A 45,286-nucleotide genomic window follows, 5' to 3' on the forward strand; every position below is an offset into this window, starting at 1 on the left:
CCGTGTTGTCGGGGGTGGTGCCGGTGTACTCGGACATTCCGGCGCATCGGGAGGTGATGGGGCAGGCCGGTTGCGCGTTTGCCAACGGGGATTACGCCGCCTTTGTGCGGGCGATGGAAACCGCGCTGGGGGTGACGCCGGCGCAGGTGGCGGAGTGGCGCACGGCGTTGCTGGCGCGGCATCATTGGGGGGCGGTGATGCAGCGGGTGGTGGCGGCCCTGAGCCGCCCGGCTTGAGCGGCGGCATTGCGGGCCGCGGCTGCGGGCGGCCGGGGCGGCAGGCGGGACTCGACGCGGGGGCAATCCCGGCGTAGGGTGTGGGGGCATGTTTCGACCGTGCATTGATTTGCATGAGGGCAAGGTGAAGCAGATTGTCGGCGGCACGTTGCAGGAGGGCGGCGCCGGCTTGCGGACGAATTTTGTGTCGGAGCGTCCCGCGGCGTGGTACGCGGCATTGTACCGGCAGGACGGGCTGACGGGGGGGCATGTCATTCAACTGGGGCCGGGCAACGAGGCGGCGGCGCGGGAGGCGCTGGCGGCGTATCCGGGGGGCCTGCAACTGGGCGGCGGCGTGAGGGCCGACAACGCGCGGGAGTGGCTGGAGGCGGGGGCCTCGCATGTGATTGTGACCAGTTGGGTGTTTCGGGAGGGCCGGGTGGACGAGGAGCGGCTGGCGGCGCTGGTGGGGGCGGTGGGGCGGGAGCGGCTGGTGCTGGATTTGAGCTGCCGCCGGAAAGCGGATGGCTATTACATCGTCACCGATCGCTGGCAAAAATGGACGCAGGAGCGGCTGGGGCCGGCGTTGTTGGAGCGGCTGGCGCGCTCGTGCGCGGAGTTTTTGGTGCATGCGGTGGACGTGGAAGGTTTGTGCCGGGGGATAGACGAAGAATTGGTGGGGCATTTGAGCCAGTGGTCGCCGCTGCCGGTGACGTATGCCGGCGGCGCGCGGTCGCTGGCGGATTTGGAGCGCGTCACCGAGTTGAGCCGGGGCCGGGTGGATTTGACCATCGGCTCGGCGCTGGACATTTTTGGCGGCACGGGCGTGCGCTACGCCGATTGCGTGGCGTTCAACCGCCGATGGAAGGGAGGGAATCCGACATGAAAAAGAACGGCGCTCCGTCCGGCGGCTCCCGCCCCAATGAGCTGATGCGCCAGCGGTGGCTGGGGTGGACGCTGTTGCTGGCGATGATCGGGCTGGTGGTGGCGGTGGTGGTGAAGAGCCGCTCCCTCAGCCCGTCTCCTCAAACCGCTTCCGGCCAATCCGTTCAGCCGGCGAGCGCGCCCGCCGGCGCGGCCTTGAGTTTCAAAAAGCTGGAAGGGCGCTGGTTGCGGCCGGACGGCGGTTATGTGCTGGAGATCAAGCGGGCGGGGGAGGAGGGGCGGTTGGAGGCGGCGTATTATAATCCGCAACCGATCCAGGTGGCGCGGGCGCAGGCCAGCCGGCTGGGGAGTTATGTGAAGGTGGAGGTGGAATTGCGCGATGTTGGCTACCCCGGCTGTCTGTACACGCTCTTATGGGAGCCGGGGCGGGAGGACATCCTGCGCGGCACTTATTATCAGGCGGCGTTGCGGGAGACGTACGACATTCAGTTTGAGCGGCTGAAGGAGAAACGTTTCAGGCGGGGGAGTAAAAAAAGAGGACCGGCGCGGGGCCGGTCCTCGAAACGTTTTCAGGGGGAGATGCCGCTCCGCATCACGCCACGGTGATGTCCTTGTCCAGGTACACGTCCTGAATGGCGTTGAGGAGCTCCACGCCCTCCTTCATGGGGCGCTGGAAGGCCTTGCGGCCGGAGATGAGGCCCATGCCGCCGGCGCGTTTGTTGATGACGGCGGTCTTGACGGCGGCGGCGAGGTCGCCGGCGCCCTTGGATTCGCCGCCGGAGTTGATGAGGCCGGCGCGGCCCATGTAGCAGTTGACCACCTGGTAGCGGGTGAGGTCAATGGGGTGATCGGTGGTGAGCTTTTCGTACACGAGCTTGTGGGTTTTGCCGTATTTTTCGAGGACGTTGTAGCCGCCGTTGCACTCGGGCAGCTTCTGTTTGATGATGTCGGCCTCGATGGTGACGCCCAGATGATTGGCCTGGGCGGTGAGGTCGGCGGCGACGTGGTAATCTTTGTCCTTCTTGAAGGCATTGTTGCGGAGGTAGCACCAGAGGACGGTGGCCATGCCGAGCTCGTGGGCGCGCTTGAAGGCGATGCTGGTTTCCACGATCTGGCGGGTGGACTCCGGCGAGCCGAAGTAAATGGTGGCCCCGACGGCGCAGGCGCCCATGTTCCAGGCCTGCTCCACCTGGGCAAAATAGACCTGGTCAAATTTGTTGGGATAGGTCATGAGCTCGTTGTGGTTGAGCTTCACCATGAAGGGGATTTTATGGGCGTATTTGCGGGAGCACATGCCGAGCACGCCGAGGGTGGAGGCCACGGCGTTGCAGCCGCCCTCGATGGCGAGCTTGACGATGTTTTCCGGGTCAAAATAGTCCGGGTTGGGCGCGAAGCTGGCGCCGGCGGAGTGCTCGATGCCCTGGTCCACCGGCAGGATGGAGAGGTAGCCGGTGCCGGCGAGGCGGCCGGTGTTGAACATGCGTTGCAGCGCGCACAGCACTTGCGGGTTGCGGTCGGTGGGCGCGAAGATGCGATCCACAAAATCGGGGCCTGGGAGGTGCAGTTTGGATTTGCACACCGTCTTGCATTCGTGTTTGAGCAGGTAATCTGCGTCGCTGCCCAACAGTTCAAGGATTTTCGAGTTCATATTCAATTCCAGTTGGCGTTGTGTTACTCAGGGGCTTTGTCCAGGGAGCCCGAGCGCTCGCACGGCCGTGGGCCACGCGCCCGGCAGGCCCCTAATCGGGCGCAGTCTATACAATTAGAAAGGCTTGAAAACACATTTTTTGTGCATCTTTTTACCTAATTCAAGCGCCTGGCAAGGCCGGCGGAGAGGGAGATTGCATTTGCCTCCGGTTGGTTGTAGGGTGGCCGCGTGCAGCACCCGGAGAGGCAGGCATGAGCATTCCGCGACAACCCGGATGGTGGGGTTTGGGGTGGCTTCTGGCCGCATGGTTGGGCGTCGCCGCCGCCCCGGCGCCTCCCGCCTCCGCGGCGCCCGCCAAATACCTATTTGTGGTAGAAGCTTCCGCCGTCACCGCGCCCTATGCCGAGCGGGTGGCGCTGGTGGTGGCCGATTTGATTGAGCGCGGTTGCGGGGGCCGCATGCAGGGGGGGGATGTGTTCAATATCCTGCCCTTCAACGAGCAGATGGATCCCGTGGGCTACACGCGCAAGGTGTGGGACCCGGCCCAAAGCCGTCCCATCAGCAATCTGGCGTTTCTGTATCTGCAGAAATACAAGTTCGAGAAAAAGCCCCGATGGGATTTGGTGCTGGCTCTGGTGCAGCAGGTGGTGCGGGAGGAGCGGGATCTCAACCTTTATCTGGTGGTGTCCGGCCTCCAGCCCATCCTCGGCACACCTTTTGATGCGGAGATCAACGCCGTTTTGCGCGAGCAGGCGGAATCCTGGCGGACGCGGCGCGGGGTGGGCGTGATTGCGCTGGTGGCAGAGCGGGGCCGCCTGGTGGATTGGGCCGTGGGGGCCGCCGAGCCGCCTGCGCCCGTGCGCCTGCTGGCCCGGATGCCGGAGCCGCCGCCGCCCAAGCTGGTGAGTCCCGCGCCCCCGGCCGTGGCGCAAACCTCAGCCCCGCCTGCGCAAGTGACGAATGTTCAGAAAACGGCCGTCAAGCCACCGCCCAAACCGGTGCCGCCGCCCACGAATACAGTGGCCCAGGTGACACCGCCACCGCCTCCGCCGCCCAAACCGGAATCCGCAAGCCCCCCCAAAGAACAGCCGCCGCCCCAGCCATCGGTGGCAGAACCCAAGCCGCCCGAAGTACCCGAGCCTCCGAAAGTCTCGGTGATTCAAACTTCGGCGCCGGTGGTGCAGAAGCCTGCTCCGGCGCCGCCGCAACCTGTCCCGCCGCCCAAGGTGGAGGAGCCGCCCAGACAGACTCCCAGCATATCGAGCACGGGGGCGGCAGGAGTCGTTTCACCGCCCGCGCCTCCGGCGACGGCACAAACCCAGGCCCTCGTCACGGTGCCACTGCAGATTATCGCGCCGCAAACATCACCGGAAACTGCTTCCGGCCCCGGCGGCGCGTCCACCACGATGACCGCAAAAGTCGAGGGGCCGTCCGGCGCCCCCACCAACGCGCCCCCCCCTGCCCCGCCCGTCCAGACGGTGGCAATGGTGCCGCCGCCTGCGCGCACCCCCTTGGGCCTTTTGGCGGCGGGCGTGGGCCTGCTCGGTTTAGCGGTGTGGCTGGTGATCATCTGGCATCGGCGCACGCGCCCGGCGGCGGCCCCCAGTTTGATCACGCAATCCATGGAACGCGAGCGGCGGAAAACCGGCCCGGAAGCCAATCAAAAGCGCATGGGGCCATAGCGAGGCGGCGTGCCCCCATGCGCAAGAGTTGCGACAGGGAGGTTTGAAGACTGATTGGCGCGCAAGCCGGAGCTCCGGAAGGAAAAGGTGGGCGGTTGGCCAACTTATTCCTTCAACAACCCGGTTTGTTTGGGCGTGAGGAACAGCTTGAGCACGGCCTGCGCTCCCTCCAGCCGCACGACGGCCAGGCCCCCCTTGGGCAGGGAAACAGTTGCCGGCGATTGCACATGCAGCAACCGGGCCAGATGCAGGGAGAGGGAAGGATTGTGCCCCACCATCAAGACCTTGTCGAATCTGGATAACTCCTTGAGCCAGGCCTCGAATTCACGGGTGCTGCATTCATTGAGGAGATGGTCGGTCTTGTGCAGCTTGAGGCCCTTTTTGCCGCGTTGCAACTCCTCCAAAACATATTCCGCCGTCTCCACCGCGCGCACCAGGGGACTGGTGAAGGCCGCGTCCAATTTGATCCCCCGCCCGGCGAGGAATTGACCGATGGCCCGGCTTTGCGCAATGCCTTTCTGGGTCAATGGCCGCCCGGCATCCGGCGTCCCCTCCGCGGCTTCTGCATGACGCAACAGGTAGAGTTTCATAGGAAAATTAAACTCCGGTGATCAGTGGCTGACAAGTGCGGGCGTGTTACATTTTGCGGCAGGTCACGCTGGCGCCGGCCGAGGGGGAAAAGGCACAGGGCCACGCAAGCCATTGTGAATCAATGGGTTGGAGCGCGGCCGCCGGATGTCGTCTTCTGCAACTTTCCACTGGCGGGAGAAGCGCGGGCGTGCCTAAACTGGCTGGCGGTACGGAAAATGCTCCGTATTCGGTTGTTATGGCTGTGGCTGGCAAAGTTGAGACAAAGGCCTCCACCAAACTGCGCATGGTGGAGTGCGGCGGATGTCGCGCCAAGGTGTTTATCAGTGGTCAGTTGGCGCCTTTTGAGACGGTGCCCTGCTCCAAATGCGGGCATCCGGTGATGGTGCCGGTGCGGCTGCGGCAGTTTGAATTGCAAAGCATCATCGGCAGCGGCGGCATGGGCACGGTGTTTCGCGCCCACGACTTGATGCTGGAGCGGCAGGTGGCGGTGAAGTTGATGCGCAAAGAGCTGGTGAATGATCAGGAGGCGTTGCAGAACTTCATTCGCGAGGCGCGCACCTGCGCGGCTCTCAACCACACCAACATCATTCACGTGTACACCTTTGACCAGTATGAGGAGCAATACTACCTGGTCATGGAGCTGGCCGACTGCGGCAGCATGGACCAGCGCATCGAAAAGGAGACGCGCCTGCCCGAGCTGACCATTTTGGACATCGGCATCAAGGTGGCCTCGGCTCTCGACACCGCGCTGAAGCATGGGCTGCTGCATCGGGACATCAAGCCGGGCAACATCTTGTTTAACGCGGAGGGGGAGCCGAAGCTGATTGATTTTGGCCTGGCCGGCAGCGCCGATGTGAATCTGGCCCACGACGGCACCATCTGGGGCACGGTGCGTTATGTGGCGCCGGAAAAAATCCAGCGGCAGGGGGAGACGTTTTTGTCGGACATGTACAGCCTGGGCGCGACGTTGTACCACGGCCTGACGGGCCACGTGCCGTTTGAGGCGGAGACGGATGACGCGATTTTGATGGCGCATGTGAGCATGGAGGCCACCCCGCCCGATCAAGTGGTGCCCGATGTGACGCATCCCACTTCGGAAGCGATCATTCGGATGCTGGCCAAAAGCCCGGTGGATCGTTTTCAGAGTTATGATGAATTGATCATGGCGCTGACGGCGGCGCGGACCAAGCTTCTGTTTGCCAAATACCACACGCCGCACGTGGAGATTTAAGCGGCGGATTGCCCGGGCTTGAATCAGTGCCACCGTCCCATCACGTTGGCGGCCAGCCTGCCCTTCGGACGAATCAAGTTGTGCGCCCGCTTTTTTCCTCCCCCGCCCCGTGCAAGAGCGGCGTAAAAAGGGTGCAATTGCGGCAACTTCAGTACTGGTGCAGAGGTTTGGCATTGAGTTTCATACCAGGTGCGGGTTGAATGGCCGCGCCACGCATGGCCCAGACTGACAACTCCGCCCCTGGCACCACGGCACCAGCATGGCGCTGGCTGTCCCCGGGTTGGTTTGCCCTCTGGCTCCTGGCCGGACTGGGGGTTTGTTTTCCGGGCGTGCTGGGTGGATGGGAGGCATTTTTTTATCGGGATCACGGCGTGCTGGCCTACCCCAGTTTGCATCACCTCAAGGCCAGTCTGGCAGAGGGGGAGTTTCCGCTTTGGAATCCGCTCAGCAACTGCGGGGCGCCCTTTGCGGCGCAATGGGGGCCGATGGTGTATTATCCCGGCCTGTGGCCGTTTCTGGCCCTGCCGCTGCCCCAGGGGCTGGGCTGGTTTTGCCTGGCGCACCTGATTTGGGCAGGGCTGGGGATGTATGTGCTGGCCCGGCAATGGACAGGCCATCCGGTGGCCGCCAGTCTGGCGGGATGGTGGTTTGTTTTCAATGGCGCCACCTTTGCGTGTCTCATGTGGCCCAATTATGTGGCGGCTCTGGCCTGGATGCCATGGGTGTTGTGGAGCGCCGAGCGCGCCTGGCAAGAAGGAGGCCGCTGTACATTGCTGGCTGGCGGTCTGGCGGCGCTGCAGTTGCTCACCGGCGTGCCGGAACTGATTGGCTTGACCTGGCTGGCCGTCCTGCTGCTGGCGGCCCTGGCTCTGCTGGAAGCCTCCGGCAGCAGGGCAAGCATACTGCGGCGCGTGGGGGGGATCATCGCCCTGGCGGCCGGCCTGGCCGCCGTGCAGTTGCTGCCATTCTTTGAGCTGCTGGCCCACTCGCATCGCGCCGCCGGGGGGATCGTCACCAAGTGGACCATGCCCGTCTGGGGGCTGGCGAATTTCATTCTGCCCCTGTTTCATTGTTTTGAAACTCCCGAAGGCATTTTCTACCAGCACGGACAAAACTTTCTTTCCTCTTATTATCCCGGCGTGCTGACCGTCGCGATGGCGGCCTGGGCGGTGATCTGGGCACGCAATCGCCGTGTGGCGGCCCTGGCCGGGCTGGCGGCGCTGGCCTGCTGGCTGGCGATGGGCGATGCCGGGGGGCTGTATGCCCTCTTGAAATGGCTGTTTCCGCCGCTCGAAGTGCTGCGGTTTCCGGTGAAGTTTGTGTTATTGACCACGCTGTTGCTGCCGCTGCTGGCGGCTTTCGCGGTGGCGCGGCTGCCGGCCGAAGGCAGCGCTGCGCGCCCCGTCTGGACGGGGCGGGCGGTGGGCACTTTCATCCTTGTGGCCGCCCTGCTGCTGATCCTGATGGCGATGGCCGCCAAATACCCCATGCAATATGAGCAGCCGGAGGTGGTCCGCAGCAATGCGTGGGGACGCCTGCTGTGGCTGGGGGCCGGGCTGGCGGCGGTGCTTGGCCTGACCCACACCCGTTGGGGACGGCTGGCCGTGCCGGCGTTGATGATGTTGAGCCTGGCCGATTTGCTAAGCCATGCTCCGCGGCAAAATCCCACCCTGCCCCTCCGGCTGGCGGATTTGCCGGTGGGCCTGTTCGAGCCGGGCTTCTGGAAGCTCGCGCAAAAAACCGAACCCCTCCGCTTCGGAGAGGGCCGCATCTTCATCACCGACGAGGCCGAACGCGCCTTGTTGCATGCCCGCACGGGCGACTTGCGCGAGCGCTGGCTGGAACGTCGCACGGCCCAGTGGTCACACCTGAACCTGCTGGAACGCCTGCCCAAGGTGAACGGCTCCTCGACCCTGCAAATCCGCGAGCAGCGGGCCGTGGAAGACTTGTTTTACAAGGTGCATACCAATCAAGCGCCCGCCCCGCTGCTGGATTTTTTGGGGGTGAAATACAATACCGCCCCCGGAGTGGTGAATTACTTCGTCGGCCGCAGCAACGCCCTGCCGCTCATCACCGCCGGTCAGCGTCCGGTGTTTGTGCCCCAGACGAATCTGCTGACGCGACTGGCAGCGGCCGATTTTAATCCGGCGGCCGTGGTGTATTTCCCGGAAGAACTGCGGCCCCAGATTACGGTCACCCAGGCCGCGTCGGTGCAGGTCACGGTGCGTCAAATCCGGGCGCATCGTTTAGCTTGCGAGGTGGAATCCCCCTCCCCGGCGCTGGTGGTGGTGGCCCAGTCCTACTACCCCCGCTGGCGTGCCCAGGTGGATGGGCAAACCGTGCCGCTGTGGCGCGGCAACTACGCCTTCCAGGCACTGGCTGTCCCCCCTGGTAAACATCAGGTCGAGCTCCGCTACGTGGACCGCTGGTTTTACGTGGGGCTAAGCCTGAGCGCCGTGAGCCTCCTCCTTCTTGGATGGCTTTATATGAATTGGGGCAGGCACTCCGCCAGAAACTGAAAGTCGGTTTATTTCCAAGGTCTAATTCCTCAACTGCCTCCGTGCCACAAATTTCATTCGGGGTCAGGAATATTTTAATGTTGGACATGACTTGTTGGCATTCCCAGGGAAAGCGGAGTTGTTTTCAGGAGCATAGGTGAATGCGCCTGGGGCAAATGCTGGGCGGATTTGCGCTGGCGTCGTGGGGATGCATGAGGTACAAACATTATTGCATACGTATGCGTACCATTTTTTCCCCTCTGGGTTTGGCCGGGGCCGTTCTTGGCGTAGGGCTGGGATGGATGCCGCTTGGCGCGGCCACTTTTACCCCGCTGGAGCCGCTTCCGGCGCCGCGGTTGAAGGCCTTTTCGCCGCCTTATCCTGGCGGAGCGCACAATGCCGAAAACCTGTTGGATGGGGTGGAAAAAACGGAATACTCGAGCAATGCCAATGGCACCAACACTTTCGTCGAGTTCGAGTTTCCCGCCCCGGTGCAGTTGGGCGCGTTCCGGCATCTGGATCGCAACGATCCCGCCACGGTGGCGGCCTCCGAGCTGAGTTTGTTTGATGCGCAGGGCCAGTTGTTGCAAACCGTGCCCATTACGCATGTCAACCGGCGGGGCGGTGAAACGGTGGTGACGTTGCCTGCGCCGCAAATGGTCAAGTCCGCACGTTGGAGGATCACCCGCCTGGGGAGCCAATATTCCACGGTGGGCGGGGCCGAGATTACTTTTTATGCCGCCGGCAGGCCCGAGGCGGCGCCCTCGCGGGCGCAACTGTCTGTGCGCGCGCTGCCTTTTCAAAAGCGCGTTGGGGGCCTGCAGCCGGTACGGGTTCAGGTGAATTATCCCTATCTGGAAAGCGCCCGGGCGGTGCTGCGCATTGCCGGCGTCACCAACCTGCCGGTGACCCTGCGGCCGGGGCGGCAGATGGTGGAGCTATCGCTCGCGGCGGCCCGGCAGGAAACCAACCTGCCGGTGGAATTGGTGGTGGAGGGCCAGACAGCGGCCCGGCTGGACTATCGTCACGCGCCGGTGCGGCCGCTGACGGTCTATGTCATGCCGCACTCGCACACGGACATTGGCTACACCGCGCTGCAGACGGAGATCGAGAAGAGGCAGGTGCAAAACTTGATTGATGGCATGGCGCACGCCCGGCGCACGGCCAGCTATCCTGAAGGGGCCCGCTTTGTGTGGAATGTGGAGGTGCTTTGGGCGGCCGACTTGTACCTGCGCCGGCTGGACGAGTCACAACGCCAGGAATTCCTGGCCGCCGTGAAGCGCGGCGAGGTGGCGTTGTGCGGCATGTATCTGAACATGCTCACCGGCGTGTGCCGGCCGGAGGAATTGTTGCGTGTGTTTCGTTTCGCCACGGAGCTGGCGGACAAAACCGGCATCCCGATTGACACCGCGATGATCAGCGACGTGCCCGGCTACACCTGGGGCCTGGTCCCCGCCATGAATCACGCCGGCATCAAGTATTTTTCCACCGCCCCCAATTATTTCGATCGCATCGGCGATATATTGGTGCAGTGGGAGAACAAACCCTTTTACTGGGTCGGCCCGGACGGCCGATCCAAAGTGCTGGTCTGGATTCCGTTTTGGGGCTATGCCATGTCGCATCGCTACCATCAAATGTCCCCGCGGCTGGTGGAGGAGTTTTGCGAGGGACTGGCCCAGCGGAATTATCCGTACGAGATTGCGTACGTGCGCTGGTCAGGGCATGGGGACAATGCGCCGCCGGATCCCTCCATTTGCGATTTCATCCGGGATTGGAATGCGGAGTACGAATGGCCGCGGTTTATCATCTCCTCGGCCAGTGCGGCCTTCCGGGCCATGGAAGCGCGTTACGGCCCGCAAATACCGGAGGCCCGCGGCGAATGGTCGCCGTATTGGGAGGACGGCGTGGGCAGCAGCGCGGCGGAGACGGCGTGGAACCGGGCGAGCGCGGATCGGCTGGCCCAGGCGGAATCGCTCTTTGCGATGTGGGCGCCGTCGGCCTATCCGGCCGCGTCCTTTGGGGATGCCTGGAATTATGTGCTCCTGTATTCGGAGCACACGTGGGGGGCGTGGTGCAGTGTGAGCCAGCCGGAGCATCCTGAAACCATCGGCCAATGGGCGATCAAACAAAATTATGCCCTGCAGGCCGACCGCCGCTCGCGCATTCTTCATGATCAGGCCCTGGCGGCGCGCAGGGGTGAAAGCGTGCCCCATGCGGTGGATTTGATCAACACCCTGAGCTGGCCGCGCACTGAACTCGTGCGGGTGCCCCGCGCCTTGTCGCGGGCCGGTGATCGCGTGGTGGATGACCGGGGGCGGGCCGTGCCTGCGCAACGGTTGCAAGATGACTCCCTGGCCTTTCTGGCCGAAAACGTGCCGCCGCTGGGCACGCGCCGTTACCAGATTCAAGCCGGGCCTCCCGCCGCGCCGCCGCAGGCACTGGCGCGCGCGGAGGGTACGGTGCTGGAAAACCAGCGCCTGCAAATCCGCTTCGATGCCCGGCGCGGCAGCATCGTGGAATTCAAGGTGGCCGGCGCCAGCGCCAACCTCGTCCATGCCGCCGGAGGCGAAGGACTCAACGAATATGTATATTTCCGCGGCTCCAACACCCAGCGGCTGCAGCGGGTGACGAATGTCACCTGGCGGGTGGGTGAACGCGGCCCGCTGGTGGCGTCGCTCATCGCCGAGAGCCGCGCCCCGGGTTGCCGTCTGCTCCGTCAGGAATATGTGTTGAACGCCGGGGCGGATTACGTGGAATGCCGCAACTTTTTGGACAAGGAAAAACTGGAGTCCGCCAGTTATCATGCTGCGGAAGGCAAGGAGAGCGTGAATTTTGCCTTTCCGTTTGCCGTGCCGGGCGGCGAATTGCGGCTGGGGCTGCCGCTGGGGGTGATTCGGCCGCACGCCGATCTGCTGCCCAGCGCCTGTAAAAACTGGTTCAGCGTGGGCCGCTGGGCGGGCATCAACGGCCCCCAGCAGGCGGTGACCTGGGTCACCTTGGACGCGCCGCTGGTGCAGGTGGGCGGTTTGACGGCCAACCTGCTCAACAGCCAGGCCGATCCCAAAGCCTGGCGGCAAACCGTCGAGCCCACGCAGATTCTTTATTCCTGGGCCATGAACAACCATTGGGGCACCAATTACCGCGCCTATCAGGATGGCGCCGCCTGGTTCCGCTTCCTCGTGCGAGTCCATGCGCCCGGCGGCGACGCCGAGGCCGAGCGCTTTGCGGCGAGCGCCAGCTTCCCGCTGGTGGCGGTGCCGGCGCAAGGGCCGGCTTCGTCCAGTTCTCTCTTTCAGGTGGAGCCGGCCGATGTGCATTTGCTGTCGCTTAAACCCAGCGATGACGGCCGGGCCTTGATTGCCCGCCTTTATGGCGCCTCGGGTCAAAACCGGCAGGCCACGCTCCGCTGGGGCAGTTTCCGCCCCGCGCGCGTGACCCTGAGCGACACCAGCGAGAAACCGGGCAGCGCCCTCCAGGACACGGTGCCCGTGCCCGGCTATGGGCTGGTGACCCTGCGGTTGGAACGTTGAGCGGCCCTCCTTCGCTGCCCGTCTTGCCTTTGGCGTGGACGAAAAACGGGGAAGGTTTTATGCTAGGGGGCATGAAGACCACTTGCTTGCTGGCCCTGGCACTTCTGGCCTTGGGCGTTGGGAATCTGGCCGCCGAAAATTGGCCGCGTTTTCGGGGCCCCAATGGACAGGGAATTTCCTCGGAGCGCAACCTCCCGCTAAGCTGGGACGCCACCAACAAAGTCCAATGGAAAACCGCCATCCCCGGCGAAGGCTGGTCGTCCCCCATCGTGTGGAATGACAGCGTGTTTTTGACTGCGGCCCGGGAAGACGGCACGCAATGCCATGTCCTGTGCCTGGATCGGGACTCCGGCAAGGTGCGGTGGGATGTGCGGGTGTTTGAACAGCAGCGCCTGCGCAAAGAGGGCAAGAATTCGTACGCCACGCCCACGCCCTGCACGGATGGGGAGAAGGTGTATGCGGTCTTCAATGATGGCAGCGTGGTGGCGCTGGATTTTCAGGGCAAGGTGGCCTGGACCAACCGCGAGGTGTCGTTTTACAGCCGGCACGGCTTGGGGGCCTCCCCCATCCTGCATGAAGGGCTGCTGATCATGCCCTACGATGGCAGCCAGCGGGTGGATCAGGCCGGCAACTGGCCCAACAACAGCGATTTCGAGCGCACCGGCTGGCAAATCCCCTGGGACAAATCCTTCATCGTGGCCCTGGACACCCGCACCGGCAAACGTGTCTGGACCGCCCGGCGGGGGATGTCGCGCATTGCGCATGTGACGCCCTTCATTTGGAGCGAAGGCGGCCGCGTGGAATTGATCAGTTGCGCCGGGGATTGCATCCAGGGGTTTGATCTGAAAACCGGCGAGCGGCTGTGGACGGTGTACAGTCGCGGGGAGGGCGTCACCCCCAGCCCGGTGTATGGCGAAGGGCTGATCTTCACCTCCTCCGGGTTTGAAGCCACCACCATTCGCACGGTGAAACCCGGCGGGCGCGGCGACGTGACGGCCACGCACATCGCGTGGGAGCAAAAGCGCGGCGCGCCCACGCAATCCTCCCTGCTCTACGTCAAATCGCATTTATACGCAGTGACCGACAACGGCATGTTGACGTGTTACACCGCCGCGACCGGCGAAGTGGTCTATCAGGAACGCCTTCAAGGCGCGTTCAGCGCCTCGCCTGTGTACGCGGATGGGCGCATTTATTTATTGAACGAGTCCGGGGAAACCACGGTGATTGCGCCCGGGCCGGAGTTCAAGGTGCTGGCGCGCAACCGGTTGAACGAAAAGGCACAGGCCTCCATGGCGGTTTCGCAGGGGCGCTTTTTCATTCGCACCGCGCAACATCTGTACTGCATCGCCCCATAGCCCCTCAGCCGGCAGGCGGCTTAATCCTCCGGCGGCGGCAGCTCGCCGCGCTGATAATAACGCAGCACGTCTTCAAACTTGCTGCGCACATTTTCGGGGGCCAGCTTGACGGCTTGCGCCTGGGCGCGGAGGGCGTCCTCCTTGCGGCCTTTGAGAAACAACGCCCGGGCGTAGGTGTCCAGGATGTGGGCATCGCGCCCATAGGCTGCGGCATTGGCCTGCTCGGCAATTTTCAGGATCAAATCGTAATCGGGCTTTTCAAAGTCATCATTCGTGGCCAGCTCCCAGGCCAGCAAATTCAACAGGTGCGGCTCTTCGGGGTATTGTTCGGCCAGCTCGGCGGCCAGGGCCATGGCCTCCTTCATGCGCCCCTCGGTCGTGTAAATTTGAAATTTCACAGCGCCCAGCCCCACGCGGTCCTCCGGCGGCAGCAAGCCGGACATGCGGTTGAGGATCTCATGGGCCTGCTTCCAGTTGTTGTTTTCGCCGGCTGCCTGCAATAGTTTCCACAATTTCTCGAAATCCTCGGCCTGGTTGAACTGGCTGGCATATTGCGCCACGGCCTGCTCCCAAGGATAAGTGCCGTCCAATAATTTGAGCAGCGTCCGCTCCCGCAAGCCCAGCGGATGACCGATCCAGGCAATTCTTCCCTGATGCAGCACAAAGGCCACCGGGACCGCATTGATCTGGGCCGGCTCCAGCCAGGTGGCCGCCAGGATGCCCTTGCGGCGATTATCCAGCGCATCCGCCATGAGCGGCATTTCCACCACCAGCCCCGCCTTTTTGCGCACCGGCTCCCATTCCTCCTGAGGATGCTCCCACACGCGGACCCCCACAAAGGTCACGCCCTGCGGCGCAAACTTCTCGCGCATTCCCTCCAGCCGGGACAAGCCGACAAAGCCGGTGGGTTCCAAGGAAGTCCAAAACAAAACCACGGCGGTGCCATTGGTCAGGGTTTTTTCCGCCAGGCCGCCTTGAAGCCAGCGGCCCGCCACCCAGGGCGGCGCCATGTCTCCCACTTTGAGTTTGACGCTGTCGGCCGCAGGCGGCGCCGGGCAGGGCGGAACCCAGCCCAGCAATAAAGGCAAAACCCATAGCCAAACGCTTGCCCAGGGATGGCGTCCATTTCTCACAGCCCGGCGGGCCCTCCCTTGATCAATGGGTTGAGCATTCAAACCTTGCATGCCACATCCACCCAGAACATACGTCCCCGCCGCCACAAAGCAACCTTGATTGCCCGGATTTTCCACTTTCCCCCCGCCCGGCGGTTACCTTATGGTGAGGGACGGAGCGTTGGTGGATTATGCGCACAAGAATGTTAATTGTCAGCTTCGGATTGATCGCGGCGCTGGGAGCCCTGCCGCTTCCGGCGCAGGATACTACCCTGGCCACGCTGCTGGCCGAGCGCCAGGAGCTGGATGAAAAATACAAGTCGCTCGCCGCCGCCGTGCGGGCCTTGCAGGAAAATCAGGAGGTATTGCAGAAGAAGTTGGATGCCGCCCTGGCCGAGCTGCGCGCCCTGCAGGAACGCAGCAGCCGCACCCCCACCAACTGGGCATCCACGGAAGATTTGCGCCGGCTGGCCGAGCGGCTGGTGGAGCTGGACAAGAGCCGCATCGCCGACAACAAGCTCGTCCTGGATAAAATCGCCGAGCTGGCCAAAACCTTGAAGGCCGCGCCGCCGGCCCCGGCTGCTCCTCCGGCCACTCCCACGCGCAAGCCCGCGCCGGCGAAGGAGGAAAAGGGCTACGAGTACGTGGTGCAATCCGGCGACACGCTCACCCGCATCATTAAGGAATACCGGGATGCCGGCATCAAAGTTTCGCAGAAGGCCATCGAGGAAGCCAACCCCGGCGTGGACTGGAACCGATTGAAAATCGGGCAGAAAATCTGGATCCCCGCGCCCGCAGAATAAGTTGCTGGCGCCCGGCCACGCTGCGGTTCAGGCAGCCCACTCTGCCAGTGGCCGTGATTCTCCAAACGGCGGGAAGCCCTGCGCCGTCATTCCCCCGTGCGCAGCACAGCCCGGAAAAACAGGCCGCCAGCCCATAAAAAAAACCGCCGGATTGAACTCCGGCGGGTGGTGTAAAAGGAGAATGCGAGCGCTTAGCGCTTGGAGTACTGGAAGCGTTTGCGCGCCCCCGGCTGGCCGTATTTCTTGCGCTCCTTCATGCGCGGGTCGCGGGTCAGCAGCCCCTCCTTCTTGAGGGTGGGCCGCAGGGTGGAGTCGAATTGCAACAAGGCCCGGCTGATGCCGTGCCGGATGGCCCCCGCCTGCCCGGTCAGACCGCCGCCGGTGACATTGATGTAGAGGTCAAACTTCGTCAGGCTGTCGGTCACCACCAGCGGCCGGGTGGCATGGAGGCGCTGGTTTTCGGTGACGAAGTAGCTTTCAAAGGGGCGGTTGTTGACCAGGATTTTGCCCGATCCAACTGCCATGCGCACCCGGGCCACGCTCGTCTTGCGGCGGCCGGTGCCTTTGAACTCGATGGGCTTGGTTTCGCTAACGGTGGTGCTCATGTTGCTTCAATGAAATAAAACAGCGGTCTCGAAAAATCAGGCCTCCACCTTCAGGGGTTCGGGTTTCTGCGCGGCATGCGGATGTTGCGGCCCGCGATACACCTTCAACTTGGTCATCAACACGCGGCCCAGACGGTTCTTGGGCACCATGCCCTTGACGGCATGCTCGATGAGCTTCTCCGGGTGCCGCGCCCGCATCTCCGCCACCGTGCGGCGCTTCTCGCCCCCACGCCAGCCGGAGTAGGTCATGTACTGTTTCTGCGTCTCCTTCTTGCCGGTCACACGCACTTTTTCAGCGTTGATGACCACCACGAAGTCGCCCGTATCCAGGTGGGGAGTGAATACCGGCTTGTTCTTGCCGCGCAACAAATTCGCCACCTGGGCCGCCAGACGGCCCAAAACCTTGCCGTCGGCGTCCACCACGTGCCACTTGCGCTCGTTCAAATTCACTTTTGGCAAATATGTTTTCATCGAAACACCCAATCCAAAGAGCGGGAAAACTACCAGACTCCCGCCATAAGTCAATACCCCCCACAAGATTTTTTTCGGTGGGCATGACCGCCGGCATCAGCCATCGGGACAATCGCAAAACCATGGCGGAAGGGGGGCAGTCTCCCGCCAGCGCCGGCCCCCGCCAGAGGCATGGGGGTAATCAAACCGGCTGGCTGCGGCGGGCTTTGCGGGCACGCCATCTCCCCCAAGGTTTGCGCTTGGGAACCAGCGGTGTCTGGGCTATGTTGGCCTCAAGATGCATGCTCCCAGGCAAATCCGGTGGGCGGTGTGGCTCGGTCTCTGGCTGGGGCTGGCGGGCTTGAGCGAAAGTTTGCAGGCCTGCCAGACGCCCGTCTTCCGTTATGCCCTGGAGCGATGGAAACCTTCAGTGTACCCCGTGCTGATTTTCCATCGGGGGCCGTTGACATCGGAACAGAATCAGGCTGTGGCGGCGCTGCGGCAGATCGGCGAAACCCAGAAACTGGCCAATCTCGCCCTGCGTTTGGTGGATGTATCCTCCCCCATGCCGGCCGGGGTGCAGACGGTATGGCAGGGCCAGTCCAATGCCCCCCTGCCCTGGGTGGTGGTGCGGTATCCAGATGCGGAACCGGAGGCTCCCAGCGCCTGGGCGGGCCCCCTCACTCCGACCAATCTGGCGCGGCTGGTGGATTCCCCCCTGCGCCGGGCTGTGGCCCGCGGGCTGGCCGGCGGACATGCCGCCGTCTGGATGCTATTGGAGTCCGGCAACCGGCAGGCCGATGAGCGCCTGGCTGGCTTGATGGAAACTGAATTAAAAAAAGCCCACCGCCGGCTGGAGCTGGCCGCCGATCCGGATGCGCCCGAAACCACCAACGCCACTTTGGAAATATCTTTCCAACTGGTGCGCTCGCCCCGGCAGGCGCCAGAAGAGGAAATATTTATCCAAACCATGCTGGCGGTGGAACCAGAGCTGGCCGCCCGCAAAACGCCCATTGTGGTGCCCGTTTTCGGACGGGGGCGCGCCCTGTGCGCACTGCCGGAGGCCCAAATCAACCCGGCGGTCATCCGTGAAATGATTGAATTTCTGACTGGGGCCTGCTCCTGTGAAGTCAAAGAGCTTAACCCCGGCCTGGACTTGTTGATGACGGCCAACTGGGAAGAAGTGGCCGGCAGTCAGCGATACAGCGAGCCGCCGCCCGCGCCCCTGCTGGGTTTGGGGGGACTGGTGGAAAAAACCAACCTTGCGTCAGCCGCCGTGCCAGCCGCCGCCAAGGCCCTGCCCGTGGAGGAGCAGCCGGGCACGCGCCGGATTATGCGCTTGGTGTATTATTTCGGGGCCGGTCTGGCGGGTTTGTTGATCCTGGCCACCTGGTGGCTGACACGTCGGACGGCCTAACCCTGGTTTGATGGACCATGAACTGGGCACGATTAATCCTCCGCGAAATTACCTTTCGCAAACTCAACTTCGGCCTGGCGGTGTTGAGCGTGGCCGCCGCCGCCGGGTGTTTGGTGGCGCAACTGACCCTGCTGCGCCTGCACGATGTGCAGACCCAGCGGTTGCTGGCGGCGCGCGAGGCCGAAGTCAAACAAATGATGGCCCGCCTGCAGGATGATTACCGGAAGATCATGCTCAAACTGGGGTTTAACATCCTCATCCTGCCCGCCGGGGCCAGCCTCAACGATTTGCATAATGACGAGCAACCTCCACGCCTTATGCCCGAGGAATATGCCCACGTCCTGGCCAGCAACCGGGTGATGACCATCAATCATGTCCTGCCGGCGCTCACCCAGAAGGTCAAATGGCCGGAGCGCCAGCGCAAAGTCATTTTGATGGGGGTGAAAGGGGAGGTGTTCATCCAAAGCCCCAACCAGAAACCCTTGTTGGAATCGGTGCCGCCGGGCCATGTGGTGGTGGGATACGAACTGCATCAAAGCCTTGGTTTGAAGACCGGCCAGAAACTCACCTTCATGGGCCGCGAGTTCACCATCGCCAAACTCATGGAGGAAAAGGGCAACGCGGATGACATTACTCTCTGGATCAATCTCCACGAGGCCCAGCAATTGTTGCAGATGCCCGGCCAGATCAACGCCATCCTGGCGCTCGAGTGCAACTGCGAGGCGGATCGTCTGGCGAAGATCCGCGCGGAAATAGGCTCGCTGCTGCCGGGCACCCGCGTCATTGAATTTGCCTCGCAGGCCATCACCCGCGCCGAGGCCCGCAACCGCGCCGCCGAGCAGGCCCTGGCCAGTCTTCAACACGAGAAAGAGGGCCGCGCCCGGCTGCGGGCCCAGCAGGAGGCTTTTGCGGCCTGGTTGATCCCGGTGGTGCTCACGGCGGCCGTGTTGTGGATTGCACTGCTGACCTGGTTGAATGTGCGGGATCGCCGGCCGGAGATTGGGCTGCTGCGGGCGCTGGGAGTCCGCGCCGGGCAGGTGCTGGGCGTATTTATTGGGCGGGCGGCGGTCTCGGGCCTGGCCGGCGCCGTGCTGGGTGTGGCGGCCGGGCTCTGGCTGGCCTGGCGCGGGGGAGCCACGCTGCCCCCGGAGGCGCTCAAACAAGTGGTGGACTGGGGGCTGCTGCTGGCGGTCCTGGCGGCCTCGCCCCTGCTGGCGGCGGCGGCGGCGTGGGTGCCGGCGCTCGTCGCCGCCCAACAAGATCCGGCGCACATCCTGCGCGAAGGTTGATTTGAGCATGTTGCGGCTGGAAAACATCTCCAAACACTACCGCACCGACCGCGGAGAAATCCGGGCGGTGCATCAGGTAACGTTGCACGTCCAGCCGGGGGAATTCGTGGCCGTGCGCGGCCCCAGTGGCTCCGGCAAAACCACCCTGCTTCTGGCTGCCGGTGGGTTGTTGCGGCCGGACGCAGGCACGGTGCAGGTCAACGGCACGGAGCCGTATGCCCTGTCGCCGGAGGCCCGCGCCCGTTTTCGGGCCGAAAAGATTGGCTTTGTATTTCAGCAATTTCATCTCCTGCCCTACCTCACGGTGCTGGAAAACGTTTTGGCCGCCGCCCTGCCCCGGCCACGGGCCGATGCGATGGATCGGGCAAAGTTTTTACTGGAAAGCCTGGGCCTGTCCGCCCGTCTGGATCATCTGCCGGCCGCCCTGAGCACCGGAGAAAAACAACGGACGGCCCTGGCCCGGGCCTTGTTTCATGCGCCGCCCCTGCTGCTGGCGGATGAGCCCACCGGAAACCTTGACGAGGCCAACGGAGCGAAAGTTCTGGAAGAGCTGGCCGCGCAGGCCAAACGCGGCGCCGCCGTCCTGCTCGTGACGCATGATCCACGGGCTGCCGCCTTCGCGCATCGTTGCCTGTTGATGGAGAACGGCGCATTGCGGGCGGCTTGATTGCCCCTTTCCCCGCATCCCCCGGCCTGAGGCGGTATAAAGCGCAGTTGGGGTTGGTTTGCAACCCGCCCTCGACAGCGGCGCGAAACCGCATTATGCTGGGGGCCGAACTGTTAAAACAACACGTCTATGCCTGGAAAACCGATGACCCCGGCGGTGGAGCAGGAATTGCAACGCCAGTTTAATTACGAACTCGGCGCCGCCCACGCCTACCTGGCCATGGCCTTGTGGTGCGAGCAGCAAAACTACCCCGGCTTTGCCGAATTTTTCTTCAAACAGGAGCAGGAGGAGCGGGAGCATGCCCGGCGCATCATGCGGCACTTGTTGGACCGCGACGTGCTGCCCGTGCTCGCCGAGGTCAAGGCCCCCCGCACTGGTTACGGCAATTTGCTGGAAGTGGCCAGCCAGGCGCAGGCCATGGAGCGGGCCAATTCCGCCGGCATCAATCAGGCGTATGAGGCCGCCCTTGCGGACAAGGATTATCCGGCGCAGGTCATGCTGCAGTGGTTCATCAATGAGCAGGTGGAAGAAGAGGCCTGGACCGATGCGATGGTGGATTTTGTGCAGAAGGCCACCTGCGCCGGCAGTCTGATGGATTTGGACCGGCATCTGGAGAAGTACCTTGCATCCGGCGAGGAGGAGGAATAACCGTTGCCCGCGACTTTTTGGGGAACCATGATGCCCTTTCAAATCATCTTCAATCCCACCAGCGCCGCCGAGCTGACGCGCATGCCCAAGGAATTGCAGCTTTCCATCCTGGGCGAGTTTCGCGGTCTCCCCCACGAGGCCATGAGCACCGATCTGCACCGGTTTGGCAAGCTGCAGCGCGGGGGCCGCACCCTGTACCGATTCCGGATCGGCGACTACCGCATATACTTCGAGCGCCACGATCTGGGCATTCTGGTGCATCGCATTCTCAACCGCCACTCGCTCAAGGACTTTTTCTTTCGCAACCCCACCCTGCCGGCGGGCGAAGATGAGGCGCTGGAACAGAATCCCAAGTTTTGGGAGCTGATCGAAGCCGCCCGGGCCGCCTCCCCCAAAAAAGGCTGACGGCCTGTTTTTAGGGGTTGATTTCATGGGAAAAAGTGGCAGTTTATACTGCCAACGCCCTGTATAATTGTTTTGTTTTATGCAAGAAAAAGCCTCGCGTCGTGGTTTCATTCGCAAGTCCATGGCGGCCACCCTGATGGCGCCGCTGGCCTTTAGTTTCGAGGAGGCCAACCTTGCCGCCCAGGAGGCGCAGCCCGTCACGTCTCCGCCGGTTCCCGGCTCCAAGGCCACCTGCCCCACCGGCAAGATTGGCAAGGTGACCATGAGCCGCCTGATTTGCGGCGGCAATCTCATCAGCGGCTACGCCCACAGCCGCGATTTGATTTATGTTTCCAAACTGCTGAAGGCCTATTTCACCCAGGAAAAAATCATGGAGACGTGGGCCATCTGCGAGGAGCACGGCGTCAACACCATGATTTTCAACCCGCACGATCCGAATGCGGTCAACACGTTGAAGGCCTACCGGCAGCGCGGCGGCAAGATTCAATATCTGGCCCAGCTTGATCCCAATCCCAACGATCTGACCCGCAACATCAAGGAGGCCGCCGATGCCGGGGCGGTGGGCGCGCTGTTGGTGGGGAATTATGGCGATGCCTGGACCCGCGAGAACAAGGTGGAGCTGATTGCCAAGTTTGTGGCCATCGTCAAGGACCACGGCATGATCGCCGGGGTGGCCGGTCACGAGCTGCGCACCATCCAGGCCGTGGAAAAGGCGGGCATCGAGCCGGACTTCTACATGAAGACCCTCCACAGCGAGAACTACTGGTCCAAACGGCGGCCGGATCAAAACAAGGAAGTCATTGATAATTACTCGGTGGACAATTATTGGTGCCTCGATCCGGGCGCCGTCGTGCGTTACATGCAGGAAGTCAACCGGCCCTGGGTGGCCTACAAAGTGCTGGCCGCCGGCGCCATCCATCCGAATGTTGGCTTCAAATACGCCTTCGAAAGCGGCGCCGATTTCTGCGTGGTGGGCATGTTTGACTTCCAGGTGGCCGAAAATGTGGCCATCGCCAGCCGCGTCATCAAGGCCGCGCAAAACCGTGACCGCGCCTGGATGGCCTGAGCAAGGCCTCGCGCACGAGCGAAGACTACTTGCCCCCCCGCAGGCCGCGCTTGCGGGGGTTTTTTATGGGCATCCGATGAGGCGGCCCGCCATCGGTCACCCCCCTTGCCTCCTTTTTGCAAGTCCGGGAAGGCTGCCGCCGAAGGCCGGACGATTAAGCCGGGAATCTGGCACCTGCCCCCGCGAGCTTTCACTTCCCGGCCCTCAAACTTTTTCGCTCTGCAGACTGGTCTAGGCCGATAACTTGAGTTAAAACAGGGCAGCGTCCGCCGCAGGGCGGCGTAGAACTCACAGGCAATCATGTTCAGAAAAACGTCTGGTTGGGCCCTGCTTCTGGCGACTGTGGCCCCTCTGCAGAGCGCCACCATCGTGGAAACTGACCTCTGCGTTTATGGCGGCACTTCGGCCGGCATCATCGCCGCCGTGCAGGCCAAGCGCCTGGGCCACTCCGTGGTTTTGGTTGAACCCGGCCGCTTTCTCGGCGGCCTCACCACTGGCGGCCTGGGCGCCACCGACATTGGCAACAAAGCCGCCATCGGCGGCCTTTCCCGCGAGTTTTACCGCCGGGTGGCCAAACATTACGCCCAACCCGCGGCCTGGAAGTATGAAACGGCCCGGGAATACTTCACCCGCCGGGGCAGCGGCCAGTCCCAAGCCTCGCAACTGGAGGGGCCGGACGCCACCATGTGGACTTTTGAACCCGGCGTGGCCCGGCAAATCTTCGAGGGTTTCATCAAGGAATACGAGATTCCCGTGTACCGCGAGCACAAACTCACCGCCGCCCGCAAACAGGGGGCGCGGCTGGTGGAAATGGAAACCGATCGCGGGGTCATCTTCCGCGCCCGCCAGTTTATTGACTGCACCTACGAAGGCGACTTGATGGCCAAAGCCGGCGTGGCCTATACGGTGGGCCGCGAAGCCAATGCCCTCTACGGCGAAACGCTGAACGGCATTCGTGCGCAAACCCCCAAACATCAATTCCTGGTGCCGGTGGATCCTTACATCAAGCCCGGCGATCCTTCCAGCGGTCTGCTTCCCTTCATTCAACCGGGTGACGGTGGCCGGCCCGGCGAGGGCGATCACCGCGTGCAAGCGTATAATTACCGCCTCTGCTTCACCACCAACGCCGCCAACCGCAAGCCGGTTGAGCCGCCGCCCAATTACGACCCGGCCCAGTACGAACTGCTTGGCCGTTATCTCGAAGCCCTGGTGGCCGCCGGGCACAAGCCCACCCTGAGCCAGTTTTGGAATCCCATTTGGATGCCCAACCAGAAGACGGACATCAACAACAACGGCGGTTTTTCCACGGACTTTATTGGGATGAATTACGATTACCCGGAGGCTGATTATGCCACCCGCGAAAAAATTGCCCGGGCGCACGAGCATTACATCCGCGGATTTCTCACCTTCCTGGCCACCAGCCCGCGCGTGCCGGAAAACATGCGCCGCGAAATGCAGCAATGGGGGATGGCCGCCGATGAGTTCCCCGAGACCGGCGGCTGGCCGCAGGCCCTTTACGTGCGCGAGGCCCGGCGCATGGTGGGCGCGTATGTTATGACCGAGAAGAATTGCCGCTACCAGGAGACCGCCACCGACTCCGTCGGCCTCGCCGCGTACAACATGGATTCGCACAACTGCCAGCGCATCGTGAAAAATGGCCGGGTGGAGAATGAGGGCGACGTGCAGGTGCCCCCCATGAAACCGTATCCCATCAGCTACCGCGCCCTCACCCCCAGGGCGGAGCAGTGCGAGAACCTGTTGGTGCCCGTGTGCCTGTCCGCCTCGCATATTGCCTACGGCTCGATTCGCATGGAGCCTGTCTTCATGATCCTGGCCCAAAGCGCGGCCACCGCCGCCGCTCTGGCTTTGCAAAATAATGTGCCCGTGCAAAAAGTGGATTATGCCGCTCTCCGTCAGCGGCTCCTGGCCGACGGCCAGATTCTCGCATGGAATGCCACCGCCGCCGGGGTGGAGTTCAAAAAACTTCCCGGCCTCACGGTGGATGATACTGAAGCGGAACAAGCCGGTTTCTGGCAGCTTTCCTCCCTGGTCACCGCCCGGCTATTGGGCACCGGCTACGTGCACGATAACAATGAGAACAAGGGAGCAAGCACCATCACCTACAAACCGGAGATTCCCCAGGCCGGCGAGTACGAGATCATTCTTCTCTCCCCGCCGCACAGCAATCGCGCCACGGCTGTGCCGGTTACCGTCAACATCGCCGGCGAGGCCCAGACTTTCAAAGTCAACCAGCGCGATTTTGCCTCGCAAGGATTCATTTCTTTAGGCAAATTTACCCTGCCCGCGGGCAAGAGCGTGATCGTCACCGTCTCCAATCAGGGCACCGACGGCTACGTGGTGGCCGACGGGCTGCAGCTCAAACCGGTAACAAAAGACTAAAAGAGCGCCCAGGGAGCAGTTCCCGCATGAGTCATTCGCGCTTGTTAATTGTCCTGTCCGCCCCCTCGGGGGCGGGCAAAACGACGCTGTGTCATAACCTGCTGGCGGTGGATGCCCAGGTTGCCCGGGCCATCACCTGCACGACCCGTCCCCCGCGCCGCGGGGAGGAGGACGGGCGCGATTATTATTTTCTGAGCGAGGACGATTTCACCCGCCAGATTGCGGCGGGCGAATTCCTCGAACACGCCCTGGTGCACGGCCATCGCTATGGCACGCTGAAAAAAGAAGTCTTGCGCCACTTCGACGCCGGCAAGGATGTGCTGCTAAACATTGACGTGCAGGGCGCCGCCACCCTGCGGCAGGCCGCCGCCACTGATCCCCGGCTGGCCCGCTCCCTTGTCACGGTGTTTCTGGCCACGCGCTCGCTGGCCGAACTGGAAGCCCGCCTGCGCAAGCGCAATCAAGACCCGCCGGAGGTGATTCAGCGCCGCCTGGCGGCGGCCCGCGCCGAGCTGGAGCATTGGAAAGATTTTGATTACCTCATTCTCAGCGGCACCATGTCGGAAGATCTGCATCATTTCCAGTCCATCCTCGTGGCCGAGCGGCTCCGCTCCCGGCGGGCCAGTCCGCCGGCCTGGTAAGAGACAAGATTGCCTATGGAAAACCCTGCAACCGTACAACGCGCCCCGGTGGTGATCCTCGGAGTGACCGGCAGCATTGCCGCGCACAAGGCGGTGGACCTTGCCAGCCTGCTGACCAAACAAGGCTGCGAGGTTCACGTGGTCATGACGGCGGATGCCCAGCGGTTCGTCACGCCCCTGCCCTTCAAGGTGCTGTCCCGCAATCCGGTGGTCACGGATCTTTATGACGAAACCGAAGGCTGGAAACCCACGCACATCGAGCTGGCCGATGCCGCCGATTTGCTGCTCATTGCGCCCGCCACTGCCAACGTCATCGCCAAAATGGCCGTCGGCCTGGCCGACAACGCCCTGACCTGCATCGCGCTGGCGCTCAATCCGCAGGCCCGGGTGCTCATTGCTCCCGCCATGAATGGCAAGATGTGGCTGCACCCGGCCACCCGCCAAAACGTGGCCACCCTTGCCGCCCGCGGCGTGGAATTTATCGGCCCCGAAGAAGGCCTGCTCTCGTGCGGCTACGAGGGTATAGGGCGTCTCTGGCCGGTGGAGCACATTGCGGCGCGCGCCCTCGAACTGGCGCGCAAAACTTGATCCCCGTCAAACGCCCGCGCGGGTGTCGGCTTAAATTAATCCTATGAGCGAGCAACCTTTGGTGAATGCCGGGCAGGGCCAGGTGTTAAACCTGGCTCAAGAAACACAATTTGCCCCCAACGGCATCGTCAGCCGCACCCTATTGAAAGGGCCTAATGTGCGCGTGGTTCTGTTTGGTTTTGACCAGGGACAGGAGCTGTCCGAGCATACCTCCCCGCATCGCGCGCTGGTGCAGATTCTCACCGGCGAATGTGAATTCGCCCTCGGGCCGCAATGGCACAAGCTCAAGGCCGGCGACTGGCTTCACATGCCCCCCAACCTGCCGCATGCCGTCCGCGCCACGCAGGCCTTTTCGATGCTGCTGACCCTGATTAAAGCCGAGGCCTGAGTCCCAACTCAAAAGCCGCGGTTGCAGGAAAGGCCCTGCTTTTGTCGCGCAGGAAAGGCGGGGCTCAGTGCAACGAGGCCAGGATTTTCTCCGCCGCGGCGCGCGGATCCGGCGCGGCGCAGATGGGCCGGCCGATGACCAAATAATTGGCCCCCGCGTCCATGGCCTCCCGCGCGCTGAGCACGCGTTTTTGATCCCCCAAGGCATCCTCCGGCCCGCGAATGCCCGGCGTGACCAGTTGGAATCCCCGAGGCGCGAAGCTGCGCAACATTGTCAGCTCCAGCGGACTGCAGACCAGCCCGCGCAGCCCCGCTTCGAAAGCCAGCGAGGCCAGCCGCTCGACTTGATGCCCCACGGATTGCGGCACTCCCACCCGCGCCAGCTCCTGGGTGTCCATGCTTGTCAACACCGTCACCCCCAGGACCAGCGGCACGCGGTCCAGGCCGGCCTGCAAGGCGGTGTTGCGGGCGGCCTCCTCGGCGGCCTTCATCATGGCCAGCCCGCCGCAGGTGTGGATGGTCAACATGGACACCTGCAGCCGCACCGCCGCCGCCACCGCCCGCGCGACGGTGTTGGGGATGTCGTGATATTTCAAATCCAGGAAAACCTCGGCCCCGAGGGCGCGCAACTGCCGCACCATTTCGGGTCCGGCCGCGGTGAACAGCTCGCTGCCCACTTTGAAGGCCCCCACCACCGGCGCCAGTTGCCGTGCCAGGGAAAGCGCCTGTTCGGCGGTTGGGACATCCAGCGCCACAATAATTGGATTGTTGCTCGCCATGCCCAGACGTTAGGCCGCCCCCGCCCCCTTGTAAAGCCAAGCCCGAATGGGGCCGGCGTTCATTCCGGCGTCCGATATTGAATTAAAACCATGATGCCCGGCCAGTTGATTTCCGCCCCATGCACCGTCTGTCCGTCGTATTTAGGCGTAAAGCCGGTTTTCAACACATTTTCGCCAGGCCGCAGGCAGCCCAAATCCGGCACGGGGAAACGATGCAAATAATAGGCGTAGCGGGGGCCTTCGCGCTCCATGATTTTTTGATCATTGATGAAGACGCCATGCAAATAGCCCGGACTCCAACTGCAGAAGACCAGGCGCGCCGCCACCGCCTGCCGCAAATCGCCCTGCACGCGAAATTTCTGGCTTAATTCCGCCCGCCGCGTCACCCACCGGGGCGGCACGTCGTAGGGCCGGCACAATTCCACCGCCAGGCCGGGTCGGCGAAAATTCAGGCCATGGACGGCCGGCGTGAAATAGGTCAGGCCGGAGGCATCGGTGATCCACGCGGCCAGCTCAAAAGGCCGGGGCTGGTCGGGCACCCAGGAAGTGTCCCACAAGCACATCCAGGGATCGGCTGTCGCTTCCCCCAAATGATTGGTGAGCTGCCCGCGCACATAATGGTAATGCCACTGCAGGTACTGCCCATCGCCCTCCCAGTTCACATCCTCATGCCGCCCCACAAACACCACCCGCCGCACCGGGCCGTTTGGGCTTTGCGCTTCGGCCTGCAAGGTCACCCGCCGGCCCAGGGCTTCTCCGTTGACCGGAGACAACATCCGCCCCTGGGGGTGCGGCTTACGGGAGGCGTCGTAATACACCCGCAAATGGGCGCCGTAGATCAAGTTTTGCGGCCAGTTCCAGGGATGCTCCGGGGCCACCTTTAATTGAAAGAAATTGCTGGAGCCAGCCCGCAAATGGCGCAAGGGCACCACCACCACGGGATAGGTGTGATGCTGAAAATCCCACGCATTGGTGGGCATGCCAGAGGCCTCGGGCACCGGCAGCCATTCATGGCCATTCACCGCCATGGCCAGCCCGCGCGTCCCGTCATGACAAAGCAATTTCTCCAGCACCACCTCGGCCCGCACTGCCTGCTCCAGATCAATGGCCTGACTCCAAAAAAGCGGCCCCCCGCCGTAATCCAGCTTGCCTCCCACCCGCAAAAACCCATCTCCCTCGCGTTTGGGGTTGGTCCAATAATATTCGCGGAAAACGTCGCCGGGCCGGGGTTGCGCTGGCAAATCACACATGCCCAGGGTCAGAAGGACGATGCCCGCCCACGCCTTGGTCAGCAGCTTCAGGTTCAGCATTGGAATAGTTTGTTGGCCATTAAATGATTTTCCCGCGACGCGGCTGCGCCACGGGAAATAGCGAGGGTTTGACCGGGATGATGCCTTAAAGTGCGCCGTTGTCAATCAAGCGGGTGGCGCCCACCCACACCGCCAGCGCCATGCGATGGCCGGGCTGAACGCGGGCCTGCGGCCGGAGGGTCTCGGGGTCGAAAAACTCGATGTAATCCACCCGCGCCTCCGGGCGGGCCTCAATCTCCTGCCGCAGTTTGATGCGCAACTGATGCGCCTCCACCGGATGCGGCGCCTGCCGCACAATCTCCCGCGCATGGCACAAGGCGCGGTACAAGCACACCGCCTGTTCCCGCTGTTGCGGCGTCAGGTATTTATTGCGCGAGCTCATCGCCAGCCCGTCCGCTTCCCGGCAGGTCGGCGCCACGATGATTTTGAGGGGAAAATTCAAGTCGCGCGTCATCCGCCGGATGATGGCCGCCTGTTGAAAGTCCTTCTCGCCAAACACCGCCACGTGCGGCTGCACCAGGAGAAACAACTTGGCCACCACCGTGGTCACGCCCCGGAAATGCGAGGGCCGCGAAGCTCCCTCCATGCCCCGCGACAATTGCTCCTCCACCACATAGGTGCTGTAGTCGCCCGTTTCCCGCCCGGGGTACATTTGGGCATCCGAAGGGGTAAAAACCACGTCCACCCCTTCGCCCCGGCACAAGCGCAGGTCCCGCGGCAAATCGCGCGGGTAGCGCGCCAGGTCCTCCTGCGGCCCAAATTGGGTCGGATTGACGTAAATGCTCAACACCACCACGCCCCCCCTGCCCACCGCCCGCCGGGCCTGTCGCACCAGGCTCAAGTGCCCGTCATGCAGGTAGCCCATCGTGGGCACAAAGCCAATGCGCCGTCCCTCCGTGCGCCATTTCAACGCCTGCCGCTGCATTGCCGCCAAGGATTGAATCACCCTCATGCCTTCAATACATGCCGCAAGCCCTGCCTGCATACAAATGAAAAAGCGGCCCGCAGCGCCTTCCCGTGCCTTCGACGACAAGGCGAGGGAATCACTTTTCCCGGGCGGATTTTGGTTTGCGGCCTTCCATGGGAAGCAGGATGGGCCTGCGCCGCTTACCAAAGACCTCCCGCCCCTTTGAGGTTGCTTTTCCGTCCGCCTCTGCCAGAGTGCCGCGCCGATGCAAATCATTACCACGCCGGCCATCGTCCAATCCCTGAACAAGCTGAAGATGGCCGCGCCCGACTTCATCAGTGGCCAGTTTGGCCGCCAGATGGAGAGTCAGCCGTTTCTCCTTGCCTATGCCGCCCGGCGGGAGATGGCCAGTGAGCTGGGCACTAACGCGCAGGACTGGTTTCCGTCCGGGGAGGAGCTGGCCAATCACTCCGCCAACGCCGCCTTGCTGAGCGTTGTCACCTCGCTGCTGGCGGTGGTCGCGGAATTCAACCCTGAAATCCCCCTCGTGGGGCCGGAAGACATTATCCGGCGTGAACAGGCGCTGACCCCCCAGATTATGGCCCTGGGTTTGAGCAAGGACAGTACGGACGAGCAATTTTTTGAGGTGATCGCGCAGCAATGCCGACAGCGCGATCTCCTGGATTTTGCGTTCCAGCTCTGGATCCTGAGTCAGGAAGAACCCAGTGCCGATGCCCCGCCAGAAAGACTGGGGGAACTGATCGGCATCTTTCTGCACGACATGATTAAAATGCGGATCGTGGTGGATACTTTGGATGAAGTGACCGAAGCCCCGGCCGAGGGTGCAGATGAAAGTCTGAATTAGCCATTCTAGGGTCAGATTGCAGTGAATCTGTGACACGATGCGCCATATTGGCACATACGTGTCGCTCGTGAGTCAAAGATTCTTGATTAAGTGGCTGGTAATCAATGAGTTAAATCACTGATGTTTCGGCACGATTCCGGCTGGAAGATTTGGGCATCCGGAGCTAATATAGCCGGAACAGGGCGCGACGTGGTTGGAATTGAACAATTAGAAAACGAGCTATGAAACGGATCATCCTGTTTGTGCTGACCAACATTGCGGTGTTGGCCGTGCTGGCGGTGGCGGCCCATCTGCTGGGCGTGGACAAATACCTCACGTCGGCAGGGCTGAACCTGTCCATGCTGTTAATTTTCTCAGCCATCCTGGGTTTCAGCGGCAGCTTCATCTCATTGCTGATCTCCAAATGGATGGCCAAGATGGCTTACGGCATCCAGGTGATTGATCGTCCCCAGGATGCCACTGAGGCCTGGCTGGTGAACACGGTGGCGCGGTTTGCCGAGCAGGCCGGCATCCGGACGCCGGAAGTAGGGATTTATGACAGCCCGGAAGTCAACGCCTTTGCCACCGGCCCCACCCGCAACAATGCCCTGGTGGCCGTCAGTTCCGGCCTTCTGCGCCAGATGAATCAGCGCCAGGCTGAGGCCGTGCTGGCGCACGAAGTGGCGCATGTGGCCAACGGGGACATGGTGACGATGACCCTGTTGCAAGGGGTGCTCAATACGTTTGTGGTTTTCCTGTCCCGCGTGTTCGGTTTCCTGATCGATTCCGCGCTGCGCCGCGACAACGATCGTGGCGGGGTGGGCATCGGTTATTTTCTGGGCAGCATCGTCTGCCAGATCGTGTTGGGCATCCTTGCCACCATGATTGTCATGGCCTACTCGCGCCATCGTGAGTACCGCGCCGATGCCATGGGCGCGCAACTGGCGGGCCGCAGCAACATGATCAGCGCGCTGCAGCGGCTCAATGAAATCATGCACGGCGGCGGCGTGCTGGACGATCGCTCCCCGGCGTTGAGCGCCTTCAAGATCAACAACAAGCCCTCGGGCTTGCTGGCGTTGTTTGCCTCGCATCCGCCGCTGGAAAAACGCATTGAAGCCCTGCAGCGGATGATGTAAGCGCGGCGGGCGGCCGGTTTGGGCCGGTTTGGGAAGAAGGGACGGCAGGGCGGCCGTCCCTTCGCATTTTATGCCTCCGCGCCTTCTTCGTCCCCGGCCTCGCTGTGGTGGGCGGCACGCCTGGCCCGATCCGGGCAAATGCCGCGGCGGGTGCTCTGCACAAATTCAATGACCGCCAGGGCCGCCGGGCTGATGAACTGCGCCCGGGCCTCCTCGAGGGCGTCCCGCAGTTTTTTGGGACTGCGGAAAAGGACATGGTAGAGGCGGCGCAATTCCAAACGTTGCGCGCTGGAAAGCCCCGCCCGGCGCAGGCCCACCACATTCAAGCCGCAAATCGTGTTGGGGCCACGCACGATGCAATAAGGCGGCACATCCAGACTCACCCGGCTGCCACCCTGCATGAGGGCGAGCGTGCCGATGCGCGTGAATTGATGCACGAGGCAGTTACCCGAAATGAAGACGCGATCCTGCACCTGCACATGGCCCCCCAGCAAAGCGCCGTTGGCCAGAATGACGTAATCGCCCAAGACGCTGTTGTGGCCCACATGGCTGCCGGCCATGAGGAAATTGTTGGAGCCGATGACCGTTTCGCCCTCCAGGGTGGTCGAGCGATGCACGGTGACATTTTCCCGAAACACATTGTGATCCCCAATGCGCAGCCGCGTGGGCTCGCCGTGGTACTTCAAATCCTGCGGGGCATCCCCGATGACCGCCCCGGTATGAAAGCGATTGCCCGCCCCGATGACGGTCTGGCCCGTGAGATGCACATGCGGCCCAATGACGCATTGCGGCCCCACGCGCACGCCTGCGTCAATGATGGCATACGGACCCACCGTGACGGTGCTGTCCACTTCGGCCTTCGGATCAATGATCGCCGTCGGATGAATCATGCGGGGAGTGTGCCCCAAAGCCCGGCCCAGGGCAACCTTGCGCAACTTTGAAGATTGAGCCCCTCCTGAGCGCGGGTTACATTCGGCCCGCCTTGTCCAGCGAAAGGGAAAATCAAGCAAATGCCTCGCTCCCGGCGCACAGCCGGGGATGGTACTCCAGCCCCGCCTGGCGCACCGGCCGCCTAGCCGCCCGCCGGCTTCCCCGGCGGGCCGCCCTGGGGTTGGCACGGGTGATGGGCACTGCGTGGTGGGCCGTGGTCCCGCAACGCCGCCGAGCCGTGGTGGCCAATCTGCTGCCCGTGACCGGCAGCCTGCCCGCCGCCCGGCGATGCGCGCGGCGGTTGTTTGCGGAGTTTGCCTGCAAGCTGGTGGATTTGTGGCGGTTTGAGAGCGGCCTGGATACCGCGGGCTTATTTGCCGAGCTGCAGGGGTGGGAGCATGTGTTGACCGTCCAGAAGGAGGGACGGGGGATGCTACTTGTTTCCCCCCACCTTGGCAACTGGGAGCTGGGCGCCCCGCTGCTGGCCAGCCGCGGGGTGAAGTTGACTGTCATCACCCGCTCGGAGCCGGCCGGGCTGACCCCGCTACGCGAAAAGGCCCGCGCTCAATGGGGCATCCAGACGGTGGTGGTGGGCGATGGCGCCTTTGGCTTTGTGGAGGTCATCCGCCATCTGGAAAACGGCGCCTGCGTGGCCCTGCTGGTGGACCGTCCGGCGCCGGAGTCCGCCGTGACGGTGCAACTTTTTGGCCGTCCCTTCGCTGCCTCCGTGGCGCCCGCCGAGCTGGCCCGGGCCAGCGGCTGCGCCATTTTGCCCACCACCATCGTGCGCACGCCGGCAGGGTATCGGGGCATGGCCGCTCTCCCGGTGCCTTATGAGCGGGCCGCCCTGCGCCATCCTGAGGCCCGCCAGGCGCTGACGCAGCGTATCATGGATGTCCTGGCGCCGGTGATCGCGGCCCATCCGGAACAATGGTTTCACTTTGCCCCGCTCTGGCCTTCCGCTGTGAAAGCGTCATGATAACACTTATGCACGTACTGCGCCGCGCCCCCAGGATTTCCCGCTCCCTGCCCGCTGGCTCTCGGAGAAAGCGGCAACCGGCCGGGCAGCTTATCGCTGAGGAGGCAGGCGCAAGCCAACGCTGCCCCCTCCGCCTCGCATTCCTGGGGATGTTACTCGGGCTTGTGCTCGGCCAGGGCGCCGTCCTCCCGGCCGAGAACCCGGAAACGCTGCTCAACCGCTGGCTGGCAACCCACACCAATCTGCAATCGCTGGGCGCGGATTTCGTTCAAACCCGCACGCTGCGCTCCCTGACGCAACCGCTGACCACTCCCGGCCGGCTGTGGTTTGCCGCCCCGGCGAGCTTCCGCTGGGAGCTGGGCAACCCGGCGCAAACCATCGCGGTGCGGCAAACCCATGATCTCTGGGTGATTTATCCGGTGCAAAAACGGGCCGAAAGATATGAGTTGCAAGGCGCCAACAGCCACTGGCGGGAAACGCTGGCCCTTCTGGAGGCGGGTTTTCCCCGCTCCCGCGCGGAGCTGGAGGCGCGCTACCGCATTGCCAGCCTCACGCTTACCAATGAGCTGCTGGTGGTCGTATTGATTCCCCGGCATGTCGCGGCCCGCCGGCTGATACCGGAATTGAGCCTGGGGGTTGGCGCGACCGATCACCGGTTGCGCTTCACGTCTCTGAAAATGGCCGACGGCTCCCAAATGCGTCAGGACTACACAAATATCGTGCATAATCCGGCCTGGACGGAATCCCCGTTTAAGTGGGCGCCGCCGGCGGATTACCAGGTGGTGGAGCCGCTTGCGCGCCGCCCCCGGGGTCCCTGAGGCCAGGCATGTGGAAAAGAGTCGGGCCGGAGGGTGTCTCTCCCACACCGCTCCGGCCCGGGTTCCTCCGCGACCCAGCAGACCAGGTCACGAACAGCCGAGGCTCTCGCCGCAATTCAGGCACTTATAGCAGGCGCCGTTGCGCACGGTCACATGGCCGCAGTTGGGGCAGGTGGGGGCATCACCCTGATTGACAAAAGTGCTGGTCAGGCGCTGGGCCCCTTTGGCCGGCGTGGAGGCGGTGCCTTTGGCCGGCTTGATGTCCGTCTCATTTTCCTCCGCCACGGGCAACAATCCCGGCACGGGGCGGTTGACGTGTTTCTTGATTTCCTCCATGAGGCCCGGCATGGCCAGCTCCGGCTGGTTGTTGGGCGTGGCGTGGGCCTCGCGATAGCCGGGGATGAACTGCAGCGCCATCCAGCGGAAGACATAGTCGGTGATGGAGGTGGCCATGCGGATTTCCGGATTTTTAGTGAACCCGCTCGGCTCGAAGCGCTGATGGGCAAACTTCCGCACCAGCGCCTCCAGCGGCACGCCGTATTGCAGCGCCAGACTGGTCAGCGTGCCGATGCTGTCCATCAGCCCGCCAATGGTGGAACCTTCCTTGGCCATGGTGATGAACAGCTCGCCCGGCTGCCCATCCTCGAACAGGCCGACGGTCAGGTAGCCCTCATGCCCGGCCACATCAAATTTGTGGGTGATGGCGGTGCGGGTCTCCGGCAGCCGGCGGCGCAACGGCTGGTTGACCTGCTGCTTGAGCCGCTCCACCTCGGCCTCCAGCTCGGCAATGCGCGCACGGAGGGCCTCCACCTCGCCCGACTTCCCGGCGTCGCCCTCCCCTTTCCTGGTGCTGAGGGGCTGGCTGCGCTTGGAGCCGTCGCGATAGATGGCCACGCATTTCAGGCCCATCTTCCACGCCTGCACGTAGGCATCCCGGATGTCCGCCACGGTGGCCGACTCGGGCATGTTCACCGTTTTGGAAATGGCGCCGCTGATGAACGGCTGGGCGGCGGCCATCATTTTCAAATGCGCCATGTAATGAATGCTGCGCTGGCCGCGCGCAGGCTTGAACGCGCAGTCAAAGACGGGCAGATGCTCCGGCTTCAACCCGCTGGCGATGACCGCGCCATTTTCCGTCACATCCTCGATGGTGTCGTACTTTTCGATGTGCGCGACGATGTGGGCCACCTCGGCCTCGGAGTAGCCCAAGCGGCGCAGCGCCTCGGGCACGGTGCGGTTGACAATTTTCAGCATGCCGCCGCCGGCCAGCAGTTTGTATTTCACCAGGGCGATGTCCGGCTCGATGCCGGTGGTATCACAGTCCATCATGAAGGCGATGGTGCCGGTGGGCGCCAGCACGGTGACCTGCGCATTGCGGTAGCCCACCTGCCGGCCGCGGCTCAAGGCGCGGTCCCAGCAGGCCCGCGCCTCCTGCACCAGGTAGGCCAGCTCGGGGGGCGCCTGAATCTTGTCCACCGCCTCGCGGTGCATCTGGATGACCCCCAGCATGGATTCCACGTTGTCAGGCGCCACCGGCTTGGACACATGGGCGCAGCGGGCGTCGCGATAGCCGGGGAACGGCCCCAGGATGGCGGCCATTTCGGCCGACTGCTCATAGGCATGGCCGGTCATGATGGCGGTAATGGCCCCCGCCAGCGCGCGGCCTTCCTCCGAATCATACGGCAGGCCGCAGGCCATGATCAGCGAGCCGAGGTTGGCATAGCCCAGCCCCAGCGTGCGGAAGATGTGCGAGTTTTCGGTGATCTCCCGGGTGGGATAACTGGCGTTGTCCACGATGATCTCCTGCGCCGTGATGAAGATGCGCACCGCCGCCTTGAAACGCTCCACGTCAAAGGTGCCGTCTTCGCGCTTGAACTTCATGAGGTTCAGCGAAGCCAGGTTGCAGGCGGTGTTGTTGATGAACACATACTCCGAGCAGGGGTTGGTGGAGTGAATGGGTTCGGTGCCCTTGCAGGTGTGCCAGCGCTGGATGGCGCCGTCGTACTGCAGCCCGGGATCGCCGCAGATCCACGTGCCTTCGGCCACCTTGTCCAGCAACCGCGCGGCGTTTTTCTTTTCCAGCGGCTGCCCCGTCGTCACGGCGCGCGTCCACCAGTCCTTCCCCTCCAGCGCCGCCTGCATGAATTCATCGCTCACCCGCACCGAGAGGTTTTCGTTCTGGTACATCACCGAGCCGTAGGCCTCGCCGTTGAAGGAACCGTCGTAGCCCTGCTCAATGAGCGCCCACGCCTTTTTCTCCTCCTTCGCCTTGGCTTCGATGAATTCCTCAATGTCGCCGTGCCAGTCGCGCAGGGTGTTCATCTTGGCGGCCCGGCGGGTCTTGCCGCCGCTCTTCACCACGTTGGCCACCTGATCGTACACCTTGAGGAAACTCAGCGGCCCGCTGGGGCGTCCGCCGCCGGAAAGCTTCTCCTTGCTGCTGCGGATGGGCGATAAATCGGTGCCCGTGCCGCTGCCGTATTTGAACAGCATGGCCTCCGCATAGGCCAGTTGCATGATGGACTCCATGTTGTCCTCGACGGATTGGATGAAGCAGGCGCTGCCCTGCGGGTATTCATATTGCGTGGGGGCCCGCTCGGCGAGGTGCTTGCGGCGGTTGTAATACCAGTTGCCGCGGGCGCTGGTCTTGCCCACGCCGTACTGGTGATACAGCCCCACGTTGAACCAGACCGGCGAGTTGAAGGAGCCGTATTGATTGAGGCAGAGCCAGGTCAGCTCCGCGTAGAACACCTCGCCATCGGCGGCCGTAAAATAACCGTCCTTGATCCCCCAGTCCGCAATGGTGCGGGTCACGCGATGGATCAACTGCCGCACTGAGTGCTCCCGCTCGTTGGGTTTGTGCGGATCCCCGTAAAAATACTTGGAGCACACCACCTTGGTGGCCAGTTGGGACCAGGACTTGGGCACTTCCACATTGTCCTGGCGAAACACCACCTTGCCGGAATCGTCCGTGATTTCTGCCGTCCGCTTTTCCCATTCCACCTGGTCAAAGGGACTGACCTTGGGATCACTGAAAACCCGTTTGATCTTCAAATGTTTCTTCATACCACCTTTGGGGTTGAGATTCCCCCGCCGCCCACCCACGCCAGCCCGGCGCGCACGCACTGCCGGGGCAGACGACGACACGACTTGGACACGCGTATCTATCATGGTAAAATGTAAAATCAGTTGTTTTTGGGCGCTAATCCAGCACCATCGGCGGTGCTCAAATCGGCGCTAACTCGCCCTGCAGCCAGAGGCAAACCAGCCTTTTTAGGGGGCTGGGAAGCCCCATTAGTTGTGGGGCGAAGGAAAAATTAACACAATAGGTTGTGGTGTAAACAAAAAATTAAAAAAAAATTACATCCCATGTTATTCACAGCTTGGAAACTGCAACTCGCTGAAAATCAATCATTTCCGTGATTGTGGATAATCCCCCAGCCCCCCTTGTGGATAACCTTTCAGCCGGTTGGCACGATTTTTTTTGGGGAACATCCGCTGAAATGCATTTGCCCCCCAGCTTTCCTTGGGGCTGCCAGGCTCCAATCCCAGAGCAGGTTTCAACCGCTTTTAATATCTGGGGCGTCCATGCTGCGGCGGAAATACTTGGGGAAGAGGAACCATCCCCGCCCCCCCAGGAGCACCGGTCTGCAATAAAATCGCCATTTGTTGATGGCACGACTTCGCGGCTGATGGACTGTAACCTTTCGTTTTGCTGATTCGTCTGGTGATTTGAATCCAGTTCCCCAAAGTGGGGAGACCGCGGAACGGGGATTCAACCGCGAGGCAGAGCAGGCAGACCGCGCGGGGAATGACCGCCTGCAAAAGAAAAAAAACTATGAAAAGTCGTGTGTCCCTCCTGCAACGGAAGTTGTTAACGGCTGCCCTTGGCGGCCTGGCTGTCATGCTAGCCGGCTCGCTCTTCGCTCAACCGGGCGGAGGCGGTCGGGGTGGAAGATTTAATCAAGATCCCGCGCAGAATCCGCAGGGTGGCCCCCCGGATCGGGCGGCGATGATGGGCGGGCGCGGGGGTTTTGGGTTTGGCCTGGACGAGCAGCAACGCCAGGTGTTCAACGAGGCGCTGCAGAAGCATCAGGATGCCCTGCGCAAACTGGAGGAGCAACTGCAGGCTGCCCAGCGAGAACTGATTAAAGCGGTCATTGCCGAGGAGTACGTGGAAAAAACCGTGCGTGAGAAGGCCGAAGTGGTGGCCAAGCTGCAGACGGAAATCATGATGCTCCGCGCCCAAGCCCTGCATACTGTGGCGCCGACTCTCCGGGAGGAGCAGCGCGTCCAGATGGAGGATTCCCGCTTCAGCATGATGCTGCTGAGCGGCGGGTTTGGCGGCGGCCCCGGTGGCGGCCGCGGGATGATGATGGGCGGCGGGCCTCCGGGCATGGATCAGGGTGGTCCCGGTTTTGGCCCGGGGATGGGCGGCCCCGGCGGGCGTGATCCCATGCAATTCCGCGGCCAAGGCGGCCCCGGTGGACGTCCTGACCCCGGTCAGGGCGGGCCCAATCGCGATCGCGGCAACCGCGGAGACCGCGGCAATCGCGATGGCGGCCAGGCGGCGCCTGGATTGCCGGTGGAGCAACGCCCTCCGCGCTAAGCAGCCAGTTCAGCAACCTTTAGCAGGTTGGGACTCCCCCACCAACCTACTGCCACAAGACTACGCCCGGCACGTCCGGGCGTAGTCGCTTATGGCGCGGACGTTTTCGGGGGGGGTGTCGCGCACAATTTCGCAACCTGCTCCCGCGATGTAGCGCTCCCCAGCCGCCTGATGGCATGCGGCCAAGGCGGCGTGGATTGCCTGCGGCGTTTGATTTCGCACCACCCCCACCGGCTCCAGATTGCCCAGTAAAACCTGCGCCGGCCCCATCTCCTGCCGCGCCCGCGCCAGGTCGGCAAAATAATCCAGATCCACAATGTCACAGCCCAGCGCCCCCATGCCTTTGAGAATGGGATTGGTGCGCCCGCAGATGTGCAGCCGCACCCGCCCGCCGGCCGCGTGAATGCCGTCCACCAGCCGCTTTTCATAAGGCCAGACAAATTCCTCATAGATTTGCGGCCCCACCAAGCTGGCGGCGGCATCGCCCACGCCGATGAGGTCTGCCCCTGCCTCGATTTGGGCCCGCGCAAACCGCAATTCCATTTCCACAATGAACTCAAACAAATCCCGCACGAAGGCAGCATCATCAAAAAAGTCCAGCATGATGGTATTGATGCCGCGCAAATCCGCGCCTTGCGCCATCGGGCCTTCGACCCAGCCCTCGACGATTTTTTCGCCGGCGGTTTTTTGCTTGAGGAGCGCCACCGCCTGCACGCGGTCGGTCATGCGCCCGCCGCCCAGCGGATCGGGGACGCGCAGGCGCGCCAGGGTTGCCTTGTCGGTCAGCAGGGCCTCCTCCTCGATGATGGCGGGCGGCTGGTTGGGGAACCATTGAATCTTGGCCCCGCAATCGGCAGCCTCACGCGCGGGATCGGAAATTGCCGAGACATAATCGAAGTCAAATTCCTCGGCCACCCGCACCTGGGCCTCCACCAGCCGGCGGTGGTCGCGGCAGTATTCCCCATAGGGAATGCCGGCGCGGTCGCCGGCAAACATCATGGTGATGGGCATCACGGGCAGACGATCCACCGGCTGGCCGGCGATCCGGGCGAGCACGCGTTCTCGGCTGTTCATAACAAAGGTGTTGGCCACCGGATTTAACCACCGCCCGGCCCCGCCGCCAAGCCGTTTGCGTGCTCATGTGGGCGGACAGGCATTTGAGGTTGACCAAAACCCAGGGTCACGGCAGTTTGGGCAGGTGCCCTTGAACCCGATACCATGAGAACGCCACTTATGCATGGCAGCCTGGCCGTTTTCCTGCTTTCCGCCACGTTGATCCACTCCGCCGCCCCCCAGCCGGTGCCGTTCAAAACACCGGATCGCCTGCCGGATCAGTTCCAGCCGCTGTCCCCCGCCGAGGTGAAACTGGAGGGTTTTCTGGGCGAACGCATCCAGCGCAACGCCCTCAGCCGGCTGGCCAAAGTGGACTTGGAGCCGCTGCTGGCGGGCTTCCGGCAGAAACCCGGCTCGCATCCGTGGATCGGGGAGCACATTGGCAAATGGATGCATGCGGCCACCCTGGCCTGGGCTTATACCGGCGACGCCGCTTTGCGCGCAAAACTTGACTACGCCGCCGCTGAACTCATCAAAACGCAGGAGGCCGATGGTTATCTGGGCACCTATACGCCTGACAAGCGTTTCGGTCTGTATCCCGGCGCCGATTGGGATGTGTGGTCGCACAAGTACTGCCTGATGGGCCTGCTGACGTATTACCAATACACCGGCAACGCGGCGGCGCTGGCGGCCAGCCGGAAGGCGGCGGATTTATTGATCGCCACCTTTCCGGCGAAGAAGAGCATCCTGGCGGCAGGCACTCATGTTGGCATGGCGGCCACGAGTGTCTTGGAGCCTATTGTGCTGCTCTATCGGCACACCGGCGAGGCCAAATACCTGGAATTTGCACGGTATATTGTGCGCTCGTGGGACGAACCGAATGGCCCGCGGATCATCGCCGCCCTGCTCAAGGAGGGCAAAGTCAACAAGACCGCCAACGGCAAGGCTTATGAGATGTTGTCCAATCTGGTGGGTTTGTGCGAGCTGGCCCGCGCCACCGGCGAGGCGGAGCTGCTCCTTCCTGTGGAAAAGGCCGTCCAGGACATCATCAATACCAAAATGTACCTCACCGGCGGCATGAGCCAGGGGGAGCATTTCCGGGAAGATCATTACCTGCCCAACGGCATGGGCGCGCATGTCAGTGAGACCTGCGTCAGCACGACGTGGGTGCAACTGCTGTGGCAAATGCTGCGGCTGAAAGGGGAGGCGCTCTACGGGCGGGAACTGGAACGCATTCTCTACAATCACCTGGCCGCCGCCCAGCGCCCGGACGGTGAGCAATGGTGTTATTTTACTTCTTTGGAGGGCACCAAACCCTATGGCCCCGGCATCAACTGCTGCGTCTCCAGCGGCCCGCGCGGCATGGCGCTGGCGGCCCAGTGCGCTTATTTTAAAACCAGGGATGCCCGGGGACAGGAGAGCCTCTTCATCAACCTCCTGGAGCCGGGCCGCGTCACCACCACCGTGAACGGCCAGGCGGTGACCCTGGACTTCGCGAGTTCGTATCCCGAGGGCGGGGAATTCAAAGTGCGCGTCACGGCCTCCCAGCCGGTGGTGCTGGGTTTACAATGCCGCATTCCCCCGTGGGCAGCCAAGGATGCGGCCGCCACGGCGCGCGTGGTGGCGCCGCGGTTGTGGCGCAACGGCGACAGCTTGACCCTGCTCGAGCTGCCCGCCCGGCCGCAGCAACTGATCGCCGGTCAGCATGGCAACGAGGGCCGCGCGGCCCTGGCCTACGGCCCCTTCGTGCTGGCTCTGGACACCGCACTGAACCCCGGCTTGGACTCGCCCAATCTGCTGGGGCTGGTGGACGATCGCCTGCAACGCCGTCCTGGCACGCTGGAGTTTGTGGCGCAGGTGAAATCTTTGCGTGATCCCGCCCCCCGCCCGGCGGTGTGGGTGCCCTTTGCCAATGCCGGCGCCACGGGCGGACGTTTCCAGGTCTGGCTGCGCGCCCCCGGCGCCGCGCTGCCGGAAAAGGTCTCTCTGCTGGCCGGCGCGCGTGAAAGCCGCTCGCGGCAGGGTAATGTGAACGGCTCCATTGCGGATGAAGATCCCGGCTCCTTTGTGGTCACTTTCGACGGCACCGCCAAGGCGGAGGATTGGTATGCCCTGCACGCAGAACAACCCGTACGTTTCAGCCGGGCCGTGTTTGCCCACGGCCAGAATTTCCATGACGGCGGCTGGTTTGATGCCAGCGCCGGCAAGCCCCGCCTGCAAATCCAGCGGACCGCCAACGGCCCGTGGGAGGAGGCGGCCGTGTTTGAAACTTATCCCGCCACCACGGCCACGGACCACCGGGGATTGAAACCGGGCCAGACCTTCAGCGTCCAACTTGCCGCGCCGGTGCAGGCCGTCGGCGTGCGCGTGATTGGCAAACCGGCCTGCGGCGACAACCCCAAACAAGCCTTCAGCTCCTGTGCGGAGCTGCAGGTGTTTGAGAAATAATCATGCGATCACAATCCCTACTTCCGCGGCGGGCCTGGCTCCAGCGCGCGGCCACCGCTGCGGCCGCCCTGGCGCTGGCGCCCTCCTGCGCCACGAGCGCCACCGCACGTGCCGCGCGCCATCCGCTCGGCTGCTACACGCGGCCGTGGGATCAGTTGGATTATCGCGCAGCGCTGGATGGCATGGCGGAGGCGGGCTTTCAATACGCCGGCCTGATGACCACGCGCGGGCGGCCCTCGCTGGTGGTGCATGTGGACTCCACGCCGGAGGCCGTGGCCGCAGTGGCGGCGGAAGTCAAGGCGCGGGGGCTGAAGGTGATTTCCATTTACGGCGGCGATTTCCACGCCGAGCAGGGGGTGGCGGCGGGGGTGGCCGGCCTCAAGCGGCTGGTGGATCATTGCGTGAGCTGCGGCTGCCCGCATCTGCTGCTGGGCGGCACCGGCGATGCCCGGGTTTTTCCGGCCTATTACCAGGCCGTGCGGGAGGTGTGCCCGTACGCCGAGGCCAGGCAGGTCACCCTCACCATCAAGCCCCACGGCGGGCTTAACGCCACCGGCCCCGAGTGCCGGAAAATCATCGAATCCGTCGGCCATCGCCGCTTCCGGCTGTGGTACGATCCGGGCAACATTTTCTACTACTCGGACGGCCGGCTGGACCCGGTGGAGGACGCGGCCACCGTCAACGGGCTGGTGGCCGGCATGAGTGTGAAGGATTTCCTGCCCCCCAAGGAAGTCATGCTCACCCCCGGCACCGGGCGGGTGAACTTTCCCGCGGTCCTGCGCCGGCTGCAACGCGGCGGCTTCACGGCCGGACCGCTGGTGATTGAATGTCTGAGCCGGGGGAACGGCCAGGACGCGCGCTTGATCACGGCCGAGGCGCGCAAGGCCCGGGAGTTTGTGGAAGGCCTGTTGAAAGGTTAGGGCGGCTGGAGGGAGCCGGGGCGCCCACTGACTCTTGACCGGAGGCGGTGCTCCACGCGGTTTCGTCACCCCGAGCGAATGACCGCCATTCACCGCCACGCGGGGCCGCAGACGCCCGGCTCCCGCCAACCGCTCCTGGAGGGCGGGGGGAAGGGGCGCGGACGGGGCTGGCTCCCGCCCGCGCCCTGGTTCATCTCGGTTCCTCCGGCTTACACATCGTAATACAGGAAGAATTCGTACGGGTGCGGCCGCAACCGGATGGCGTCATGCTCCTTGCGCTTGGCGGCGATCCACGTCTCGATGAAGTCGAGGGTGAAGACGTCGCCCTTGAGCAGGAATTCATGATCCTTTTCCAGGTAATCCAGGGCCTCGCCGAGGCTGCTGGGGACCTGCGGGATTTTGGCGTGTTCCTCCGGCGGCAGCTCGTAGAGGTTCTTGTCCATGGGTTCGCCCGGATCAATTTTGTTGAGCACGCCGTCCAGGCCGGCCATGAGCAGGGCGGCGTTGCTGAGGTAGATGTTGGCCGAGGGATCGGGCGGCCGGTACTCGATCCGCTTGGCTTTGGGATTCTCGCTGTAGGTGGGGATGCGGATGGCGGCCGAGCGGTTGCGGGCGCTGTAGGCCAGGTTCACCGGGGCCTCATAGCCCGGCACCAGGCGCTTGTAGGAGTTGGTGGTGGGGCTGCAGATGGCGCACAGGGCCTTGGCATGCTTGAGGATGCCGCCGATGAAGTTGAGGGCCAGCGGGCTGAGGCCGGCGTAGGCGTTGCCGGCAAACAGAGGCTTGCCCTTCTTCCAGACGCTGATGTGGGTGTGCATGCCGCTGCCATTGTCGCCAAACAGCGGCTTGGGCATGAAGGTGGCCGTCTTACCGTGCTTTTTGGCCACATTCTTGACCACGTACTTGTAGATCATCATCTTGTCGGCGCAGCTCACCAGCGTGTCGAAGCGGATGTCAATTTCCGCCTGGCCCGCGGTGGCCACCTCGTGGTGTTGGCGCTCGATGGTGACGCCCAACTGCTCCATGAGCAGGGTCATCTCGGTGCGCAAATCCTGCTGTGTATCAGCCGGAGCCACCGGGAAGTAACCTTCCTTGTGCCGGATTTTGTAGCCCAGGTTGGGCATTTCCTCGCGGCCGCTGTTCCAGATGCCTTCAATGGAGTCAATGCTGTGGAAGGCCGCGTTGGTTTTGACTTCGTACTGCACGTTGTCAAAGACAAAGAACTCGGCCTCCGGCCCGAAAAAGGCCGCATCCCCCACGCCGGTGCTGGCCAGATATTTCTCGGCCTTCTGGGCGATGCCGCGCGGATCGCGGCTGTAGGGCTCCTTGGTGCCGGTTTCGGCGATGGTGGCCGTCAGGGACAACGTGGGCACTTCCATGAAGGGATCAATGAAAGCCGTATCGGGGTCGGGCATGGCCAGCATGTCGGAGGCTTCGATGGATTTCCAGCCGCGGATGGACGAGCCGTCAAAGCCCAGGCCTTCGGTGAAAATCTCTTCCGACAGCTCGGCGATGGGGCAGCTAAAGTGCTGCCACGAGCCAAAGGTGTCGCAGAACTTGATGTCGAACATTTTGGCGCCGGCCTTTTTGGCCATTTCAATGACGCTCTTTGGGGTGTTTTTTGCCATAGTGTTTTGGTTTCTCGATTTACTGCTGTTTTTTGGGTTGTTGGGACGCCGCGCCGGTGTGTTACCACCCCGGCGCGGCGCCTAAAGGGTTTGTGTCTTAGCTGCGGCCGTAGTAGCCCTCTTCGCCGTGATCGGTCAAATCCAGGCCCACCGTTTCCGCCTCCGGACTGTGCCGCAGGCCAATCACCGCTTTGATGATGAACGCCAGCACCGCGGTGGCCACGATGGAGAGCACCAAGGTCACCACGATAGCTTTAATCTGCGCGAAAAGCAAACCCTGCTTCACTCCTTCCACCACGGGGTTGGCCTCGGGGGTGGCCAGCAGGCCGGTCATCAACGCGCCCAGCGTGCCGCCCACGCCGTGCACCCCGAAGGTGTCCAGGGAGTCATCATAGCCCAGCCAGGCTTTGAGCTTCCAGCAGGCCAGGAAGGGGACAATGCCGGCCACCACGCCGATGATCATGGCCCCTGACGCGGTGACAAACCCGGCGGCGGGCGTAATCACCACCAGCCCCGCCACGATGCCGGAGCAGAAGCCCAGGACGCTTGGCTTGCCTTTCAGCGCGTACTCCGCCATGCCCCAGACAAACCCGCCCGTGGCTGCGGCCAGGGTGGTGGTGGTGAAGGCGTTGGCGGCGATGGCGTCGGCCCCGAGGGCGGAGCCGGCATTGAAGCCATACCAGCCGACCCAGAGGAGGCCGGTGCCGACCATGCAGAGCACCATGGAGTGCGGGGGCATGGGTTCCTTGCCGTAGCCGGCGCGTTTGCCGAGGAGGATGCAGAGGATGAGGGCGCTCCAGCCGGAGGTCATG

General features: G+C 63.2%; 39 protein-coding genes (1 of these 39 running past the window's edge). 26 read left to right on the forward strand and 13 right to left on the reverse strand.

What is annotated here, in order from left to right; genetic code table 11:
- The 3 genes from N3J91_07585 to N3J91_07595 all read left to right on the forward strand — a co-directional run.
- Nucleotides 1–236: the 3' portion of a glycosyltransferase gene (locus tag N3J91_07585; GenBank protein MCX8156290.1), read on the forward strand. 859 nt of this gene lie to the left of the window's left edge; the window shows 236 of its 1,095 coding nt (coding positions 860–1,095); the start codon falls outside the window, past its left edge; the stop codon is at nucleotides 234–236.
- An 88-nt stretch (nucleotides 237–324) separates the two neighbouring features.
- Nucleotides 325–1,101: a phosphoribosylformimino-5-aminoimidazole carboxamide ribotide isomerase gene (gene hisA / locus N3J91_07590; GenBank protein MCX8156291.1), complete on the forward strand. Its 777-nt coding sequence runs from the start codon at nucleotides 325–327 to the stop codon at nucleotides 1,099–1,101.
- A complete protein-coding gene (locus N3J91_07595; GenBank protein ID MCX8156292.1) occupies nucleotides 1,098–1,706 on the forward strand; it encodes a hypothetical protein in 609 nt (202 codons plus the stop codon). The genes hisA and N3J91_07595 overlap by 4 nt, the downstream gene beginning before the upstream one ends.
- Here the strand turns inward: N3J91_07595 and N3J91_07600 are convergent.
- Nucleotides 1,693–2,748, reverse strand: a complete 1,056-nt coding sequence (locus tag N3J91_07600) for a class I fructose-bisphosphate aldolase (protein ID MCX8156293.1) — start codon at nucleotides 2,746–2,748, stop codon at nucleotides 1,693–1,695. The genes N3J91_07595 and N3J91_07600 overlap by 14 nt on opposite strands.
- A gap of 251 nt (nucleotides 2,749–2,999) precedes the next feature.
- Between N3J91_07600 and N3J91_07605 the strand changes: the two genes are divergently transcribed.
- On the forward strand, nucleotides 3,000–4,430 hold the full coding sequence (locus N3J91_07605; GenBank protein ID MCX8156294.1) for a hypothetical protein: 1,431 nt from the start codon (nucleotides 3,000–3,002) through the stop codon (nucleotides 4,428–4,430).
- Between the two features lie 104 nt (nucleotides 4,431–4,534).
- Here the strand turns inward: N3J91_07605 and sixA are convergent, their stop codons facing one another.
- A complete protein-coding gene (sixA, locus tag N3J91_07610; GenBank protein MCX8156295.1) occupies nucleotides 4,535–5,020 on the reverse strand; it encodes a phosphohistidine phosphatase SixA in 486 nt (161 codons plus the stop codon).
- A gap of 242 nt (nucleotides 5,021–5,262) precedes the next feature.
- On the opposite strand from sixA, the gene N3J91_07615 reads away from it, so the two are divergent.
- From N3J91_07615 to N3J91_07630, 4 genes are all read left to right on the forward strand, one after another.
- Nucleotides 5,263–6,252 carry a serine/threonine protein kinase gene (locus tag N3J91_07615; protein MCX8156296.1) on the forward strand — a complete coding sequence of 330 codons (990 nt, stop codon included), beginning with the start codon at nucleotides 5,263–5,265 and terminating at the stop codon, nucleotides 6,250–6,252.
- 215 nt (nucleotides 6,253–6,467) lie between these two features.
- Nucleotides 6,468–8,771 (forward strand): YfhO family protein, encoded by a 2,304-nt coding sequence (locus N3J91_07620; protein ID MCX8156297.1) that lies wholly within the window; start codon nucleotides 6,468–6,470, stop codon nucleotides 8,769–8,771.
- A 218-nt stretch (nucleotides 8,772–8,989) separates the two neighbouring features.
- Nucleotides 8,990–12,280 carry a hypothetical protein gene (locus N3J91_07625; GenBank protein ID MCX8156298.1) on the forward strand — a complete coding sequence of 1,097 codons (3,291 nt, stop codon included), beginning with the start codon at nucleotides 8,990–8,992 and terminating at the stop codon, nucleotides 12,278–12,280.
- 71 nt (nucleotides 12,281–12,351) lie between these two features.
- Nucleotides 12,352–13,635, forward strand: coding sequence for a PQQ-binding-like beta-propeller repeat protein (locus tag N3J91_07630; protein ID MCX8156299.1), 1,284 nt, complete (start codon nucleotides 12,352–12,354; stop codon nucleotides 13,633–13,635).
- A 20-nt stretch (nucleotides 13,636–13,655) separates the two neighbouring features.
- Here the strand turns inward: N3J91_07630 and N3J91_07635 are convergent, their stop codons facing one another.
- Nucleotides 13,656–14,645, reverse strand: a complete 990-nt coding sequence (locus N3J91_07635) for a hypothetical protein (GenBank protein MCX8156300.1) — start codon at nucleotides 14,643–14,645, stop codon at nucleotides 13,656–13,658.
- A 293-nt stretch (nucleotides 14,646–14,938) separates the two neighbouring features.
- Between N3J91_07635 and N3J91_07640 the strand changes: the two genes are divergently transcribed.
- Nucleotides 14,939–15,550 carry a LysM peptidoglycan-binding domain-containing protein gene (locus N3J91_07640; protein ID MCX8156301.1) on the forward strand — a complete coding sequence of 204 codons (612 nt, stop codon included), beginning with the start codon at nucleotides 14,939–14,941 and terminating at the stop codon, nucleotides 15,548–15,550.
- 191 nt (nucleotides 15,551–15,741) lie between these two features.
- Here the strand turns inward: N3J91_07640 and rpsI are convergent, their stop codons facing one another.
- A complete protein-coding gene (gene rpsI / locus N3J91_07645; protein ID MCX8156302.1) occupies nucleotides 15,742–16,155 on the reverse strand; it encodes a 30S ribosomal protein S9 in 414 nt (137 codons plus the stop codon).
- Between the two features lie 36 nt (nucleotides 16,156–16,191).
- Nucleotides 16,192–16,626, reverse strand: a complete 435-nt coding sequence (rplM, locus tag N3J91_07650; GenBank protein MCX8156303.1) for a 50S ribosomal protein L13 — start codon at nucleotides 16,624–16,626, stop codon at nucleotides 16,192–16,194.
- Between the two features lie 277 nt (nucleotides 16,627–16,903).
- Here rplM and N3J91_07655 point away from each other — a divergent pair, with 277 nt between their 5' ends.
- The 10 genes from N3J91_07655 to N3J91_07700 all read left to right on the forward strand — a co-directional run bounded on the left by N3J91_07655 (nucleotide 16,904) and on the right by N3J91_07700 (nucleotide 26,114).
- Nucleotides 16,904–18,022 carry a hypothetical protein gene (locus N3J91_07655; protein ID MCX8156304.1) on the forward strand — a complete coding sequence of 373 codons (1,119 nt, stop codon included), beginning with the start codon at nucleotides 16,904–16,906 and terminating at the stop codon, nucleotides 18,020–18,022.
- Between the two features lie 17 nt (nucleotides 18,023–18,039).
- Complete coding sequence (locus N3J91_07660) at nucleotides 18,040–19,311, forward strand: FtsX-like permease family protein (GenBank protein MCX8156305.1); 1,272 nt, start codon at nucleotides 18,040–18,042, stop codon at nucleotides 19,309–19,311.
- Between the two features lie 7 nt (nucleotides 19,312–19,318).
- Nucleotides 19,319–19,978, forward strand: a complete 660-nt coding sequence (locus N3J91_07665; GenBank protein ID MCX8156306.1) for an ABC transporter ATP-binding protein — start codon at nucleotides 19,319–19,321, stop codon at nucleotides 19,976–19,978.
- Nucleotides 19,979–20,107: 129 nt separating this feature from the next.
- Entirely contained in the window at nucleotides 20,108–20,626 is a 519-nt protein-coding gene (locus tag N3J91_07670; protein ID MCX8156307.1) for a ferritin, read from the forward strand.
- 27 nt (nucleotides 20,627–20,653) lie between these two features.
- Nucleotides 20,654–21,031 (forward strand): hypothetical protein, encoded by a 378-nt coding sequence (locus N3J91_07675; protein ID MCX8156308.1) that lies wholly within the window; start codon nucleotides 20,654–20,656, stop codon nucleotides 21,029–21,031.
- A 79-nt stretch (nucleotides 21,032–21,110) separates the two neighbouring features.
- On the forward strand, nucleotides 21,111–22,097 hold the full coding sequence (locus N3J91_07680) for a hypothetical protein (GenBank protein MCX8156309.1): 987 nt from the start codon (nucleotides 21,111–21,113) through the stop codon (nucleotides 22,095–22,097).
- 342 nt (nucleotides 22,098–22,439) lie between these two features.
- Complete coding sequence (locus N3J91_07685; protein ID MCX8156310.1) at nucleotides 22,440–24,497, forward strand: FAD-dependent oxidoreductase; 2,058 nt, start codon at nucleotides 22,440–22,442, stop codon at nucleotides 24,495–24,497.
- 26 nt (nucleotides 24,498–24,523) lie between these two features.
- Nucleotides 24,524–25,138 carry a guanylate kinase gene (gene gmk / locus N3J91_07690; GenBank protein ID MCX8156311.1) on the forward strand — a complete coding sequence of 205 codons (615 nt, stop codon included), beginning with the start codon at nucleotides 24,524–24,526 and terminating at the stop codon, nucleotides 25,136–25,138.
- Between the two features lie 15 nt (nucleotides 25,139–25,153).
- On the forward strand, nucleotides 25,154–25,726 hold the full coding sequence (locus N3J91_07695) for a phosphopantothenoylcysteine decarboxylase (protein MCX8156312.1): 573 nt from the start codon (nucleotides 25,154–25,156) through the stop codon (nucleotides 25,724–25,726).
- A 43-nt stretch (nucleotides 25,727–25,769) separates the two neighbouring features.
- On the forward strand, nucleotides 25,770–26,114 hold the full coding sequence (locus N3J91_07700) for a cupin domain-containing protein (GenBank protein ID MCX8156313.1): 345 nt from the start codon (nucleotides 25,770–25,772) through the stop codon (nucleotides 26,112–26,114).
- Nucleotides 26,115–26,178: 64 nt separating this feature from the next.
- Here N3J91_07700 and pyrF read toward each other — a convergent pair whose 3' ends face one another.
- The 3 genes from pyrF to panC form a co-directional block, all read right to left on the reverse strand.
- The gene (pyrF, locus tag N3J91_07705) at nucleotides 26,179–26,892 is read right to left on the reverse strand and encodes an orotidine-5'-phosphate decarboxylase (GenBank protein ID MCX8156314.1); all 714 of its coding nucleotides are present in this window, start codon (nucleotides 26,890–26,892) and stop codon (nucleotides 26,179–26,181) included.
- A gap of 59 nt (nucleotides 26,893–26,951) precedes the next feature.
- Nucleotides 26,952–28,202, reverse strand: coding sequence for a hypothetical protein (locus N3J91_07710; GenBank protein MCX8156315.1), 1,251 nt, complete (start codon nucleotides 28,200–28,202; stop codon nucleotides 26,952–26,954).
- A gap of 85 nt (nucleotides 28,203–28,287) precedes the next feature.
- Nucleotides 28,288–29,154, reverse strand: coding sequence for a pantoate--beta-alanine ligase (gene panC / locus N3J91_07715; GenBank protein ID MCX8156316.1), 867 nt, complete (start codon nucleotides 29,152–29,154; stop codon nucleotides 28,288–28,290).
- 220 nt (nucleotides 29,155–29,374) lie between these two features.
- On the opposite strand from panC, the gene N3J91_07720 reads away from it, so the two are divergent.
- A complete protein-coding gene (locus N3J91_07720; protein ID MCX8156317.1) occupies nucleotides 29,375–29,974 on the forward strand; it encodes a hypothetical protein in 600 nt (199 codons plus the stop codon).
- Nucleotides 29,975–30,195: 221 nt separating this feature from the next.
- Nucleotides 30,196–31,089 carry a protease HtpX gene (htpX, locus tag N3J91_07725; GenBank protein MCX8156318.1) on the forward strand — a complete coding sequence of 298 codons (894 nt, stop codon included), beginning with the start codon at nucleotides 30,196–30,198 and terminating at the stop codon, nucleotides 31,087–31,089.
- 68 nt (nucleotides 31,090–31,157) lie between these two features.
- On the opposite strand, the gene lpxA is transcribed toward htpX, so the two are convergent.
- A complete protein-coding gene (lpxA, locus tag N3J91_07730; protein MCX8156319.1) occupies nucleotides 31,158–31,979 on the reverse strand; it encodes an acyl-ACP--UDP-N-acetylglucosamine O-acyltransferase in 822 nt (273 codons plus the stop codon).
- Nucleotides 31,980–32,026: 47 nt separating this feature from the next.
- Here lpxA and N3J91_07735 point away from each other — a divergent pair, with 47 nt between their 5' ends.
- Nucleotides 32,027–32,998, forward strand: a complete 972-nt coding sequence (locus N3J91_07735; GenBank protein MCX8156320.1) for a lysophospholipid acyltransferase family protein — start codon at nucleotides 32,027–32,029, stop codon at nucleotides 32,996–32,998.
- A gap of 149 nt (nucleotides 32,999–33,147) precedes the next feature.
- The gene (locus tag N3J91_07740) at nucleotides 33,148–33,816 is read left to right on the forward strand and encodes an outer membrane lipoprotein carrier protein LolA (protein MCX8156321.1); all 669 of its coding nucleotides are present in this window, start codon (nucleotides 33,148–33,150) and stop codon (nucleotides 33,814–33,816) included.
- Between the two features lie 87 nt (nucleotides 33,817–33,903).
- On the opposite strand, the gene N3J91_07745 is transcribed toward N3J91_07740, so the two are convergent.
- Entirely contained in the window at nucleotides 33,904–36,882 is a 2,979-nt protein-coding gene (locus N3J91_07745) for a vitamin B12-dependent ribonucleotide reductase (GenBank protein ID MCX8156322.1), read from the reverse strand.
- 772 nt (nucleotides 36,883–37,654) lie between these two features.
- Between N3J91_07745 and N3J91_07750 the strand changes: the two genes are divergently transcribed.
- Complete coding sequence (locus tag N3J91_07750) at nucleotides 37,655–38,425, forward strand: periplasmic heavy metal sensor (protein ID MCX8156323.1); 771 nt, start codon at nucleotides 37,655–37,657, stop codon at nucleotides 38,423–38,425.
- 60 nt (nucleotides 38,426–38,485) lie between these two features.
- Here the strand turns inward: N3J91_07750 and N3J91_07755 are convergent, their stop codons facing one another.
- Nucleotides 38,486–39,499: a uroporphyrinogen decarboxylase family protein gene (locus tag N3J91_07755; protein MCX8156324.1), complete on the reverse strand. Its 1,014-nt coding sequence runs from the start codon at nucleotides 39,497–39,499 to the stop codon at nucleotides 38,486–38,488.
- A gap of 144 nt (nucleotides 39,500–39,643) precedes the next feature.
- Between N3J91_07755 and N3J91_07760 the strand changes: the two genes are divergently transcribed.
- A complete protein-coding gene (locus N3J91_07760) occupies nucleotides 39,644–41,926 on the forward strand; it encodes a glycoside hydrolase family 127 protein (protein MCX8156325.1) in 2,283 nt (760 codons plus the stop codon).
- 2 nt (nucleotides 41,927–41,928) lie between these two features.
- Nucleotides 41,929–42,846 (forward strand): sugar phosphate isomerase/epimerase, encoded by a 918-nt coding sequence (locus N3J91_07765; GenBank protein MCX8156326.1) that lies wholly within the window; start codon nucleotides 41,929–41,931, stop codon nucleotides 42,844–42,846.
- Nucleotides 42,847–43,055: 209 nt separating this feature from the next.
- Here the strand turns inward: N3J91_07765 and glnA are convergent, their stop codons facing one another.
- Together glnA and N3J91_07775 are read right to left on the reverse strand one after the other, a co-directional pair.
- Entirely contained in the window at nucleotides 43,056–44,474 is a 1,419-nt protein-coding gene (glnA, locus tag N3J91_07770; protein MCX8156327.1) for a type I glutamate--ammonia ligase, read from the reverse strand.
- Nucleotides 44,475–44,571: 97 nt separating this feature from the next.
- On the reverse strand, nucleotides 44,572–45,286 hold a 715-nt coding region (locus tag N3J91_07775; GenBank protein ID MCX8156328.1), incomplete at its 5' end, for an ammonia channel protein.

The organism is Verrucomicrobiia bacterium (assembly GCA_026414565.1).
Classification (GTDB): Bacteria; Verrucomicrobiota; Verrucomicrobiia; order Limisphaerales; family Fontisphaeraceae; genus Fontisphaera.

Coding starts and splice junctions, on each gene's coding strand:
- hisA (MCX8156291.1), top strand. CDS start 325: ATGTTTCGACCGTGCATTGATTTGCATGAGGGCAAGGTGAAGCAGATT.
- N3J91_07595 (MCX8156292.1), top strand. CDS start 1,098: ATGAAAAAGAACGGCGCTCCGTCCGGCGGCTCCCGCCCCAATGAGCTG.
- N3J91_07600 (MCX8156293.1), bottom strand. CDS start 2,748: ATGAACTCGAAAATCCTTGAACTGTTGGGCAGCGACGCAGATTACCTG.
- N3J91_07605 (MCX8156294.1), top strand. CDS start 3,000: ATGAGCATTCCGCGACAACCCGGATGGTGGGGTTTGGGGTGGCTTCTG.
- sixA (MCX8156295.1), bottom strand. CDS start 5,020: ATGAAACTCTACCTGTTGCGTCATGCAGAAGCCGCGGAGGGGACGCCG.
- N3J91_07620 (MCX8156297.1), top strand. CDS start 6,468: ATGGCCCAGACTGACAACTCCGCCCCTGGCACCACGGCACCAGCATGG.
- N3J91_07625 (MCX8156298.1), top strand. CDS start 8,990: ATGCGTACCATTTTTTCCCCTCTGGGTTTGGCCGGGGCCGTTCTTGGC.
- N3J91_07630 (MCX8156299.1), top strand. CDS start 12,352: ATGAAGACCACTTGCTTGCTGGCCCTGGCACTTCTGGCCTTGGGCGTT.
- N3J91_07635 (MCX8156300.1), bottom strand. CDS start 14,645: ATGGCGCCGCCCTGGGTGGCGGGCCGCTGGCTTCAAGGCGGCCTGGCG.
- N3J91_07640 (MCX8156301.1), top strand. CDS start 14,939: ATGCGCACAAGAATGTTAATTGTCAGCTTCGGATTGATCGCGGCGCTG.
- rpsI (MCX8156302.1), bottom strand. CDS start 16,155: ATGAGCACCACCGTTAGCGAAACCAAGCCCATCGAGTTCAAAGGCACC.
- rplM (MCX8156303.1), bottom strand. CDS start 16,626: ATGAAAACATATTTGCCAAAAGTGAATTTGAACGAGCGCAAGTGGCAC.
- N3J91_07655 (MCX8156304.1), top strand. CDS start 16,904: ATGCATGCTCCCAGGCAAATCCGGTGGGCGGTGTGGCTCGGTCTCTGG.
- N3J91_07660 (MCX8156305.1), top strand. CDS start 18,040: ATGAACTGGGCACGATTAATCCTCCGCGAAATTACCTTTCGCAAACTC.
- N3J91_07665 (MCX8156306.1), top strand. CDS start 19,319: ATGTTGCGGCTGGAAAACATCTCCAAACACTACCGCACCGACCGCGGA.
- N3J91_07670 (MCX8156307.1), top strand. CDS start 20,108: ATGCCTGGAAAACCGATGACCCCGGCGGTGGAGCAGGAATTGCAACGC.
- N3J91_07675 (MCX8156308.1), top strand. CDS start 20,654: ATGATGCCCTTTCAAATCATCTTCAATCCCACCAGCGCCGCCGAGCTG.
- N3J91_07680 (MCX8156309.1), top strand. CDS start 21,111: ATGCAAGAAAAAGCCTCGCGTCGTGGTTTCATTCGCAAGTCCATGGCG.
- gmk (MCX8156311.1), top strand. CDS start 24,524: ATGAGTCATTCGCGCTTGTTAATTGTCCTGTCCGCCCCCTCGGGGGCG.
- N3J91_07695 (MCX8156312.1), top strand. CDS start 25,154: ATGGAAAACCCTGCAACCGTACAACGCGCCCCGGTGGTGATCCTCGGA.
- N3J91_07700 (MCX8156313.1), top strand. CDS start 25,770: ATGAGCGAGCAACCTTTGGTGAATGCCGGGCAGGGCCAGGTGTTAAAC.
- pyrF (MCX8156314.1), bottom strand. CDS start 26,892: ATGGCGAGCAACAATCCAATTATTGTGGCGCTGGATGTCCCAACCGCC.
- N3J91_07710 (MCX8156315.1), bottom strand. CDS start 28,202: ATGCTGAACCTGAAGCTGCTGACCAAGGCGTGGGCGGGCATCGTCCTT.
- panC (MCX8156316.1), bottom strand. CDS start 29,154: ATGAGGGTGATTCAATCCTTGGCGGCAATGCAGCGGCAGGCGTTGAAA.
- N3J91_07720 (MCX8156317.1), top strand. CDS start 29,375: ATGCAAATCATTACCACGCCGGCCATCGTCCAATCCCTGAACAAGCTG.
- htpX (MCX8156318.1), top strand. CDS start 30,196: ATGAAACGGATCATCCTGTTTGTGCTGACCAACATTGCGGTGTTGGCC.
- lpxA (MCX8156319.1), bottom strand. CDS start 31,979: ATGATTCATCCGACGGCGATCATTGATCCGAAGGCCGAAGTGGACAGC.
- N3J91_07740 (MCX8156321.1), top strand. CDS start 33,148: ATGTTACTCGGGCTTGTGCTCGGCCAGGGCGCCGTCCTCCCGGCCGAG.
- N3J91_07745 (MCX8156322.1), bottom strand. CDS start 36,882: ATGAAGAAACATTTGAAGATCAAACGGGTTTTCAGTGATCCCAAGGTC.
- N3J91_07750 (MCX8156323.1), top strand. CDS start 37,655: ATGAAAAGTCGTGTGTCCCTCCTGCAACGGAAGTTGTTAACGGCTGCC.
- N3J91_07755 (MCX8156324.1), bottom strand. CDS start 39,499: ATGAACAGCCGAGAACGCGTGCTCGCCCGGATCGCCGGCCAGCCGGTG.
- N3J91_07760 (MCX8156325.1), top strand. CDS start 39,644: ATGAGAACGCCACTTATGCATGGCAGCCTGGCCGTTTTCCTGCTTTCC.
- N3J91_07765 (MCX8156326.1), top strand. CDS start 41,929: ATGCGATCACAATCCCTACTTCCGCGGCGGGCCTGGCTCCAGCGCGCG.
- glnA (MCX8156327.1), bottom strand. CDS start 44,474: ATGGCAAAAAACACCCCAAAGAGCGTCATTGAAATGGCCAAAAAGGCC.